Origin of the sequence: Oribacterium sp. HCP28S3_H8, from assembly GCF_052064775.1 — a bacterium.
Taxonomy (GTDB): Bacteria; Bacillota; Clostridia; order Lachnospirales; family Lachnospiraceae; genus Oribacterium.
In genome coordinates, this window is sequence record NZ_JBQHUZ010000007.1 from 1 (window position 1) to 57,671 (window position 57,671).

The 57,671-nt window shown below is 45.1% G+C and carries 47 protein-coding genes, 4 pseudogenes and 1 riboswitch (1 of these 52 running past the window's edge); of the genes and pseudogenes, 2 read left to right on the forward strand and 49 right to left on the reverse strand.

The genetic code is table 11. From position 1 onward, the window contains the following. The 45 genes and pseudogenes from ACTNEN_RS09035 to yajC form a co-directional block, all read right to left on the reverse strand. Positions 1 to 661, reverse strand: a 661-nt coding sequence (locus tag ACTNEN_RS09035; RefSeq protein WP_441205980.1) for a GTP-binding protein, incomplete at its 3' end; no start/stop codon positions are given. Positions 662 to 1,301: 640 nt separating this feature from the next. Next, on the reverse strand, positions 1,302 to 1,442 hold the full coding sequence (locus ACTNEN_RS09040) for a Maff2 family mobile element protein (protein WP_441205981.1): 141 nt from the start codon (positions 1,440 to 1,442) through the stop codon (positions 1,302 to 1,304). Positions 1,443 to 1,607: 165 nt separating this feature from the next. Continuing rightward, positions 1,608 to 2,411, reverse strand: a pseudogene (locus ACTNEN_RS09045) (VirD4-like conjugal transfer protein, CD1115 family); the annotation flags it as partial. A 110-nt stretch (positions 2,412 to 2,521) separates the two neighbouring features. Next, positions 2,522 to 2,713, reverse strand: a complete 192-nt coding sequence (locus ACTNEN_RS09050; protein WP_320810846.1) for a transposon-encoded TnpW family protein — start codon at positions 2,711 to 2,713, stop codon at positions 2,522 to 2,524. A 374-nt stretch (positions 2,714 to 3,087) separates the two neighbouring features. Then, positions 3,088 to 4,359, reverse strand: a complete 1,272-nt coding sequence (locus ACTNEN_RS09055) for a VapE domain-containing protein (RefSeq protein ID WP_441085973.1) — start codon at positions 4,357 to 4,359, stop codon at positions 3,088 to 3,090. Further along, positions 4,298 to 5,050 (reverse strand): CHC2 zinc finger domain-containing protein, encoded by a 753-nt coding sequence (locus tag ACTNEN_RS09060; protein WP_346793728.1) that lies wholly within the window; start codon positions 5,048 to 5,050, stop codon positions 4,298 to 4,300. Before ACTNEN_RS09060 ends, ACTNEN_RS09055 begins: the two co-directional genes overlap by 62 nt. Positions 5,051 to 5,147: 97 nt before the next feature. Further along, positions 5,148 to 6,392, reverse strand: coding sequence for a serine/arginine repetitive matrix protein 2 (locus ACTNEN_RS09065; protein WP_346793727.1), 1,245 nt, complete (start codon positions 6,390 to 6,392; stop codon positions 5,148 to 5,150). Between the two features lie 659 nt (positions 6,393 to 7,051). Further along, positions 7,052 to 7,882, reverse strand: a complete 831-nt coding sequence (locus ACTNEN_RS09070; protein ID WP_083655179.1) for a methyltransferase domain-containing protein — start codon at positions 7,880 to 7,882, stop codon at positions 7,052 to 7,054. A gap of 276 nt (positions 7,883 to 8,158) precedes the next feature. Then, a complete protein-coding gene (locus tag ACTNEN_RS09075) occupies positions 8,159 to 8,452 on the reverse strand; it encodes a hypothetical protein (RefSeq protein WP_235232804.1) in 294 nt (97 codons plus the stop codon). Between the two features lie 2 nt (positions 8,453 to 8,454). Beyond that, positions 8,455 to 8,736, reverse strand: coding sequence for a hypothetical protein (locus tag ACTNEN_RS09080; RefSeq protein WP_235232803.1), 282 nt, complete (start codon positions 8,734 to 8,736; stop codon positions 8,455 to 8,457). Between the two features lie 25 nt (positions 8,737 to 8,761). Continuing rightward, entirely contained in the window at positions 8,762 to 9,055 is a 294-nt protein-coding gene (locus tag ACTNEN_RS09085) for a hypothetical protein (RefSeq protein ID WP_321128845.1), read from the reverse strand. A gap of 15 nt (positions 9,056 to 9,070) precedes the next feature. Then, the gene (locus ACTNEN_RS09090; protein ID WP_287890058.1) at positions 9,071 to 9,259 is read right to left on the reverse strand and encodes a hypothetical protein; all 189 of its coding nucleotides are present in this window, start codon (positions 9,257 to 9,259) and stop codon (positions 9,071 to 9,073) included. 10 nt (positions 9,260 to 9,269) lie between these two features. Continuing rightward, complete coding sequence (locus tag ACTNEN_RS09095) at positions 9,270 to 9,653, reverse strand: TnpV protein (protein ID WP_235232800.1); 384 nt, start codon at positions 9,651 to 9,653, stop codon at positions 9,270 to 9,272. Continuing rightward, on the reverse strand, positions 9,650 to 11,524 hold the full coding sequence (locus ACTNEN_RS09100; protein WP_235232799.1) for a DUF4368 domain-containing protein: 1,875 nt from the start codon (positions 11,522 to 11,524) through the stop codon (positions 9,650 to 9,652). Before ACTNEN_RS09100 ends, ACTNEN_RS09095 begins: the two co-directional genes overlap by 4 nt. 453 nt (positions 11,525 to 11,977) lie before the next feature. Further along, positions 11,978 to 12,481, reverse strand: a pseudogene (locus ACTNEN_RS09105) (type IV secretory system conjugative DNA transfer family protein); the annotation flags it as partial. A gap of 61 nt (positions 12,482 to 12,542) precedes the next feature. Then, positions 12,543 to 12,722: a transposon-encoded TnpW family protein gene (locus ACTNEN_RS09110; RefSeq protein WP_441205985.1), complete on the reverse strand. Its 180-nt coding sequence runs from the start codon at positions 12,720 to 12,722 to the stop codon at positions 12,543 to 12,545. Positions 12,723 to 12,948: 226 nt separating this feature from the next. After that, positions 12,949 to 14,265: a VapE domain-containing protein gene (locus ACTNEN_RS09115; RefSeq protein ID WP_441206205.1), complete on the reverse strand. Its 1,317-nt coding sequence runs from the start codon at positions 14,263 to 14,265 to the stop codon at positions 12,949 to 12,951. Further along, positions 14,198 to 14,836, reverse strand: a complete 639-nt coding sequence (locus tag ACTNEN_RS09120; RefSeq protein WP_441205986.1) for a CHC2 zinc finger domain-containing protein — start codon at positions 14,834 to 14,836, stop codon at positions 14,198 to 14,200. Before ACTNEN_RS09120 ends, ACTNEN_RS09115 begins: the two co-directional genes overlap by 68 nt. Before the next feature lie 61 nt (positions 14,837 to 14,897). Beyond that, positions 14,898 to 16,121 (reverse strand): serine/arginine repetitive matrix protein 2, encoded by a 1,224-nt coding sequence (locus ACTNEN_RS09125; RefSeq protein WP_441205987.1) that lies wholly within the window; start codon positions 16,119 to 16,121, stop codon positions 14,898 to 14,900. A gap of 309 nt (positions 16,122 to 16,430) precedes the next feature. Further along, positions 16,431 to 17,975 (reverse strand): ATP-binding cassette domain-containing protein, encoded by a 1,545-nt coding sequence (locus ACTNEN_RS09130; RefSeq protein WP_346793722.1) that lies wholly within the window; start codon positions 17,973 to 17,975, stop codon positions 16,431 to 16,433. 507 nt (positions 17,976 to 18,482) lie between these two features. Next, a complete protein-coding gene (locus ACTNEN_RS09135) occupies positions 18,483 to 20,873 on the reverse strand; it encodes a recombinase family protein (protein WP_441205988.1) in 2,391 nt (796 codons plus the stop codon). A 92-nt stretch (positions 20,874 to 20,965) separates the two neighbouring features. After that, positions 20,966 to 21,496: pseudogene (locus tag ACTNEN_RS09140) on the reverse strand (type IV secretory system conjugative DNA transfer family protein); the annotation flags it as partial. Further along, positions 21,493 to 21,972 carry a PcfB family protein gene (locus tag ACTNEN_RS09145; RefSeq protein WP_441205990.1) on the reverse strand — a complete coding sequence of 160 codons (480 nt, stop codon included), beginning with the start codon at positions 21,970 to 21,972 and terminating at the stop codon, positions 21,493 to 21,495. The gene ACTNEN_RS09145 and the pseudogene ACTNEN_RS09140, both read right to left, overlap by 4 nt. Beyond that, on the reverse strand, positions 21,953 to 22,333 hold the full coding sequence (locus tag ACTNEN_RS09150; protein WP_441205992.1) for a hypothetical protein: 381 nt from the start codon (positions 22,331 to 22,333) through the stop codon (positions 21,953 to 21,955). The genes ACTNEN_RS09145 and ACTNEN_RS09150 overlap by 20 nt, the downstream gene beginning before the upstream one ends. A gap of 69 nt (positions 22,334 to 22,402) precedes the next feature. Then, a complete protein-coding gene (locus ACTNEN_RS09155; RefSeq protein WP_441205993.1) occupies positions 22,403 to 23,398 on the reverse strand; it encodes a ParB/RepB/Spo0J family partition protein in 996 nt (331 codons plus the stop codon). Continuing rightward, a complete protein-coding gene (locus tag ACTNEN_RS09160) occupies positions 23,355 to 24,176 on the reverse strand; it encodes a ParA family protein (RefSeq protein ID WP_441205994.1) in 822 nt (273 codons plus the stop codon). The genes ACTNEN_RS09155 and ACTNEN_RS09160 overlap by 44 nt, the downstream gene beginning before the upstream one ends. Further along, positions 24,173 to 25,264: a DUF6017 domain-containing protein gene (locus ACTNEN_RS09165; protein WP_441205995.1), complete on the reverse strand. Its 1,092-nt coding sequence runs from the start codon at positions 25,262 to 25,264 to the stop codon at positions 24,173 to 24,175. Before ACTNEN_RS09165 ends, ACTNEN_RS09160 begins: the two co-directional genes overlap by 4 nt. A gap of 623 nt (positions 25,265 to 25,887) precedes the next feature. Continuing rightward, positions 25,888 to 26,766, reverse strand: a complete 879-nt coding sequence (gene lgt / locus ACTNEN_RS09170; protein WP_441205997.1) for a prolipoprotein diacylglyceryl transferase — start codon at positions 26,764 to 26,766, stop codon at positions 25,888 to 25,890. A 12-nt stretch (positions 26,767 to 26,778) separates the two neighbouring features. After that, the gene (gene ligA / locus ACTNEN_RS09175) at positions 26,779 to 28,809 is read right to left on the reverse strand and encodes an NAD-dependent DNA ligase LigA (protein WP_441205999.1); all 2,031 of its coding nucleotides are present in this window, start codon (positions 28,807 to 28,809) and stop codon (positions 26,779 to 26,781) included. Between the two features lie 47 nt (positions 28,810 to 28,856). Then, positions 28,857 to 29,729, reverse strand: coding sequence for a pseudouridine synthase (locus tag ACTNEN_RS09180; protein WP_441206001.1), 873 nt, complete (start codon positions 29,727 to 29,729; stop codon positions 28,857 to 28,859). Beyond that, positions 29,716 to 30,867 (reverse strand): tRNA preQ1(34) S-adenosylmethionine ribosyltransferase-isomerase QueA, encoded by a 1,152-nt coding sequence (gene queA, locus ACTNEN_RS09185; protein ID WP_441206003.1) that lies wholly within the window; start codon positions 30,865 to 30,867, stop codon positions 29,716 to 29,718. Before queA ends, ACTNEN_RS09180 begins: the two co-directional genes overlap by 14 nt. 227 nt (positions 30,868 to 31,094) lie before the next feature. Then, on the reverse strand, positions 31,095 to 32,372 hold the full coding sequence (locus ACTNEN_RS09190) for a hypothetical protein (protein WP_441206004.1): 1,278 nt from the start codon (positions 32,370 to 32,372) through the stop codon (positions 31,095 to 31,097). Positions 32,373 to 32,374: 2 nt separating this feature from the next. Continuing rightward, positions 32,375 to 33,364 carry a hypothetical protein gene (locus tag ACTNEN_RS09195; RefSeq protein ID WP_441206006.1) on the reverse strand — a complete coding sequence of 330 codons (990 nt, stop codon included), beginning with the start codon at positions 33,362 to 33,364 and terminating at the stop codon, positions 32,375 to 32,377. A gap of 122 nt (positions 33,365 to 33,486) precedes the next feature. Further along, complete coding sequence (locus tag ACTNEN_RS09200) at positions 33,487 to 33,765, reverse strand: TIGR03905 family TSCPD domain-containing protein (protein WP_441206007.1); 279 nt, start codon at positions 33,763 to 33,765, stop codon at positions 33,487 to 33,489. 212 nt (positions 33,766 to 33,977) lie between these two features. Continuing rightward, positions 33,978 to 35,576, reverse strand: a complete 1,599-nt coding sequence (locus ACTNEN_RS09205; protein WP_441206009.1) for a hypothetical protein — start codon at positions 35,574 to 35,576, stop codon at positions 33,978 to 33,980. Positions 35,577 to 35,739: 163 nt separating this feature from the next. Beyond that, positions 35,740 to 36,933 carry an elongation factor Tu gene (tuf, locus tag ACTNEN_RS09210; RefSeq protein ID WP_441206010.1) on the reverse strand — a complete coding sequence of 398 codons (1,194 nt, stop codon included), beginning with the start codon at positions 36,931 to 36,933 and terminating at the stop codon, positions 35,740 to 35,742. Between the two features lie 224 nt (positions 36,934 to 37,157). After that, the gene (gene fusA, locus ACTNEN_RS09215) at positions 37,158 to 39,281 is read right to left on the reverse strand and encodes an elongation factor G (protein ID WP_441206011.1); all 2,124 of its coding nucleotides are present in this window, start codon (positions 39,279 to 39,281) and stop codon (positions 37,158 to 37,160) included. A gap of 15 nt (positions 39,282 to 39,296) precedes the next feature. Next, entirely contained in the window at positions 39,297 to 39,767 is a 471-nt protein-coding gene (gene rpsG / locus ACTNEN_RS09220) for a 30S ribosomal protein S7 (protein ID WP_441206012.1), read from the reverse strand. A 231-nt stretch (positions 39,768 to 39,998) separates the two neighbouring features. After that, positions 39,999 to 40,418 (reverse strand): 30S ribosomal protein S12, encoded by a 420-nt coding sequence (rpsL, locus tag ACTNEN_RS09225; RefSeq protein WP_441206014.1) that lies wholly within the window; start codon positions 40,416 to 40,418, stop codon positions 39,999 to 40,001. Between the two features lie 137 nt (positions 40,419 to 40,555). Beyond that, the gene (rpoC, locus tag ACTNEN_RS09230) at positions 40,556 to 44,236 is read right to left on the reverse strand and encodes a DNA-directed RNA polymerase subunit beta' (RefSeq protein WP_441206016.1); all 3,681 of its coding nucleotides are present in this window, start codon (positions 44,234 to 44,236) and stop codon (positions 40,556 to 40,558) included. Between the two features lie 14 nt (positions 44,237 to 44,250). Further along, on the reverse strand, positions 44,251 to 48,243 hold the full coding sequence (gene rpoB, locus ACTNEN_RS09235; RefSeq protein WP_441206017.1) for a DNA-directed RNA polymerase subunit beta: 3,993 nt from the start codon (positions 48,241 to 48,243) through the stop codon (positions 44,251 to 44,253). Positions 48,244 to 48,638: 395 nt separating this feature from the next. Beyond that, positions 48,639 to 49,127: a hypothetical protein gene (locus ACTNEN_RS09240; protein ID WP_441206019.1), complete on the reverse strand. Its 489-nt coding sequence runs from the start codon at positions 49,125 to 49,127 to the stop codon at positions 48,639 to 48,641. Between the two features lie 44 nt (positions 49,128 to 49,171). After that, positions 49,172 to 49,588, reverse strand: coding sequence for a DUF1934 domain-containing protein (locus ACTNEN_RS09245; protein WP_441206020.1), 417 nt, complete (start codon positions 49,586 to 49,588; stop codon positions 49,172 to 49,174). Positions 49,589 to 49,633: 45 nt separating this feature from the next. Next, positions 49,634 to 50,713 carry a D-alanine--D-alanine ligase family protein gene (locus ACTNEN_RS09250; protein WP_441206021.1) on the reverse strand — a complete coding sequence of 360 codons (1,080 nt, stop codon included), beginning with the start codon at positions 50,711 to 50,713 and terminating at the stop codon, positions 49,634 to 49,636. Positions 50,714 to 51,072: 359 nt separating this feature from the next. Continuing rightward, positions 51,073 to 51,336, reverse strand: a pseudogene (yajC, locus tag ACTNEN_RS09255) (preprotein translocase subunit YajC); the annotation flags it as partial. A gap of 160 nt (positions 51,337 to 51,496) precedes the next feature. On the opposite strand from yajC, the gene ACTNEN_RS09260 reads away from it, so the two are divergent. Further along, complete coding sequence (locus ACTNEN_RS09260; protein ID WP_441206023.1) at positions 51,497 to 52,795, forward strand: M18 family aminopeptidase; 1,299 nt, start codon at positions 51,497 to 51,499, stop codon at positions 52,793 to 52,795. A gap of 145 nt (positions 52,796 to 52,940) precedes the next feature. Further along, a riboswitch (TPP riboswitch) is annotated at positions 52,941 to 53,039 on the forward strand. A 168-nt stretch (positions 53,040 to 53,207) separates the two neighbouring features. Beyond that, entirely contained in the window at positions 53,208 to 54,521 is a 1,314-nt protein-coding gene (gene thiC / locus ACTNEN_RS09265; RefSeq protein WP_441206024.1) for a phosphomethylpyrimidine synthase ThiC, read from the forward strand. A 195-nt stretch (positions 54,522 to 54,716) separates the two neighbouring features. On the opposite strand, the gene ACTNEN_RS09270 is transcribed toward thiC, so the two are convergent. The 4 genes from ACTNEN_RS09270 to ACTNEN_RS09285 form a co-directional block, all read right to left on the reverse strand. Then, entirely contained in the window at positions 54,717 to 55,184 is a 468-nt protein-coding gene (locus ACTNEN_RS09270; RefSeq protein ID WP_441206025.1) for a YbaK/EbsC family protein, read from the reverse strand. 130 nt (positions 55,185 to 55,314) lie between these two features. Further along, entirely contained in the window at positions 55,315 to 55,761 is a 447-nt protein-coding gene (locus ACTNEN_RS09275) for a threonine/serine exporter family protein (protein WP_441206026.1), read from the reverse strand. Further along, entirely contained in the window at positions 55,761 to 56,576 is an 816-nt protein-coding gene (locus ACTNEN_RS09280) for a threonine/serine exporter family protein (RefSeq protein ID WP_441206028.1), read from the reverse strand. The genes ACTNEN_RS09275 and ACTNEN_RS09280 overlap by 1 nt, the downstream gene beginning before the upstream one ends. 206 nt (positions 56,577 to 56,782) lie before the next feature. Beyond that, a protein-coding gene (locus ACTNEN_RS09285; RefSeq protein WP_441206029.1) for a hypothetical protein crosses the window boundary here: on the reverse strand, positions 56,783 to 57,671 show its end. The gene runs 965 nt beyond the window's last position; 889 of the gene's 1,854 nt are visible here — the last part of the coding sequence; its start codon lies beyond the right edge, outside the window; its stop codon occupies positions 56,783 to 56,785.

Below are 57,671 nucleotides of genomic sequence, written 5' to 3' on the forward strand. Positions count from 1 at the left end.
CGCTGCCATAATAGACCGGGAACAGGGAGGCGTCTTGAACCCGCCGCTGTTCCTCCCGCACAAGTTTTTCCCGGCTGATTGGTTCTCCTGCGATATACTTTTCCAATAATTCATCGTTATTTTCGATGACCGCATCCCATGCTTCTATGTCGGTATTTTCCTCCAGGACTATTTCCGGGGACAGCGACACCGTCTGCTTGATGATAATATCGGCGGAGAGCTTATCCCGAACAGACTGAACCACGCTCTGCAAATCAACGCCAGCCTGGTCGATCTTGTTGATAAAGATAACGGTGGGAATGTTCATTTTCCGCAGGGCATGGAACAGAATACGGGTCTGGGCCTGCACGCCATCTTTAGCGGAGATCACCAAGATGGCCCCATCTAAAACAGCCAAAGAGCGGTACACCTCCGCCAAAAAATCCATGTGGCCGGGCGTATCCACAATGTTAACTTTACATCTGTGCCACTGGAAGGAAGTGACTGCCGCTTGAATGGTAATCCCACGCTGCCGCTCCAAAAACATGGTGTCCGTCCTCGTTGTCCCTTTTTCGACGCTCCCCGGTTCTGAAATGGCTCCGCTGGCATATAGCAGGCTCTCCGTCAAGGTCGTCTTTCCAGCGTCTACATGGGCAAGAATTCCAATATTGATTATTTTCATGTGATTGTCCTCCCTTTACAGCCCCAAAGGGCATAAAAATCCCCAGCAGTAAAATACTTTTACCACTGGGGATTATAAGTTGCGGACATACACATATACAGCATACACCTGTTTGTGATTGCTGTTTTTGGGGATATGTCAAAATTGATAAGGCAAAAGTATTCTTAAATTGGGTACAAAAAACTAAGCCCCTACAAAAGGAGCTATCATAATCCTTTGTTCCCACTATTTGATTATAGTTTTATTTAAGAATACCTTGCCGCATATTTTTTACTCCTTTTCTGGATTAAATCATTGTATCACATCAGTTTTAGGAAAGCAAGTACCTAAAAGAAATTTTTCTTCCCCTTATATGTAACAATCATACCGGCTTCCTAGCGTTCAGAATGTTTTCTGCTGTCTGCTGTGGTGTTTGGTTGGAATTGTCCAACCAAAAGCCGATCCGTGGTGTTGTCTGCATTTTACTAAATACAAATTCAATGTATACAGAAAGATATAAGGAGTGGGAGGGATTCCGCCGTAGTTGGCATTGTAGGAAAATCCAAAAGTTTAGATTTTCCCACAATGCTTATCTTTTGGTCTTTGGTTCGGAATAGTGTAGTGCTGGCGGTCTATCTCTTGTTTTCGGTTGCTTGCTTCCTTACCGTACATGAGCATTCGCGCCGGGGTTGTCATTGCCATACCCTTCCATCAGGTTTACGACACCCCAGATGCCAAGACCTGCACCGAGTGCGACAACAAGTGTCTGTAATACATTTACTGCTGAACTAAAAAATTCCATTTGTTTGTTCTCCTTTGTCTGTATGTAAATTTTTACTGGTAACAAAAAAGCTGGCCGCATCATGCAGTCAGCTTTTTATCCGTGGTATATGATATTTTTATGACCGTCTTCTTTCTGAAGTCGGAGACCTCACCCTTATTCTCATCATTAATTTCCTCTATGTCTCTAACCTGCGCTTACAACTTCGCACTCATCATCTGCCACAAGCTTTAGCTCATGACTTAAGAGGTGCTTTATGTCAAACATGTACTTCCTGCTGTAATCTCCAGTCAGCTTGTAGTTCGGGTGTTTCGTCAGATCATATTTTTCTGAGATGAAAGGTCTTACTCCGCGAAGCTGGAGGATACACCTGCGCCCATCCATAACCGACAGCTCATCCATCGACATCAGATCATGTCCCATCTTCTGATAGTTCATGCTGTGCGATAAGTCCCTTCCGCGGCTCTCCCCCGTATTGTAGGTATCTATGGTCTCTTTACCAAGGAGCTGGTTCAAGTCTTTAAGCGTTGAAACCTCCGTACCTCCAAGAAATATCTGTGTGTCACAGTTGCCGATGATCGTCTCTGCATTGTCCTTATAGATGGCCTTTAGCTGCGACTTCGCCTGAAGGAAAAGACAGGCAGAGATCTCGCGGCTTCGGATCGTGGCAATAAGCTTCTCAAGATTCGGAATCTGGCCGATGTTTGCCATCTCGTCGATAAGACACCGCACATGGACCGGAAGTCTGCCGCCGTAGACATCATCTGCCTTCTCACAGAGGAGGTTAAACATCTGCGTATAGATAAGGGCGATTAAAAAGTTAAACGTCGGATCGGTATCCGACATGATAAGAAAGAGTGCCGTTTTCCGATCTCCTATGGTATCAAGCCCAAGCTCGTCTTCCATCGTGATGTCCCTTACATCCTGTATCTCGAACGGAGCAAGTCTCGCGCCACAGGAGATTAGGATCGACTTTGCCGTTTTTCCTGAAACAAAATGTCAATAGTTTTTTCATCAAAAAAGGCACTTTTTCGTGTCAAATCAGTGGTAAAACAGCTAAAATGCTGATGAAAACGTTCTTTGTTGTTACCACCACTAAATTACTCAGCCATTTTTTCCTCTGTTTCCATGATGCCCGAACGATTGACTTCATTCACCAGCATACGGTTGATTTTCTCCTGCATCGTCTCTCTTGCGTTCTCATTGTAATGGAATCGGACAACATAAGTTGTCTGCCCAATCCTTTTTGTAAATGTATTGCTTTCCGTTTTCGAATTCATAACCTGTCCCATAAGCTTCTCCTTTCTTTCATGTGATTTACTGGCGAGCAGGGTGGCAGACTGATATGCCAAATTGCCTGCCAGTATTCTGTTCATTTTCCCGACAGAGAGAGGACAGTTATTATCCCAGCCAGGACGGTATCTCGATCTGAAATTCTGTCCCCCCGTCAATGTCAACAAGGCACTTGAAACTTTTAATAAAATAATATCTTTATCAAAGTCATCCCTACTCTAAATAATATTTTCTTTTTTAAATATCTTTGTTGACAGTTAAGAAATATGCTGAAAAAGCTGATATTTAAAGGCTTTTCCCAGTCAACAAAAATGTCAACAAACAGTCAAAAAAATGGAAATTCAGCTGTTTTGACCATCCTCTCCCTGTCAGGCTAATCAAAAGGTATCTTCATCTGCTCACCTTCCGTAAGTTTTATGAATCCATCTTTGTCCAGTTGGTTGACAGTCTCTGTTTCACCCTTTCCCTCTCTGATCCAGCACCGCTGTGTACCAAATCCTTCTTTTGAGAAACGATGATAACCGCCTCTTTTCCATCCAATGATCTGTGTGTCCATGATCTGGCATATCTCATTGGTCTCATATTTCCTTGGTTCACCATCATAATGGTTAAATGCCTCTTTCCAGATCTGTCTGGAGCAGACATAAGTCCCGGCATATCCATCTAGCCATCCCTGAACCTGCCCTGCCATCGTATCTTCCTGCATGAACTGTTTCCGGTAATCAATGATCTGCTCCTCCATTTCTTTTGGAAGTTTCAGAAGACTGCTTTTGTCCTTGCAGGAATTGAAGATGACCATTGCTTCCGCCCAAAGCTGGTCGAAGTATGCCCTCGATTCTTCTTCATTATCAAGAAGATGTTTTTCCGCCTTTGAGGAATCGACCTCAATTGCAAGGAAACGTCTTGCTCCTGTACGGTCAAAAGGCAGGAACTGCTTTGTATTGGTTGTCCCGGCAAACAGACATTGTCTCGGTCTGTCCTCTTCAAATTTTCCATAGGAATTCCGAAATGTATCTTTCTGCCGGCTCAAAAAGGACTTGATCTCTTCATTGCTCTTAGCACTGATCGCAGCAATCATCTCCGACATTTCCATAATCCAGTGTCCCCGGAGCTTTTCATAAATCTTTTTATCTCCCAAATCCCTCAAGTCATCTGAAAACCACTCATCCTTAATAGCCAGAAACCGGAAAAATGTAGATTTTCCTGCACCCTGTGTTCCTACAAGGCAGAGCATCTCATCTGCCTTACATCCCGGCTTAAAAATACGGAGCAGTGCTTCCATCATAAAATGCTTCAGGCATTCATAGACCATATCCGAATCATCTGCCCCCATATACCTCTTCAATACATAACGGATACGTTCTGTGCCATCCCACTCTAAGCGGTTCAGATATTCGCAGATCGGATGATACTGTTTGCTGTTTGCTTCCGCCCTCAGGGCTTTATCCATGTTTTTCTCATTACCCAGACTATAAAACTGTTCAAAATACAGATAAAAGAAATCTCTGGCAGCATCTGTCATAGAGATGATCCCATCATTCCACCAGAGTTTCCTGACGATATCGATCCTCTGGTTCAGGAGATTAAATCTCAGGCTCCCTTTCAGGAGCGGGTCTTCCCGAAGCACGATCATATAATTCTGCATCGTCCCTTTGACGGTTCCCTGATTTGTCACAGACAGATGGGAGCGGATCTCCCTTATGGCATCCACATCCGCCATCTGCTCCATGATCTGCAAAGCGTCCTGCTCCTTTACATTCTCGCTCAATCTTTTCCACCTCCTTTCCTTTTTCCTTGACAAGCATTTTCTTATCCTTTTCATCACCGAATAGAAGAATATCCAGATAATATTCAACGATACTCAACTCCCTCAGTGCGGTGCCAAAATGCCCATCCCACTCTTCCTCTGGTGTTTTTGGTGCATAACATTCTTTCCATTCCAGAAGCAGGGTGCGGTAATCCAGATATGCTTTTGTAAATCTGGCACATTCTGTTTTCCAGTCTGTTTCTGGAGCCTTCCCTTTTTCTTTCACCAGAGACTTTTTCCCACTTTTGGGAGAATCCCTTGCCCTGTTCCCATAGGAGATCCAAAAATCATCTGCCAGCTTCAAAGCAGCCTCTCTGGATTTTAGTCCGAAGAGCTGGGCAGTAAAATCGATCACATCCCCGGTACACCCGCATCCAAAACAGTAATATCTGCGGTCAACTTTCATGCTCGGTGTACCGTCATTATGAAAAATGCACCGGATTAATCCGCTCCTGTTGGGCTTAAATCCATAAAGTTCCGCAGCCTGCCTGACCGTCACATTCTGCTTTACTACTTCAAATACATTCACTTTCTATCCACTTCCTTTCCAACCCGTTCAGATATGACCGGGTTCAAAAAAAGAGCATCCTGACTTTTATCCAAAACTGAATAAATCAAAATGCTCTTTACAGAGAATCCATGTCATAATATTTTGTTTTTGTTTTCTTTCTGGCTGCATTTTCTTCTGCGACCCGCTTTTTATTGGCAGCCAGTTTTTCAAGAACACTCGTCCTTGCCTTCTTCTTGATCTGTTCCGTATTCGCTTTCCTGACCTCTGGCTCCTGAAGAGTTTTCTGCACTTTTTCAATAACTGCATTTGCTGCATTCCGTAATTTCTCTTTCGCCATCTTAATGACGTTTTTGGTAATTGTTTTTGCCTTATCAGAATTATTTGGATTCTGGACAATGTTATTGCAAAGCTGATCCAGAAGCCAGATATCCTCTTCCTGTGTCTGTGCCCTTACTTTTTCCGTAACGACTTCCACCGCCTTGTCATAAGCGATCTCTGACACTTCATCGATCAGGGTTTCATTATCCATGATTTTTTCTTCCTGTTCCTTTATCATCTGTTCCTGCCTGGCAATCTTTTCTTTCTGTGCCTGTATGATAAACTCCTGCTTTTCCAGATACTTCTTTCCGCCATATTCCGGCGCTTCCTCAATCTCCAGCCCATACTGCCTGCAAACATCAAACAGAAGATTCCTGCAGATCAGATCAAAAGTCATCTTCCGGTTATTGTTTCTTCCTCTGGGCTTATCCGGATCGGGAAGAGGAATGCCAAGTGCTTCCAATGCCTTTTCCTGTTGCGGACACAGTTCCCCATATTTATTCTCGCAGTCAAACACGTGACGTTCATGGATATGGGGAGTGGTCTCATCCATGTGGAGTGCAAAATCCAAAATATGCACATGGTCTCCAAACATCCCCTCGAACCTTTTCATAAAAGAATCCGCAATATGAAAAAGCTGTTCTCCCGATATATGCTCCCCCTCCTTTCCGATCTGGAATATCGTTTCTTCCGGACAGGTCATTTTATTTTTTAACAGATCTTCCGTTGTCCGGTTTCTTTCCGGGTGGCGGTTTTTCTCATTTCTGGCATTCTGCCCTTTTATAAAATCGCTGTAATGGTCTTCATAATACATCTTTTCAATATCATGAAAACTTGCCTCCGGCTCGACCGGTCCCCAATTCCTAAGTGTCTCATCTGAAGGGTTCTGGACATATCCCCGGTAACAGTCCCAATAGATATTCTGCTTTTCCCTCTCCGCATCAATATGTTCGCTGTTGGCAATATCGAATTTTCTGTCATTGTGCTTTGGATTATAAACACCATGTTTCCCCGATCTGCCATTATGCCTTGTAACTCTCATTCTTCTGATTCCCCCTTTCACCGATTCTGCATTTTTTCATTTTTCTTTTTTCCCATTCTGCCCTTATCTGTGGTCTTTCCATTATCTGCCTCTTGCGTTTCACATGTTTTTTTCATGTGGCGGTCAATCCCGAAAATAATTTTGGGTAACACAATTCGCCAGATAATACCCAGTACGACTTGACGCAGGCATCAAATCACTGGGCAAGGCGTTTCACCCTTGACCCGATAATGGGCTTTGCCCCTTAACCCCAGCATGGAGCTGCCGGTCTCCGCTCCGCTTCGGTCGGTGCTAAACGAGTGCCACCGACACTCAGCACCCCTTTGCATTCCCTGCACAAAGAGCTCCGCCCTCTGCACACCCGCCGGACAAAATGTAATTTCTGCTACTGTCCCATCTGCCAGAATTTCCGTTTCGCCCGGTTTTACAAAAATCCTCAAATCGGATTTTCTCAAAAAATAAGAGCCGACACTTTGTCACTTTTTTGGGAAAAAGTCCAATCGCATCGGCTCTCATATTTGACCTAATCGGTCATATTCAATTTTTCTTTACATCTCCTCTGAGCATTAATGAGCAAAACAAAAGGCACCAACTTTTTACGGTTGATGCCCTTTGGGTTACTCACTATTCTCTTTTCACAAAACTGAAAGTTTCAAGCGTTATAGACTTCCCACAAATATCTCTGCATCAATCGTCAAAGTTTTTAGCTTTTTGAAATCAATCTCAGTTTTATCTACATGGAAGAGCAGTGGGGTCATGTCTGCAAAAATTTTAATATCCTCTAACGGCATTTCATATGATTCTGAAACTCTTTTTTGGTAAATAACAGAATACTGCTTCTTGAATAAGTTAATCACATTCTCATTGGAATACTCTTGATTTTTCAAATGTTCTTTTGCAATGTTTCTGAACTCCATCAGATGTTTATTCCCAGGAATAACCTTTACAATATAGCCGCTATCCGTCAGAACTCTATTGAACTCCAAATAATTAGCTGGTGTAAATATGTCCAGTATACAGTCTACTGAGTGGTCTCTAATTGGCATATTTTCCAAATCACCCACAAACCACTTTATAGACTTACTACCGTCTCTTTTTGAAGCAAGGGAAATGGCATCTTTTGAAATATCAAAAGCAACTATATCTGCTTGAAATAGTTCTTTGATTTTTCTAGAATAATATCCTTCACCACATCCGACATCAAGAATAGTTGTTATGTTTTCAAGCTTGCTCAATATATGTGTTATCTCCGTAAGAATATGTGAATAGTATCCCTTTTCTAAAATATCCATTCTGCTTTCAAAAGAAGTTCTGCTATAATGCTTAGATTGCTTTTGATTTAATGCAAAATTCACATATCCTAATTTAGAAATATCGAAACAATGCTTATTACTACACAGCAAACTATTGCCTACCATCTTTAACTTTCGTTTACATATTGGACAACGAAAAAGCTTTTCGCTGTCATTAAATCTAATAATTTTATTCATGACATCCTCCATTATTACATTCTTGCCCGAAAGCGAGTTATGTAATACGGATGTACCGCAACACAACTCGCGGTATTATCTTAATCTCATATATGCTGTCATCTTATCACCTCCTCAAATTCAAAGTTTCTGTTCCCTATAAAATAATCTATCGGGATTCACCAAATCGCCAGACAACGATTTTTAGAACAGTATATCACAAAAAAATTCCTTATTCCATATGTTTTCCGAGTTATGGTAGCACATGTGAATTTTAAATAACATTTTCCAATCCATTTAAGATATTCCCTTGATGATACTTTTTACTGTCTTATACAACCGAATTCCATCCTTCAGTCCCAACCGATAAAAGAACTGCTCAGCATCCGCACCGCTGTCAAAAATAGCATCACAGTATGCCCTGACTGCCTGTTGCTTATCCTCTGGCAGCAATGCCACCGCTTCCTCATACTTTTGTTCCACATCATCCTCGTCATCTGGTTTTTTCCCGGCTTTCATCTGGCTGAATGCGCTCTGCATCCGTTCCTGAATGACATTGTCCACAAATTCCTTTAATGCTTCCTCTTTCATCTTTATACATCCCTTTCTATCTCACACACCAGACGTTCATAATCCAAAAATCCTCGGATATACATTTCCCGGCTAATATAGGCTTCTACTGCGTGTCTTGCCGATACGATCCGATCAATGATCGTCCAAAACTCATGACCATATTTTTCAATGTATGGCTTCAATTCATCCATTGTTGCCTCACATTCTCTTTCCAACTCGATCAGCTCCGGGTCAATCCGTAAATATGCCTCCAGCCTGATCTCATTCCAGTCGAAGTAGCTTTCCACTAATTCTCTTTTCATAATCGTGTCCCTTTCTTCCCTCTTCCTATGTTATAGAGCGAATCCATTCTTCTAAAAAGACGATTCCCGCAATCACGATTTCAACCGTACATGGCAGGAGATAAAACAGGAAGCCAGCCAATACCATTTTCAGGCATTCCCCGGAACTTTCCAGCCCCAAGCCATAGCTTAGCAGGGCGGTCAGAAGAAAGATTCCTGCAATTACCCGGAAGATGACTGCTGATATTCCTGCAAGGAACTCCGCAAACAGTCTTATGACTCCCAGAGCAACCATCACAGGCAGGAACATGATTTTAAAAATAAAATGTATGGCTTTCATCCTGTCTTCTCCTTCCTATCCGGCATTTCTGTTCACATAGTTTCGATACTTCTCAAGTACGGAATCTGTCACACCGTTTTTGTAGATTTTCCGAATATCTATGATCTCTTCGTCCTTTAAGAGTTTCAGCCATTCCAGAAGGTCTTTCCGGCTGTTGGCGAAATTACAGCACCGACCATCTGCATATTCAATCCGGTATCTCATAAGCATCCCCCTACACATAAACCAGTTCATTCAAAATAACTTCATCCACTCTGTTGCGGATGTTATTTACCCTGCGGAGCCATTCCATCTGGTCTTTTCCCTTTAATTCCTCTGTGACACCCTCTGCTTCCATCATCTGATCCATCATGTTATCCCTGCGTTCCACACAGATTTCATTCAAATCAGCAAGATACGACCAGAGCTTCCCAGTCAGCATCAGCTGGGAATACAAAGCTTGCCGGTAGTCTTTCAGAAAATTCCTTCGGAGGCTTCCATAAAAACCAATATCCCGGGGTTCTTCCGCCACACGGATCAGCGGGATATAATAATCTCCCACAAGGATATAATCCAGTCCGTTCTTTTCATCATGTATCATCGGTTTCAATTCTTTCATGCATTTGCCACCCCTTTCTTTGGTTCTGCAGCCGGAAGCATCGACACTGGAACAAACACACCTTTCGCAATATCTTCCTGCCGGATTGCTTCCTTCTTCGCCTCGATCTCGGCTTTTCTTTTTTCTTTTACTTTGTCTTCGTATTCTTTCTGTTTTCCATTTGCCTTCCGCCTCAGATAATTCTGGTGCAGCCTGTCCTTCCTGGCTTCTCGCTTTCGTAATTCTTCTTCCTCTTCCGTCGTCAGCTGGACTTCTCCAAAATGCGGTGGAAGATACCTTCCCACAAAATTAAAATAAATCTCAATCTCCTGTGTGGTCTGCTGGCTTCCTTTCCTGTCCCTCTCATGCACCAGAATCTTTTCCACGAACTCATTCAGCATATATGTGGTCAGTTCATCAAAATTCTGATATTTGTCCACCAGTGCAATAAATCTTTCCGCAGACCGTCTGCCATTTTCATATCCGGCTACCTCTGCTTCCAATTCTGAAATTTCCGCTGTCAGTTCTTTCTGTTCTTTGGAATACTGCCCATCAAGGACTGCGTAACGTTCGTCCGGCAGCTTACCGAGGATATTATCCTCATATATTCGGCAGATCAGTTTTTCCAGTTCCTGCAGACGCTTTTTCGCTTCTGCTATCCTGTTTTTCAGTCTCACGATTTCACTGGACTGCTGGGAATTCTGTGTTGTCTTCACTGTCTCAATGAACTCTTCCCGGTTCAGATGGGAATATTCTGCGATAGCTTTCAGCAGGTCTTTTATCAGCTCCATCACAATATCCGCATTAATCCTGTGCTGTGTCGGGCAGAGTGTTCCAACCGGAACCTTGCTATATGCAGAACAGGTATATTGTGGGATTCTTTTCCCATTATTTACCCGGTGCACATACATTTTTGCCCCGCAATCGGCACAATACATCAGCCCTGTCAGTGGATGTGCTTCTCCCCATCCGTCCGGGTATCTGCGGACATTCTTCCGGATTCTCTGGACATTATCAAAGGTTTCCTGATCAATGATCGCTTCCTGCGTGTCCTCAAATACTGTCCAGTTATCTTCTGACACATAATGGCTCTTTTTGTCCTTAAAATGCTTTCTGGTCTTGAAATTAACAGTGTGACCAAGATATTCCCGCTTTTTCAGGATCCCTGCCACCGTCGACGAACCCCACGCATAGGGGTCTTTGATCTCGTCCACTCTTCCCTGCCATAATCCTGCCCCATGCCTTGCCATGTGTACTGCCGGGATCTCCACCTGATCTTCTTTCAGCTTCTTTGCGATCTGGTAAGGACCATATCCGTCCATTGTCATCTGAAAAATCCTGCGGACAACCTGTGCAGCCTCTTCATCCACGATCCAGTGTTCCTTATTTTCCGGGTCTTTCAGATATCCGTATGGTGTGGTGCTTGCAACGTGCTTCCCGGAATTGCCTTTTGCCTTAAAGGTAGACCGGATCTTTTTGCTCGTGTCTTTCGCATACCACTCATTCATAATGTTTCGGAAAGGAAGAAAATCATCATCCCCATTCAGACTGTCATGACCATCATTGATAGCGATCAGCCTAACCTGCTTCTGGCGCAGCATTTCCTGAATCTGACCGACCATCAGATAATCACGTCCCAACCGGCTCATATCCTTTATGATCACCGTCCCGATCTGCCCGGCTTTGATGGCATCCATCATGCTGACAAATCCCGGGCGGTCAAACCTTGTGCCGGATATTCCATCATCCGTAAAATGGATATATGGGGTAAGTCCATGGGATTCTGCATATTCTGAAAGCATCTGCTTCTGGTTCGATATACTGTTGCTCTCGCCCATAAGGTCATCATCATGGCTGAGACGCTCATACAATGCGGTAAGTTTTTCCTGCATCCGTTTTCCTCCTTCCTTTCATTTTTCATTGCCTGTTTTCATTCCATATCCGTTCCTGTACCGGGTTCCGATGTTTCCGGGACGTATTTGCCAGAAAAGACATGCTGGATGCACATTCAAATCTGGTATCACTATGGACAGGCTGCTCCGTTGTCAAGGTTCGTGTAAGGATCTTCAAAAAAGTTCCTCTCACTTAACCCATCTTTCGGACGCTGTTTTACAAGGTAGTAACGTAACTTTTTTAAATTTCTCTGGATTTTTGTGTCGGTTTGAAAAACTCCTTACACTATATCCAGACTGGCGAGGCAAAATGTTGCCATCCTTTGAGAATGTTTTTAAAAAAGTACAATTTTGTATTTTGGGCAAAAAATAAGCCTCAAGAGACTTTTTAATCATTTTGGAGCTCCAATTTCTTAAAAAATGATGATTAAGAAGTCTCTTCAAGCTTATAACACCGGCTGCAAGCTTGTACTTGCTGTACTGCCTTACGGCAAAGTGGTTCGGGTCTCTCTTTTCCAGTCGCTCCATCAGGATATCCACCAGATTCTGAAACTCCTCATCATCTTCTCGTACCTCCATGCTGTTTATCATCTCAAGCAGAGTGGCGAAGTTCTGTTCCTCTTCGGGAGCTTCATAGTGAATGTAGGCAATAAGCGCTGTATAGAGCAGCGCCTCAGCCTTCACCCAGAAATCTTCCCCGGTCTTGCCTTCACCCTTCGTATTCGCAATAAGAGCTGTCACAAACTTCATGATGTCGTTCTCCGAGTGGATATAGGCGAAAGGGTTGTACTTCATGCTTTTCTTGAAATTGATCGTGTTAAACACCCTGATCTCATACGGTTCGCGTATCACTCGGCCTTTTTTATCCCTTACTGGCTTTCCGTTTTCATCAAGCTTCACCGGTCCGACTTTAAGAGCATGTCCGCATTCTGTAAGGACACTTCCTTTAGGAAGCGTTTTGTCAATACAGAGAATGATAATTCACTATAAAAAATGTTCGTTTTAATGATTAACTGGCTTAGAAATTGCCAGCAACCACTTCCTGACGTATTAAATTCTTTATTCTGTCCTCTACTGTTACCTTTTTCGCATTGTTGAAGAACACCCCGACAAGGTAAGTAGTATTGCCGATTCTCGTCTTAAAATTACCGCCATCTATATAATTTGCTTTGTTTTCCACTGTTTTCTCTTCTTGCATTCGCTCCGCTCCTTTCCCAAATTCCCCCTACAAGGGAAAGGGTAACAAAAAAGGTAACATGACCGAAAAGACTTCTCAAATCACCGCTACCTATGCTTGCTACCCGTATTTTATTTATTTTTCTATTTTCTTGTTACTTTTGTTACCTTTCATAGAAAACCCAGTAAAATCAATGCTTCCACTGGGTAACAACATAAGTAACAACAAGGTAACTTCATCAATTTTGTTACTTAAATGGTATCTCCAATTCCAACTGTTTCGGTATTTCCAAAAAACCATCGCTGTCCGCTTTGTCGGGGATCTCCTGAGACGAACCGACACGCACCCAACCTCGTTGCTTGCCATAATCTCCAAAGTGCATTGCCCCATCGCTCATAACCCAGTCGGTCACAGAATTGTTCATAATATCGCAAATCTGCTTTAGCTCAATCCTCTTAGGTTCGTAGTCTCTGTGAAGTGCTTCTTTCCACAACAGTTTGGAACAAACCCTGTCCCCCTTGAAATCATCAAGAAAGGCAAGAATCATTCCGGCATCAGCATCTTCCGGCATAAACTGCTTCTGATAATCTTTCAGGTATTCAGCTGATTCCTTGCTAAGCATCAGCCTGAACTCTCCTGATCTGAATATCTCCATAGCTTCCGCCCACACCTGCTCGATATATTCCCTTGAACTTGCTTCATTATCAAGAATATGGCACTCTGCTCTCTCAGGATAAACCATGACCGGCATGAATCGTCTGTTACCGGTACGATCAAGCGGAAGTGTATCCATAGCATTAGAAGTACCGCCAAACACGCACTGTCTCGGTCTGTCCTTTGGCTGTGTCTCATAAGGTACTTTATAAATATCACTCTGCCTACTGATAAAAGACTTAATATCCTCAATGCTCCTAGCACTGGCAGTCGCTATCATTTCCGACAGTTCTATGATGAGATGTCCCTGCATTTTTCGGAACACATTTTCATCATCAAGTTTTTTCAGATCATCAGTAAACCATGAATCATTCATGGCAAGGAACCTGAAAAATGTGGACTTTCCGGCTCCCTGACCACCCACCAGTATCAGCATATACTCAAACTTCGTCCCTGGGCGAAACACTCTTGAAATTGCCCCCAACAGAAGAACTTTCATTGCTTCATAGGTATAGACATTCCTATCCGCTCCAAGAAAGTGATACAGCACATCTTTGATTCGCTCTTTTTTGTCCCACACTAAGGAATTGAGTTTTTGCTGAATCGGGTGATACTTGTTTTCCATAGCGACCACATTGATTGCCGATTTTATCTTTTTCTCCGTTGTCAGACTGTAATTCTCTTCAAGATACAGCATGATATGGTCTATGTCAGAATCAGTCAGCACAGGGCTTTCCCGATACCACCCCAGATCTTTTACAATGTCGTTCCGGTCTGTCATCATGTTGTAACAAATAACACCCTTGAACTTCGGATCATTCTCCAGTACAGTAACAACATTCCTAATGCACTGCTTCACAGCTCCTTTGTCTGTTGTGATCAATCGTTCTCTGATTTCTGCGATGCTCATTAACTCTTCGCTCAATTTCTGCCACCTCCTTTCCTAAATCTCTGAGCAGCATTTCTTTCTCTTCCTCTGTTCCCCATAGCAAAGTATCAAGCTGATACTCCACTTTGGGGAGATTATTCACAGCTTCCTCATACCTCGCATCAATTTCATCCATGCTTTTCGGTTTGTAGTCTCTCTCCCATTCTTTTAACAAATGAAAATAATCAGATAACACACGATATATCTTTGTTTTAGCTTCTTCCAGTATCTGCATTGGAGATTTTTCTCTCCTGACCGGCTTTGGTGGAGACCGCACCGAACTGTCATAAGCTATTCCAAATTCATCAGCAATCTGCATAGCTGCATCTTTTGGAGAAAGATTATAATACTTAGCAACAAAATCAATTGCATCTCCTTTTTCCCCACAACCAAAGCAGAAATATTTTTTATCTGCCGGCTTTACTTTCATGCTCGCTGTCTTATCCTGATGAAACGGACACTTGCACATATTGCTCCGATTGAAAACAATACCAGCCCGCTCCATAACCGCCCTTGCGGTCACTCGTTCCTTTACTTCATCAAATACTCCCATAATATCCTTTCCGGACAATAAAAAAGCATCTGTCTCTCCAGTCATGGATAACAAATGCTCCTTAAAGTTCCATATTCTTTTTTCTCATAGGTACATCTCTATTCTTCTCTGCTTCCCTGACTTGCTTCTGCATTTCTTTCAACTTCTCCTGAATAGAAACCTTAGCCTGCTCCTTAATCTGTTCTTTTGCCTTAACCTTATTTTTCGGCTCATTTAATGCAAAGATAATATTCCCAAGAAGAACCTGAGACGCTTTCTCCAGTCGGGAAACAATCGCATTTACGACTTTGGAAGCTACCGACTTAGAACTGTCGCTGAGTTTTTCCTTCGGCTGTTTCTGCAACAATTCTCCGTAATCTTTTACTACATCAACATCATGCTTCACAGTTTCCTCTTTCACACGCTCTGTGACAACCTCACAAGCCTTTTCATAGGCAAGGTCAACTGCTTCCTCAACAACTGCGTTTACGTCCTCTATCTTCATCATAAGCCCGTCTAACAGGGCTTGCTTTTCCTCAATGCGTTTCTGTTGGTTCATGAGGATAAAATCCTGCTTTTCCAAATAACTTGCACCACCATAGACCGGTTCAACATCAATATTTAATCCATGCTTTTGGCAAATACTAATGAACAGCTTTCTACACTCATCATCAAATACCATCTTCCGATTGTTGTATTTTCCTTTTTTCTCATCCGGCTTCGGAAGTTCAAAACCCAATTCTTCCAATGCCTTATCTTGTTGGGGACATAATTCTCCATACTGGTTCAATGCGTCAAAAACGTGTCTTTCATGGATATGCGGAGTAGCTTCATCAAGATGCAAAGCCCAGTCCAAAATATGTACATGAGAACCATATCTCTTATTAAATTCCTCAAAGTATTCTGCGCTAATCTGAGCAAGCACATCGGCTGAAACTGTTCCGTCAATGTTGCCAAGCTGTAGTAACGTTTCTTCCGGACACGTTTTCGTATTCGTAAGTATGCCGTCAATTGTTTTCACTCTATCATAGTGCCTTGCCTTTCGATTCCTTTCATTCTGTCCGTCCACATGCCCTGAATAATGCTCAACATAGTAGGCTTTCTCTACTTCTGTGAAAGTGAATTTTGCTCTTTCGTTCTCAGCATTTGGTAGACTATAACCCTGATAGCAGTCCCAATAGACATTGAATTTTGTTCTCTCTGCATCAATATGTTCACTGTTCTCTTCATCAAATTCACGGTCATTATGCTTAGGATTGTAAGCTCCATGCTTACCAGCTCTTCCATTATGCCTTGTTGCTTTCATTCATTTCTTTCCTTTCTTTTTCTACAAAAAAAGACCAAGTAAATTTCTCTACTCAGTCTGTTAATAATAACAATATTTAATTATTCTCCCGAAGGGAATTGCAACGAAGTTGCTTAATCTTGTGAAGCTCTGCTACAAGTAATACCCAGTACTTAGTGGCGAAACGCCACTAACTGGGCAATGGTTGCACCCTTGACCTGCTAAGGCGCTTCGCCCTTAACCCGAGTGGAGTCTTTCTCCTGCACCTTGCGTAAGGCTCTGCCTTTACAATCCGACAACCTGAAAGTTGTCAGTCTTTCATCTTTTTTATCACTCACTAATTAACTGTAATCCATTAGGATTTAGCTGATATATTTTATCACACACCTCTTCAATGTACTTTCTATCGTGAGAAATGCTAATGACAGCCCCTGGAAATTCTCGGAGCATTTTTCTTATTACCGGGCCGGATAATGGTGAAAAATTTCTTGTAGGCTCATCCAGAATAAGAACATTCGCACCACTTAAACTCATCCTCAAAAGAAGCACTTTCGCCTTTTGTCCACCAGACAACTCCCGAATAGGATGCTCCATTTCATCTGGCGTGTATTTAAGTGAACCTAGGTATGTTCTAATTCTTGTACGCTCTTCTTTATCTCCTGTTTTATCAAGGTAATCAACCGGTGTAACAGATAGCTCCAACAAATCTTCATAATTTTGGGGCATATATTCTGCTTTAATATCATTCCGATTCATAAGTTCTTCCGCTATCTTTTTTAGAAGAGTCGTTTTTCCTGCCCCGTTGGCTCCTATAATACAGATTTTCTCTGATCCTTTTATTTTCAAATAAATTCCTTCTGCCAAAATTCTTTCGCCTTCTGGAGTCATTAGCTTTGAAAGTTCATATTCTATGACCGTTTTCCCTGTTGGAATGTATGCGTTTTTATCTCCTAATTTAAAAAAGATTGCTTCTTCCTGCTCCGGCATTTGCGTCATATTTTCGTCTTCTCTTTCAAATCTTCGCCCCATAGCCTTAACTGTGTGCATTTTGTCCTTCAAATTCTTTGCCACCGACGGCGCTTGTCTGGAACAATTTGCTAATGCGCTTTGCACACTCTGAGACACTCTTTGATATTTCTCATCTCGAATCTTTTTTTCCCTACGGTCACATAGTGCCCTCTGTTCTTGAAGTTCAAATTTATGAAGCCGTTCCTCCACATAGTTTCTATAGGGAAGCTTGGCCACGGTATATCTCGCTTCTGTTTTTCGCTTAATCTGCTCGATATGTATTACCATGTTGGCGGTACGCTCTATCAATGTTTCATCGTGTGAAATAAAAAGCACAATATGTTTCCATTCATTTATGGTTTTTTCCAGTAATGTAAGCGTCGCAATGTCAATATCATTTGAAGGTTCGTCTAACAATAGCACAGAAACATCGCGAATAAAAAGCCGCATGAGTTGTACCTTGACTTTTTCTCCTCCTGAAAGGCTCCCCATCATCTGACTACTGTAGAAAAAATCATTTTTTATTCCAAATTTTCCTGCAGTAACAGACAGTTCTTTTGGCGTTTTCTCCCAGAATATTTCTTCCTCAGAAAAATACTCGTATACGGTTTTTTTCTTATCTTCATCGGGCATCTCTTGCGGAAGGTAACCAAAACGTTCGTTTCCCATTACTCTTTCCCCATCCGCTTCTATATAGTTTTCTATAAGCGATGGATCATATATCCACTTCATTAATGTTGATTTTCCGTTCCCTTCTTCTCCAATGATAACTGCTTTATCTCCATCATTTAGCACAAGGTTGAAATCATCAAGAATTACTCTCAGGTCTTTTTTATGTGTTAAATTTAATTTCTTTATCTGTAACATAAAGTTCCTCCTTTTCGAAACACGAGTCAATTATTTTTGTACACACAAAAACGAGCCTTTTTTGCATACGCAAAAATAGACTCGCCAAATAGACCTTTATTCCTTTCCCTAAGGAAAAGCAAAGGAAATGCCTCTTGCGATAATCCAACTTAAGCGTACACAAAAATAAACCTATTTTCTACAGGCTCAATAACTATATGTGTCTTACTTAAATTAAATTATCTATTAATCATTTCCTCACCTTACACGAAATGTGCCATCCTTTTTTCTAATGATAATACTATCATACTGTATTTATTGTGTCAACACATTCCACCTTATAGAAGCGCAAATTCAAATTTTCTGTTCCCTATAAAATTAATTTATTGGGATTTACCAAATCGCCAAACAACGATTTGGTAAACCATCTATACAATACCATACTTCATTGTCTATTACAATAATTGCATCGCTCCCGCTTATTCTCATCAATTCTGCAACTATTATATTGTGATATTATGCTTACTCTTAGGCTGTCTGTTCACTTTTCTTTGTATGATACGCTTCACGTCTCCTAGCCAGTGTTTTTTCATATCTCTCTTTTGCGATAGGATCTCCGCTTAATGCATCGTCACGCATTTTCCGGTAACTCTTTACTGTAGCTCTAACCTGATACTGTTTATGCTCTGCAAGCTGGCTCTGTGCTTCCTGATCTCCTGCTTCTGCCCTAGCCTTCAAAGCTTCTAACTGCTCCTTTCTCCTTGCGGTATGCCGTCTGTTGTATTCTGCATTTCTCTCTTCCAAATATTTCGCATATTCAGGGTCATTTTCTGCTCTCTGCTTACGCTTTTCTGCTGATTTCCTTGAACGTTCCCTTGCAATAGCTCTACGCTCCTCAAGCTCTCTGACGGCTTCCTGATTGCCTTCTTCTGCCTGCTCCTTTAATTCTGCCAAAGCAATCTTTTTCTTCTTTGTAGCACGCTCCTGACGTTTCTTTTCCCTTTCCAATGCTAAGCGTTCTTTTTCTTCCATCTTCGCCCGATATTCAGGGTCAGCCATTCTCAATTCTCGCATTTTTTCAGCTCTCTTACGGTTGTTCTGTCTACCTTTTTCAAGGATTGCTTTATATTCTGCCATAGCTTCAGGATCTCCAGCTTCTGCTTTTGCCTTGATTTCCGCACGTTTCTGATTTCTTTTCTGTGTAGATTTCTTAGAAGAATTTCTCTTTCTTTCTGCAATCTCTTCCGCTCTGCGTGCTTCCTCTGACTGCAATGCTTTCACTTCTTCTTCACTGAGTGGAAGCACGAAATTTCCAATGAAATTGAAGTAAATATCCACTTGCTGAGTGCGGTCTCTTGTTCTGCCACCCACAGCTTCATGAATTACAACCTTTTCAATGAAATCATTAAGCATAGGTGTTGTCAGTTCCTCAAAATCTCGGTATTTCTTAACCAGTCGCACAAATTTATCAATCTGCACTGCCTTAGTGGATATACGTTCTGTAGCCGTTTCAAGTTCTGAAATTCTCTGCTCTAGGTTGCTTTGCTCGGTGTCATATTCTGTCATAAGACGATTGAACTGTCTTTCCGGCAATCGCCCTAAAGTGAAATTTTCATACAATCCCTTTATCAGATCATCTAAATCCATCATGCGACGCTTAGCTTCCAATAGCTCCTTTTTATCATTGGTATTGTCCTTTTCACACTGTATTTCATACTGTGCCTTCAACTGTTCCACAAATTCCTTTTCATCATTCAGGACATACTGTGACACTCTCTTAGTTGCCTGATAAATCAGCATTTCTACTGTACTTGCCTTAATATAATGACCGGTACATGAATGATATTTATTGTGATACCGGCTACAACGGAATGCCTGATTACTGTCATAGGTCTTTCCGTCTTTCGACTGTGAATTGATATATGCCAGTCTGCTTCCACAATCCGCACAATAAAGGAGTCCTGACAGCCTATGCGTAGGCTTTTCACTGTTTCGTCTAGGTGAAACTCGTTTCCTCATTTTCTGTGCCTTATCATAAGTTTCCTGATCTATGATAGCTTCATGAGTATTATAGAAAATAAGCAGCTCGTCCTCATTCACAACTCTCTTTCGCTTCGTTTTGAAACTGTCTTTCGTTGTCTTTCCAAGAATTGTATGCCCCAAATACTCACGTCTGCTCAGAATATAGCCGACTGTTGTTGCATTCCATGTATAAGCATCATGGTATCTCGTACACTGGCAATCCTCAGGATGGTTCTGTCTCGCATAAGCTGACGGAATAAGCACTTTATCCTCTGACAAGGTATCTGCTATTGCGGTTGCTCCCATTCCTTCGCAAGCAAACTGAAAAATGCGTCTGACAACCGAAGCGGATACTTCATCAACATACAAAGTCTGCTTATCCTCAGGCTTTCTGTAATACCCATAAGGCACAGCACCGCTGACACGTTTTCCGTCTCTCATTCTAGCCTTAAATACCGCCTTAATCTTCTTACTGGTGTCTTTTGCATACCATTCATTCATAATATTCAGGAATGGTGTAAAATCATTATCTGTCGGATTGGCACTGTCAACTCCGTTATTAACTGCAATAAAGCGGACACCTTTCTTTGGAAACATCATTTCAGTATAAAACCCTACTTGCAGATAGTTTCTGCCAAATCGTGACATATCCTTGACAATCACTGTTCCAACTCTTCCGGCTTCAATCTCTGCCAAAAGTGCATTGAAAGCCGGTCTGTTGAAATTTGTTCCTGAATATCCATCATCACTGAAATGTCGGATATTCTCGAAACCATTTTGTACCGCATAATCTTCAAGATACTGTTTCTGATTTGTTATGGAGTTCGATTCTCCTTGAATCTCATCATCACGAGACAGACGCTCATAAAGTGCTGTTATTCTGTTATCTTTAGCCATTTTCTCAGCTCCTTTCATAATGCTAAAAATAAGAACACACAGAAAACACTTCATTTTTTAATGACCTATTTTCTCTGTATTCTTAAAATCTAACCCTTCGGATCCGTGACCACATAGGAGCTGTGCATCTGAAGGAGATTCGGCTTCAGCCAGAATCTGGTCTTTCCTGAACCTGAGCCGCCGACGATAAGAACATTCTTGTTCCTGGCATATGCCGGGTCTTTCGGACGACTGCTCATCGTAAGCTTCTCCGACTTTGTAAGTATCATGTTGTTCTGAAACACCGGATCCTCGAACGGCTCGATATCCTTATGGCTTCCCCACCTGGCTGATCCGTACTCCTCTCCATGGCGGTACTTCTTTGCATTCTTTCCTTTCAGATAAACTGCAAGCTTTAGAGCTCCGGCACAGGCCGCCCCGACGAGAATATCTGCCGGGTGGATACTCGGAAGCGGATTAGAAATGGCATAGGAGAATGCACCTCCCAGGATCAGGCTCTGCATCTTCTCTGAGACATTGGTTCCTGAAGCTATGCGAATCGCCTCGCCTAGATTCGTAGCAAAAAGTCCCAGGGCGATGTATGGGATATTTAAGATAAGCTTCCTCTTAAATTCCTGCTTCATAGGCTCTGCTCCCTTGATCTGTGACGGCTCTTGTGAGGAATCTTTGAGATGATCTCCTTTAGCTTCGCAAGCTGACTTAACAGGCTCGGCTTCTTATCCTTCCTGTTCATCTGTCTTTCTACCAGTGTATCTGCGATATGCTGGAACGCCTCGGTATCCTTTGTCTTGAAAAATATGGTGTAGAGCGGCGGGTGTTTCGATCTGTCCTTTGTCACTGCAAAATCCACTCCGTATTTTCTGGCGAGATGAGCAAACTCTCTTATGCTTGCATCGTTGAGCGGCATCTTCGTCACCGCCTGCGGCTGCCCTAAGAGCTTCTTTACGCTCTGTTTCCCGTGCACTTCCTTGGGGTAAACCTTCTGGTGCTTCCTGTGTGCCAGAAATGTCCTGATCCCATGGCAGATTGCCCTTGCCGATAGCTTCGTGGTCGTGACCGCCAGATTCACTGTCCTGTTTTCAACATCTTCCTGTACCATCCGACACCTCCTCTATTGATTTGAGATGAACGACAGGAATACAGAACTCTCCGATCCTTGCTGTTGTAAGTCTGCGTGTCATCTCCAGCACCATGTCATCTATATCGTAATCAGTGACTCCGACCGGGATGTCGTCATCATCAAGTCTGCTGATAAGCGCCCTTCCGAAGAGGAAGACCTCTCCTCCTACCCTTGCTACATCCTCGTTCCCACAGATCAGAACTAGCCTCTCATTCAGGTTGATAAGAATCACATCATCTCCCATGACTATCCTCTCCACAGCCGGGTCGCTTAGCGAATGCAGGCAGATATCCCCTGCAGGATCCGTTATCATCACCCTCTCCTCTGTATTCATCATCATCTGTCTGTCCTCCTTCTTTATCTGAATCAATAAAAAAGACCATTCCCGGGAATTTCCCTGAAACGGTCCTCATAGTTCCTGCTGTCTGTTCCTTTTCTTCTGCCACTGTTCTAAAAGCCTTATGATCTGATCCTCCATCTGCTTTGGCGTGTAAGATTTCGGAAAGTATTTCCTCAGTACTTTGTCATCTATGACTACTCTCTCAAGCGGCGCCTTCTTGTCCTCTTCAAGAACAGCCTGTATCACTTCCTGTGTGCACTTGCCTTCCTGACTGAATCTCTTAAGGCGCTGCGCCTGTGAAAGAGACGGAGGCGTTTCAAGCTCCTCCATAGCAGCCACAAACTGCTCCTGTTCATCAACAGACAGGTACGATAGCTCCACTGCCGGGTTGAATGAGATTTTCTTGTTATCAACCATATCCAGAAGCTCAGGAATCAGATTCGTAAGGCGGATATAGCGCTGCACCTGTCTGGGGCTCTCGCCTGTCTGCTGCCCAATGATTTCACTGGATTTCTTACTGCTTCCCAACTTCGTGCCAAGTTGGCACGAAGTTAAATCCGCTTCCTCTTTTTCGCCAGAACCCGGCTTCCCGGCGACTTGTCGTGAAGTTATATCCGTCCTCTCTCCCTGATGTTTCAAGGCCTCCATTTTCATCTTAAAAGCAAACGCACGTTCGCTAGGGAGTATTTCTTCTCGCTGCAGGTTACTGTCTACCATAAGGATCGTCGCCTGGTCATCATCCAAGTCTTTTACGATAACCGGCATGGTCTCTTTCCCGGCTAGTTCAGAAGCATGATGTCTTCTGTGACCTGAAATCAGTTCATAGCCACCGTCCGGAAGAGGTCTTGCGATTGCCGGCACCAGGACGCCATACTCTCTTACGCTCTCCACCGTTTTTGCCATCTGTTCATCATCCTTCACCTTGAATGGATGATTCTTAAAGGGATGAAGCTCTGAAAGCGGGATTTCCTGTATCTTCTCTGCCCGGCTCTCCTGCCTTGATTCCTCTGTCGAGAAGATATCATCGAAGCTGCTCAAGCTGATGTTTGCGCCTTTTCTCTGCATTATCAATTACCTCCTTCGTAAGAATCTGATATGCCTGTGCCACCTTTCCCTTCGGATCATGCAGGAAGATGCTCCTGCCCTCGGCACTGATCTCTGCCGCTCTGACTGATCTTGGAATCTCTGTGGAAAATACCTTGATGTGGCTGCCGTAGGTATCCCGAATCAGGTTAGATATCTCCTTCGCGTAATTTGTCCTGCCGTCCACCATCGTAAGCAGGATCCCCTCGATCCTAAGCTTCGAGTTTATCTGACGCTTCACCTTGCTCACCGTAGAAAGCAGCTGTTCCAGACCTTTGGCAGACAGATAATTTGCCTGAACCGGTATCAGCACATTGTCCGCTGCAGCCAGAGCATTTACTGTCAACATCCCGAGACTCGGCATACAGTCAAGGAGAATGAAGTCATAGTCCTTTTTCATGTCTCCAAGAAGCTGTTTCATGATTCTCTCGCGGTTCATGGCTGTCACCAGCGATACCTCAGTTCCTGCTAACGCGATATTTGATGGTATCAGATCTATTCCTTCATCGTGATGAATGACACCGGTTCCCTTCGGGATCAGCTCCTCATCCATCGCCATTCGCATAAGATCCGGAAGCGCCGGTTCTATATCATCCGGCCTCGGAAATCCGAGAGAGATAGTAAGTGAAGCCTGCGGATCAGTATCTACAAGCAAGACTTTCTTTCCCTCTCTCGCAAGACCTATCCCAAGATTTTCTGTAGTAGTCGTTTTTGCTGTACCTCCCTTCTGATTAACGATTGCGTATATACTTGCTGTCATGATGTTCCCTCCTCTGTGTTATCCGTTTGTGGCGGTATGTAGTGCGCCATGTCGTAGTGAACCTTTGTCGTATAGTAGCTGTCTATCGTAAGCGGAGCATTGTAGAGTGTGGTGATCAGATATGCCTTGATATTCCTGATATCAAGAATATTTGAATCCAGACTTCCGATGACATACTCAATGTGAGACATATCAAGCTTCATAAACTGAGCCTTCACGACTTCCGCCGGCTTATCCTCACCTGCACACCTGATATATCTGGATTTAGAAGTGATGGTATCAAGTATGATGTTGAAGATTTCCTTCAGCATCTCACCACGATATTTATGGGTGATGAGCAGACCGTCCATCCCCAGATGTTCCCAGAGATAACTCTCATATTTTCTGCGTTCAGCCATCTCATCCGATCCATCACTTTTTGTATTCTGCCAGTCATCTGCAGACAGCTTCTCGTTTTCTACGATGGGATTGATAAGATTGTTATTACTGATCTCAGTCTTATTCTGGTTATTCTTATTACATTTTGATTCGCACATTTCAAAAGATGCAGGCATCACATTTCCGGACATGTGTTTTTCACACTTCCGGGTAATGATTCCGTCAACTTCAGAGATGTGATTTTCAAATTTCTGGATATCTCTGTCCACACTATCCACACTTTCATGGTCTTCATCTTGTCCTCCTGATGTACCAGCATCATCGTCCCATCCTGTTCTACCGTGCTTATTATGTCTTGCCGAATAAAAGTTCAGGACATAGATGATTGATGGCTTTCCAAGTCCTCTCCTCTTTTTTATGATGAGACCTGCTTTCTTCTCAAGTTCTCCCAGCGTCTTCACTGCCTTCTGGTTTCCGCAGTTCAGATCCTCCATAATGTCTTCGATGGTATAGACGATGTAGACGCGATCATCTTCGTCAAACCACCTGTTCTTTATGGATAACTGAAGCCTGTCGAGCATCAGCCCGTACAGAAGCTTCGCATCTGTGCTTATGTCATGGAACTGTTCCCCACGCACAAGAAGCTTCGGTATCCTGAAGAAAGCATACTGGCTGGCTCCGGCAGCTCCATAGAAATAATCGTAGGGCATGTTGTCATCCTCCGTTCGGGTAAAAAAAAGACGTCTGGCTGATTGGATTGAAATCAGACAAACGTCTCTTAATGTTATCTTAAGTTGTAATCACACTGCTTCCACAGTGGCCAGTTTTTCATCTCCCACTATTATCGGCACTATGTGTTATTCGCTAAGCTCGGGGTCTCTTTAACCTGTCAAATTCATCGTTAATATGCTCTCATGCCCGCATGTTCGAGTACCAGAACGAGTACCATTCCGAGTACCATGCGAGTACCAATTTCCTATAAATTATAAGAATTTATATCGAGTTATATGTATGTCAAATTTTCCCGAAGTCCAGTATTTATGCGGCTTTAGAGAGATTTATCACTCTTTGTGGAGATACATGAAATAGGCCGTTATGTAACGATTCCTAACTTCATTGACGTCATTTCTCCTTTATATGTAAGGTTAAAAGATCTTATGATATATGCCTTTTATGGTTCCTTTATCCCGCTTTAAAAGCAATAAAAAAGCCCGACATGCCAAAATATTATAGCAGACAGGCTCTCTTTTCTCAACTCTATTTCATGAAGCAGAATGTATCTGCAATGTATCGTAATGTATCTGCATCCATAGCTTCATCCATATTACAGAATTTACCCAGCATTTTTTTGTTTTTTCAGGCGGATCCGGTTTACACCGATACAAACAATACTTATAAGCACCAGTCCCGCAGATAATGCCTGCGATACCGGGATCGAGGTTCCCCAGAGGAGGAGTGAATCTGTCCGCAGCTGCTCGATAAAAAATCTGCCAAGTCCGTACAAGCCAAGATACATGTAGAATATCTGACCATTGAATCTTTTTTTGGGTGATGTCATAAACAAAATCAGAAATACCATCAGATTCCACATACTCTCGTAAAAGAATGTGGGATGAACCTGGATATACTCGACACCGCTGACATTCACCACATGCTTAAGCACATCGGCATCCAGCATGTTGGGATTAACAATAGACAGCTTGATGCGCATCTGCAAAAACGAATGGGTATATCCTCCAAAAGCCTCAGCATTAAAAAAATTGCCCCATCTGCCGATTGCCTGCCCAAGGATCAATCCGATGACCCCACTATCTGCAAGCTCAAGCGGATTCAGTTTCCGCCATCTTGAGAATAAAAAGCAGGCAATGATTGAAGTAATCACGCCACCGTAAATGGCGAGACCTCCCTGTCGGATATTCAGAATCTCATTTAAATGCTTGCTATAATAATCCCATTCAAATATGACATAATACGCTCTGGCACCCAGAATTGCAAAAATCACTGTATACAATCCAAAATCCTGGATATCATCCGGATTTCTGCCGTGGCGCTTATAATCATAGCCGGCGACAAGAAACCCTAGCAGCATGCCGATCCCTATGATAATGCCGTAAAAGGCAATCCTGAATCCAAAGGGCGAAATCGAGTTTTTGAGATGCTCGATGCCTATGCCAAGATTTGGGAAATATAAATCATAATTGGTAAAGTCCATTTATTACACTCCTTATGGTTCAGTTTCTAAGTGCAAATTTCCTTGCAAAAGCTTTAAGAACTCATCTTCTGTGACAATAGGAACCCCAAGTTCCTTGGCTTTTTTATTTTTCCCTGTCGTAGATGTAATATCATTATTCACAAGATATGCTGTTTTAGCAGAAACCGAACCTGCAGCTCTGCCTCCGGCTTTTTCAATCAGTTCCTGAAGCTCCTTACGATTTGCAAAGTGCCGAAGTGCACCCGTGATCACAACACTCTTACCTTCCATCGTTTTTGGTGTAGTGTCGTCTTCTTTAGCTTTGCGAAGATGAATGTCCTTAAGGAGTGCATCCAGTGCCTGCATTTTTTCCGGGTTATGGAAATATGCAGCAATACTCTCTGCCAGCACCTCTCCAATGCCGGGCACCTCAAGAAGCTCCTCTACACTGGCATGTTTTAGTTTCTCAAGATCATCAGCGAAATGTCTGCATAAAAGCTTAGCATTTGCAAGCCCGATTCCTGCAATGCCAAGACCATAAATCAGTCGGTAAAGGTCGGTTTCTGAAGCAGATTTTGCTGCAGCAATGAGATTATCATAGGATTTCACCCCAAAACCATCCATTGCCACGATTTCGTCCCTATGCCTGTCAAGATGAAAAATGTCCGTGTAATCATGGATAAAACCATGTCCGATAAATTTTTCCAATGTAGCATCAGATAATCCATCAATATTTAAAGCATCCCTGGATACGAACAACGAGAAGTTTTTGATTTTCTTAGCCGGACAATCCGGATTGGGGCAATACAGATATCTGGAGTCATTATCGTTACGGATTTCTGTAGGCTTACCGCAGGCTGGGCAGATCTTCGCCGGCGTAAGGTTTCCGGACTTCGTCAGGTTGTCCGCGATCTGAGGGATAATCATATTGGCTTTATATACCGTGATATGATCTCCAAGCCCGAGCTTCAGGTCCTCACAGTACGACAAATTGTGCAGACTTGCGCGGCTTACGGTAGTTCCCTCCAGCTCCACCGGGTCAAAAACAGCTACGGGGTTAATGAGTCCCGTCCGGCTCGGGGACCATTCGACCTCTCGAAGCACAGTTTCTGCCGTTTCATCCGACCATTTAAATGCAATGGCGTTACGGGGATATTTTGCCGTGCGGCCCAACGATAGTCCATAGGCAATATCCTCGTAGATCAGCACCAGTCCGTCTGACGGGAAGTCATTATGATTGATTTCATCTGCGAACCACTTGACTGTTTCATGGATATTGCCACGATTCACTCGTTTCCAGCCTACGACATCAAAGCCCTGCTGACTCAAAAACTCATACTGCTCCGAGCGCCGGTTATGGAAATCCACCTCCTGCTGGTTGGTATCAACTGCAGAAACCAGCGTAAATGCCACAAGATTTACATGGCGGGATTTTGTAATGCGCGGATCCAGCTGGCGTACCGAACCTGCACAGAGATTTCGTGGGTTCTTGTATTTGGCATCTGCATCGGAAATGGTTTCATTGATGTGCTGAAATTCAGAGTAGCGAATGATGGCTTCTCCTCTAAGGACCAGCTCTCCCATAAAGGAAATTTTGCTTGGCAGATTATCAAAGGCAAGCGCATTTTGTGTGATCACCTCGCCGATTTCTCCATTTCCCCGCGTGACGGCCTTTTGCAGCCTGCCGCCCTGATATGTCAAGACAACGGTAAGCCCATCCATTTTCCAGGATAAAAGCCCCTCCTGATCTCCGAGCCATGCAGCAAGGTCATCCACCGACTTGGTTTTATCAAGACTCAGCATCGGACTGGGATGCCGCTCCTTGGGAAGCTCTGACAGCACGTCGTACCCTACCCGCTGCGTGGGGGAGGCAGACAGGATGACTCCTGTATCCGTCTCCAGGGTCTGAAGCTCATCATATAGCCGATCATACTCAAAGTTTGACATGATCTCATTTCCGTCCTGATAATACGCACGCGAAGCCTGATCCAGCTGCGCCACTAGCTTCTTCATTCTGACGAGCTTATCTGTCTGCTCCTTACTATCCTTCTGATTCAAAGCCATCCTCACCTCTATCTTAAGCTTTAATACCCTTCTGTAAATGCCAGCCTTTACTTCTTCTGACTCTTTGCCGGAATTTCTCCGCTATCTGCACTTTCACTCTCAGGAAGTCCCAGCTCGGATACATCAATCTCCCGATACTCTCCCGGACGCAAGCCCTGGAGTCTAACATTCATAATCCGGACTCTACGGAGCTTTTTAACCTTGTAGCCAAGCTCCTCACACATCCGGCGGATCTGTCGATTCAGCCCCTGTGTAAGCACAATATGGAACTGATGCGTGCGAATGGATACCGGAAGGCGCATATCCTGCCACACCTCGCAAGGGCGGGTCTTTACCTTTAGCTCTTTAAGATATACCCCATCCGCCATATGCTCTAGAAATTCATGCGTCAGGATTTTGTCCACAGAAACGACATATTCCTTCTCATGATAGTTTTTTGCACGATTGATCCGGTTGACAAGATCGCCCATGTTGGTAAGAAAAATTAATCCCTCGGAGTCCTTATCCAGACGTCCAATCGGATAAACCCGGGTCGGATAATGCACGGCTTCAACAATATTGGTAGCCTTGTCATTATCAGATGTCGTGCAGACAATCCCTCTCGGCTTATAATATGCAAGCAGAACCGGCTTTGGTTTATCATAATCCTGATTCTTAGTGGAAACGGTCTCTCCATACCGGCTCATCATCTTCCGGCTGCCGGAGCTAAGCTCATAGGCCTCCTCCGGGTTATGTGCCTGTGCCTTTAAAGCATGCGGATTGACACAGTGTCCATCTACCTCAATGGAGTCCTCTTCTGTCACCTGCTGTCCGAGCTCAATCGCCTTGCCGTTGACGGTAACTCTGCCATCTGCAATCAGCCGATCTGCCTCTCTCCTGGAGCAGAAGCCCAATTCAGAAAGTCGTTTATTTATTCTCATGGCTTATTCCTTCTATTTCCCCGATTGGAGGAATCGTATCATCCGAGGTAAATATAACCTCACCATTCAGGTTCGGATCAAGCTCCGCCGGAAGCTCCTTATCGTTTCGGAAATCTGCAAAAAAGCATGCATCTCCAAAAGAGAAAAAGCGGTATTTCTCACGGACGGCTATGCGATAGGCACGGAGCACATTTTCCCTGGTGCTGAATGCCGACACCAGCATGACCAGCGTGGATTCCGGAAGATGGAAATTGGTAATCAATGCATCCATGCATTTAAACCGGTATCCCGGGTAAATAAAGATATCTGTCCAGCCTGACTTGGCATCCAGATGTCCATCTGCCTCTGCAGCCGATTCCAGTGTGCGGCAGGATGTTGTACCGGTGCAGATTACCCGATGTCCCTCCGCGTGCGCCTTATTGATCTTTGCCGCTTCCGACGGCTCGACAATATAAAATTCCGAATGCATATGATGATCTTCCAGCTTGTCAGCCTTAACCGGTCGGAAGGTTCCGAGACCTACATGCAGCGTAATATGTGCAATTTCAACTCCCTTATCCTTCACCTTCTGAAGCAGCTCCCTGGTCCAGTGAAGTCCCGCAGTCGGCGCTGCAGCCGAACCATCATTTTTGGCATACACCGTGTTGTAGCGTTCCTTCTCCTTAAGCTGATGGTGAATATATGGTGGAATCGGCATTTCTCCCAGCTTATCCAGAACCTCCTCCCAGATACCGTCAAACTCAAAATGGATGATGCGGTTGCCGTCATCTATGGTATCGATGATTTCCCCCTTAAGAGTTCCATCTCCGAAATCCACCCTTGCACCGTTACGCATTTTTTTACCAGGCTTAACAAGGCACTCCCAGTCCGTTGCATTTTTCCGCTGCAACAGCAGTACTTCAACATGTGCTCCGGTTTCCTCTTTTACCCCGTGAAGGCGTGCAGGGATGACCTTGGTATCATTGATGACAAGGCAATCTCCCGGGTGCAGGTAGTCAATGATATTGTAAAAATGCCGATGATTAATTGCTCCTGTAAAGCGATCTATCAAAAGCAGTCTGGAATCTGACCGTTTTTCCAGCGGGTCCTGCGCGATCAGTTCCTCCGGCAGATCATAATAAAAATCTTTGGTTTCCATTTTATATACGCTCCTTTATATACGCTCCTGAATATTTATATGTACATCAATCTCTTTTGCTCAAGAAAAATCAGCGTTGCTATTATACTACACTCTCAGATAATTTGCGATCTTATGCAATATCTCTACGTTAAAGCAATCAGGCAGGAGTCATCTCTAATAAGAGAGAAACTCCTGCCCCACATTTTCATTTCTAATGTTACATTGCCATTCCTGTTTGTAAACGGTTAACCCTCTGGTCCCTGTCCAACCTCCACAACATCTCCGGATGGAGCGCCGCTGTTTCCATTACTGTTACTTCCGGAATCCGCATTACCTCCACCAGGTCCTGCCGCTGCCTGGGCAGCAGACGAAGCCGTTGGTGCCTCTGTCACATGCGGATCGCCACCTGCTTCAACCACATCATGCGAATTTTCAGCGGCGGAAGTAGTTCCGGATGTGCCCTTAGAGGAAGCTCCTGCACTCTTAGTCTCTGCTGCAGTAGTCTCCGTACGACGGGATGTACTTTTTGCAGATGTCTCCTTTTGTTCTGTATCTCCATCAGAACCGGAACGGTTCCCTGACGCGGACGCATCTTTGCTTTCAGACGCAGTGGTCTCCGCTTCCGTTTCAACAGAAATCAAGGAAACCTCAGAGTCAATGACAGACTGGTCTTCACTGTAGATACGCCCTGTCTGGAATGCATCATAGATCACCGCTAATCGCGAATCCGAGGATAATGCCTCCAGCAGTCGGGAATTGGTCGCATTGATCAGCTCAATGACCTCCTGATGTCCTGTAGTATAAGAATTAATAAACTTCACCTGCTCCGGAGTCATGTTTTCCACAAGCTCAAACTCGTTCTGATCATTTACCTTAATATAACAGTACATGATCGCAGGTGCCGGTTGAGAAGCACGCCGGAAATTGACATCATATGTAATAAACACGAGCTTGGAATTTTTTTCGAGTCCGTTTACGGCATATAATTTAATGTTGTCATAACTCTCAATATACCCTGCCTGCGTCTTTAACTGCTGCCGGAACTGTTCCTTTTCTGCATCTGTCTTATTGGTGACACCACTCATTTTATAGATGGTATCTACATCCGCTGACAGCTTTGCCGCAAAATACCGTTTAAAGAAATCCTCCAGCACATTATCATTATATTCCCGGACAATGGTCGGATCCTGCGTTTCTTCTGTGGAGTCCTCCACATTCCCGGCACTGGTTTCCATAAGATCCGAAGCTGTCGCCTCCATGCTTCCTTGTAAGGGGGCTGCAGTTTCAGGTGTTCTGCCCTTATGACCTGCTCCGGCATGATCCAGGATTACGATCAGGATCATTAATACAACAATAATAGCAGGAATCACCAGAATCCCGCTCTCCGCCTGCATTTGGCTTTTCCGCCGTCTTCTCGCGGCAATTTGCCTCCTGTGTTTCGTCTTACGTGCGATGATCTCCTCTACCGTATTTTCTCTTAATGCCTTATCGACATCATCAAGATCCTTAAGCCTTCTATCCATACTTAGTTCGCTCTTGCTCCATCACGGCCATAGTAGTGTCCGCCAATCCAGGTATCACTTACCATGGCACCATTTGCATCCATATAATACGTTTTACCGTCGATGGTATGCTGTCCTTCTGTATACATCTGTCCATTTGCCGGGTTCATATAGTACCATCGGTCATTGATCAGATTCCAGCCAAGTGCCATTTCAGCATCTGCTTTACAGAAATACCAGGAACCATTAGACTCCAGTATCCAACGATTCCAGTCGATATATCCATATTCATTAAAATGATAGTTCTTATCTCCGATCCTTCTCCATGTACTGACCGGATAGGTCCCGTCATTGTCGAGATACCATCTGCCCTGAGCATCGGTCTGCCATCCGGTACTCTGATAGGTATTGGCAACAACATGTCTTGAAGTCACTGTTGCCGACGACCATCCGTTTCCGATGCCGGAACTATTGATGCTCTGACCATTAGAACTCCGGGGGGCAGTCCCTGTGATACCAGGTCCCTGCTGCGTTCCATGAGAAGATATCCCTGTAGCCGAGGAACTGCTGACGCCGGGTCCTTTGCTGGAGCCCGCTGTAGAAACACGAGGTAAGCCTCCGTTCACATCCTCTGTATATACGGCTACGATATTATCTGCATAGCCCGACCAACTGCTCCAGTCATTTCCTACATCTTTTGCGCGCACTCTCGCAGTATAATAACCTCTGGCTCCGACTGTAAAATCTGCAGTTGTACCCTCACCTGCATCCAGCTTTTGAGATTTTACGCTGCTATGTGTACTGCCATTGGCGTTGGTTTTTACCAGCTGGATTTCATATTGGTCGATCCCATAGATTTGTGGTGCCGACCAGCTTACCGTAATATCAGCTCCGCTGCTGTTTAATGAAACATTGTCCGGCGCGGCTATAGAGCTGGTTTTAGCCACCGCAGTAGTTGCCATGGTAATAGCCGATAGTACCGCTGCAACAGCAATTTTTACACTCTGTCTCACAAAACTGTCCCCCTTCTGCTCTATACACTGTATACATTACTATCTGCAGTGCATAATACTATGTCCATCATACAATAGACCGGGGCAGAATAAAAGAACAATCTTTCTTACATTCCATTGCCTCAGGCAGATTTGGAGCTTCCTTCCTTTTGCTTAAGCGCTTCCATAATTGCATCTGAAAACTGATCTGCGCAGGATGTTCCCCTGCCATTACAGTCATTTCCATGCAGAAGCTCCGCAACCTTTTCTGCCGGCTGTCCCTCAACAAGCTTGCTGATTGCCTGCAGATTACCGTTGCAGCCGCCCCGGAACTTTACATTATATAATTTACCATCCTCAAGATCGAAGCTGATATTCTGCGCACAAACCATACGACTCGGTTTAAAAGAAAATGTTTCCATAATGATTACCTCAATATATAACTTCACTAAATAATTTGATAAACGGTGAATCCTACTTACTATATCCATTTTGACAGAGCTCGTCAATGCATTACCCGTCAAAGTAAAACGATGATACAGTCACTATTGATTTTTCCGGTAGTGACCTCACGGAAGAGACTTACTGTCAAGTTTCAATGACGCAAATACGATCGGTAATTTTTCAGTCTACCTCATTTAAGTGCAGCATTTAATTCACGGACTGCATCCCTGCAGGAAGCAGGCGAACCATCGATATGGTATACTTCACCCTCCGTCACCAAATTATAAACCTTTACGTTATCTACATAAATCTTTCCGCTTTCAGAGGTAAAGCGTATAGAATCTGGATGACCGTCTACTTCATAGGAAATCGTATCTTTCTGCTCTGATGCAGCAAAGCTGCGGCTCTCCCCTTGATCAAGTATAACTCTCACTCTTCCGGAAGCTCCAACACTTCCAAGCGTAAACGAGATCGTAGTTTTTGTCCCATTCTGGGTTCCATTGCTGTCTGCTAATCCGCTATAAATAGAAGCACCTTTATTAAGAATCGCCACATGGCTTCCTTCGATCACTCCTACAGAAGCCCCTTGCTCAAAGCTCCATCCCTTCTCGCCCATCGCAAACTGTGGATTATACAACTTATTGTTGGCATAATCCCTGTAGGTCCATAGTCCATAACCGTTGCCATATTCCTTCAAAATTGCAGAAGAACGCTTTATAAAAGAAGCCTTGTCACTTTCCCGGATTTTTGCATTCGCTTCAAATCCTGGTGTATTATCTGTAAAAAGCATTTGCTCCAGATAAACCTTTTTACCGCCTGCATCATGAATCGTCTTTAAAGCAGTTTTAAGAGAGTTCAATGCCTGATCTGAAGTCAGGGTTCCTCCTCCGGTAAACATTGTCGGGCTCCACATCGCTGAAGCATAAGAGGCATCTGCCGCACCAAAGGTACTGTAATGGCTTACATACGTTTGTGATCCATTGGTACCATAAATCCGGTCACCATCCATACGTACTTCAAAGGACAGATCCGGAAAATATTGCTGACTCTCTGTAAGCAGCTGCATTAAAAAGCTGTCATACCACTCAAAAAATACTTTACGCGCAGGGCTTGCCGATGAGGGAAAATAGATCTTGGTTTCTGTGAGCCCCTGATCTCGATACAGCTCCTTGAGTTCATCCAATGTATAATGGCTTAAAGCATACTCTGTATACCCTGTAAGCTTTGCTATGCGAATGCTTCCTTCCGTTTTGCCATACCCTGCCGCTGTTGTCGTAAACGTCCAGAAATCCTCCCAGGTGGTAAATCCTCCGGCAAAATTATCATGAGTAGAAGCCTTATCATAGACCTTTTTGAGATATGCAAACCACTGATTCCGCATCTGCTCATTCTGTACAAGCTTGGTCACTCTGGTTGTAGCACTTTCCCCTGGTGCATAATCCCAGGTATATCCCATTCTGAGTGCTACAGAAAGCCCGTGTCTTGCAGCTGCATTCATAACCTGATCCAGCTTATCTAAGGCATATTGGTTATAGGATCCGGATTCCTTCTGGAATTCCCTCCATGGTATAACAAGTATGATATTGTTAAATCCATCCTCAGCGATCTGCTGAAGCTCCGCATCCATATGATCAGACTCTGTATTCCAGAAATTCACAATCCATTCGTCTGAGTAGTAGGTTGCTGACTTCAGATATTGCTCATTTGGTTTTGCAAATCCCGTAGTAAATAGAAAAGCAGCGACAGAAATTGCTGCAAGAGTAAAATAAGAACGAGTCAAAAGTTTCATAAAGCGCCTAACATAGCATATTTCTTAAAACATCTGCCTTACATTGTTCAATTTGAAGGCACTCTGTAATCATAACTATTAAAATATCGTCCGTCAACTGCGGATAAATTTAAAAAGAGCAGCCTGCATTTGCAGACTGCTCTTGTAAAGTCAGATTATGAAATTACTCAAGAATCTTTACAACTCTTCCGGAGCCAACGGTTCTACCACCCTCACGGATAGCGAAGCGAAGACCCTCTTCCATAGCTACCGGGTGGATAAGATCAACTTCCATCTCAGTGTTATCGCCAGGCATGCACATCTCAGTGCCCTCTGGGAGCTCGCAAACGCCAGTTACATCAGTTGTTCTGAAGTAGAACTGCGGACGATAGTTAGTAAAGAAAGGAGTATGACGACCACCCTCATCCTTTGTAAGGACGTAAACCTGAGCGGTAAACTTCTTATGGCACTTTACAGTACCCGGCTTGCAGACAACCTGTCCTCTCTCGATCTGATCACGGTTGATACCACGAAGAAGCAGACCAACGTTATCACCAGCCATAGCCTCATCAAGAGTCTTACGGAACATCTCCATACCGGTTACAACGGACTTCTCAGTCTCCTCGGAAATACCAACGATCTCAACTTCATCGTTAAGCTTAAGAACACCACGCTCTACACGGCCGGTAGCTACAGTACCACGACCGGTAATGGTGAAGATATCCTCAACAGGCATAAGGAAAGGCTTCTCATCATCACGAACAGGCTCAGGAATGTAGGAATCTACAGCATCCATAAGCTCCATGATCTTATCGCCCCACTCAGACTTCGGATCCTCAAGAGCCTTAAGAGCAGAACCACGGATTACAGGAATCTCATCGCCCGGGAAGTCATACTCATTAAGAAGATCTCTAACTTCCATCTCAACCAGCTCAAGAAGCTCAGGATCATCAACCATATCGCACTTGTTAAGGAATACAACGATAGCTGGAACACCTACCTGACGAGCAAGAAGGATATGCTCTCTGGTCTGTGCCATAACACCATCAGTTGCAGCTACTACAAGGATAGCACCATCCATCTGTGCAGCACCAGTGATCATGTTCTTTACATAGTCAGCGTGGCCCGGGCAGTCAACGTGTGCATAGTGTCTCTTAGCAGTCTCATACTCAACGTGAGCGGAGTTAATGGTGATTCCTCTTTCTCTCTCCTCCGGTGCCTTATCAATCTGATCGAAAGGAACCGCATTCTCAAGTCCAAGACGATCTGCAAGTACAGCAGTAATAGCAGCTGTAAGAGTAGTCTTGCCGTGGTCAACGTGACCAATGGTACCAATGTTTACATGTGGCTTCGTTCTTTCGAAATGTGCCTTTGCCATTTTTAAATCCCTCCTGGAAAAAATGTAATACAACGAAATTCATGTCAAGCACTCACGCATGCATTGGCATGCTCCGTGCAGTACATTAGCACTGAATAAACTCAGACTCTCACCTTAGCCAATTCAGTAATCATAATTTTAGCATTTGTTGTATTTTTTATCAAGTATATTTTATAGCCCGCACCGCTTTGATACGGGCTATAACAGCATTTAGAAGAAATAAATTACTTCTTTCCGTTAATTTCAGCCAACACCTTGTCCTGAACGTTCTTCGGGCACTTCTCATAGTGATCAAAGAACATGGAGTAGTTTGCACGACCCTGTGTCTTGGAACGAAGGTCGGTAGCATATCCAAACATCTCAGCAAGCGGAACAAAACCATTAATCTGCTTTCCGGATGGGATATCTTCCATACTCTCGATTCTTCCACGACGTGAGTTTACATCGCCGATAACATTACCCATGTACTCCTCAGGAGTAGTAATCTCAACCTTCATGATCGGCTCAAGAAGCACAGGATTTGACTTCTGCATTGCTGCCTTAAATGCCATAGATCCTGCGAACTCAAATGCACGCTCATTAGAGTCGACTTCATGGTAAGAACCATCATAAACATTGGCATGTACACCCAGAACAGGGAATCCTGCAAGCACACCACTGTTGGCTGCCTCTCTGATACCCTTTTCAATTGCCGGAATGTACTCCTTCGGGATGGAACCACCAACAACGGTAGACTCAAACTTAAAGGTCTCCTCACCGTTCGGATCCATCGGCTCAAACTTAACCTTACAATGTCCGTACATACCAGAACCACCGGACTGGTGAACGTACTTTCCTTCTACATCTGCAGGCTTGGTGAAGGTTTCCTTATAAGCAACCTCAGGTGCACCTACATTTGCTTCTACCTTGAACTCACGGAGAAGTCTGTCAACAATGATTTCCAGGTGCAGCTCACCCATACCGGAAATGATTGTCTGACCGGTTTCCTCATTTGTTCTTACGCGGAAGGTCGGATCCTCCTCGGCAAGCTTAGCCAGTGCATCTGTCATCTTGCCCTGAGAAGCCTTGGTCTTAGGCTCGATAGCGACAGAAATAACAGGCTCCGGGAACTCCATAGACTCAAGAATGATCGGATGCTCTTCATCACAGATCGTATCACCGGTTGTAGTATTTTTAAAACCTACAGCAGCAGCGATATCACCGGAAAATACCTCATCCAGCTCCATTCTCTTATTAGCATGCATCTGAAGCAGACGGCCGACTCTTTCCTTCTTATCCTTTGTGGAATTAAGGACGTAAGAACCATTTCTGCAGACACCAGAATATACTCTGAAGTATGCAAGCTTACCTACAAACGGATCCGTCATAATCTTAAATGCAAGTGCTGCAAACGGTGCATTATCGGAAGAAGGACGAGTCTCAGGATTGCCCTCGAGATCAGTACCCTCGACATCAGGGATATCGGTTGGTGCCGGCAGATACTCAATAACAGCATCCAGAAGCTTCTGTACGCCCTTATTTCTGTAAGCGGTACCGCAAAGACATGGAATTGCATCTCCTGCAATAGTTGCCTTACGAAGTACCTTCTTCATATCCTCGATAGAAGGCTCCTCGCCATCCAGATACTGCATCATAAGATCATCATCAAGCTCGCAGATCTGCTCAACCATCTTGGAGTGATACTCCTCAGCCTGGTCCTTAAGCTCATCTGGAACATCCTTGATTTCGATCTTCTCACCCTTATCATCAAGATAATAATAAGCTCTCATCTCAAAAAGGTCTACGAGTCCAACATAGGTGTCCTCACGACCGATCGGGATCTGAACCATGATACAGTTCTTACCAAGACGATCAACGATTGTCTGTACAGAATGGAAGAAGTCTGCACCAACTACATCCATCTTGTTGATGAATGCAAGACGAGGAACATGGTAGGTATCAGCCTGACGCCATACATTCTCAGACTGAGGCTCTACACCGCTCTTGGCATCAAATACACCGACAGCGCCATCAAGTACTCTCAGTGAACGCTCAACCTCTACCGTAAAGTCAACGTGGCCCGGAGTATCGATAATATTGATACGATACTCAGGAGCACCGGCAATTTTTACATGCTCGTGCTCCGGAGTCCAGTGACAGGTGGTAGCGGCTGAAGTAATGGTGATACCTCTCTCCTGCTCCTGGGCCATCCAGTCCATGGTAGCAGTACCATCATGAGTCTCACCGATCTTGTGGTTTACACCAGTGTAGAAAAGGATACGCTCTGTAAGAGTGGTCTTACCTGCATCGATGTGCGCCATAATACCAATATTTCTTGTATGCTCAAGTGAATACTGTCTCTCAGCCAATGTCGTTCCTCCTTATCAGAATCTGTAATGAGCAAATGCCTTATTAGCTTCTGCCATTCTGTGCATTTCCTCTTTACGCTTTACTGCCGCACCAGTATTGTTGGCAGCATCCATAATTTCATTAGCAAGTCTCTCAGCCTGTGTCTTCTCGGATCTCTTTCTGGAGAACTCGGTAAGCCATCTGAGAGCAAGTGTCTGACGTCTCTCAGGCTTAACCTCCATAGGGACCTGATAAGTTGCACCGCCGACACGCTTTGCCTTAACTTCAAGAACAGGCATGATATTGTTCATTGCCTCTTCAAATACCTCGGTAGCTTCTTTGCCGGTCTTAGCAGCGACCTGTTCAAAAGCTCCGTATACGATTTTCTGAGCAACACCCTTTTTACCATCAAGCATGATGGAATTAACGAGCTTTGTTACAACCTTGGAGCTGTAAACCGGGTCTGCCAGAACGTCTCTGTGTACAGTATGTCCTTTACGTGGCACGTTACTTCCCTCCTTAAATATTTAATTTAGATCTCAGGTACTCTTCGCAACCTGAACCGATATTCTGCATTCGCATCCGACTCTGCGGAATTTACAGAGAATGCCGCCAGTTCCGTTTTGCGAGTTCATGCGGACTGCTCTGGACACACCATCTTTATATAGTGGACCAAATTATCCGTCATAACCATGTCTAAAATTGCTTCGTTACTAACTTTTTGAGCCTTGCCAGAATTACTTCTTAGCCTTAGGTCTCTTGGCGCCGTACTTGGAACGGGCCTGCATTCTGTTGGCTACGCCAGCGGTATCAAGTGTGCCGCGGATGATATGGTAACGAGTACCAGGAAGATCCTTAACACGTCCGCCTCTGATCATAACAACAGAGTGCTCCTGAAGGTTGTGGCCTTCTCCCGGGATGTATGATGTTACTTCGATACCATTGGAAAGTCTTACTCTGGCAATCTTACGAAGTGCGGAGTTCGGCTTCTTAGGTGTAGCTGTCTTTACAGCTGTACATACACCACGCTTCTGCGGAGCATTGTTAGTCGTCGCTTTCTTCTGTAAGGAGTTAAATCCTCTCTGAAGTGCAGGTGCTGTTGACTTCTTCTTAATTGAAGTTCTGCCCTTTCTAACGAGCTGGTTAAATGTAGGCATTTTGGTCTCCTTTCATTAATATTGATTTTCCTCTAAAGTTTCCTCTTTATTTATATAGTAGAAAAACAAATGAGGGCGCGCATTTTACGCACGCCCTCATATGATACTTCAACGGTATTTCATTGTCAATAATGAAATTAAAGTTCGTTGTTCTTTTCTCTCATCAGATAGTCCAGCTGTGCATTATCTTCAACCGCCTGTGCATTGATATCAAACGCTTCGTCTGCCGTAAATATCTGATCACTTACATCATTAAGATCCTTTGGATCCGTAGACAGCTTTACATTTCTATAACGCTTCATACCGGTTCCTGCAGGAATCAGCTTACCAATGATAACATTTTCCTTGAGTCCGACAAGATGATCAACCTTACCATTGATTGCCGCCTCGGTAAGAACCTTGGTGGTCTCCTGGAAGGATGCGGCTGACATAAAGGAATCCGTTGCAAGAGATGCCTTGGTAATACCAAGAAGTGTTCTCTTACCTTCTGCCGGCTTTTTGCCTTCCTTAATCAGTCTCTCATTTTCATCCTCAAACTCAAGTCGGTCTACGCTGGTACCCGGGATAAAGTCAGAATCGCCTGCTTCCTCGATACGTTCCTTTTTCATCATCTGATGAACGATCATCTCGATATGCTTATCCTGAATTTCTACGCCCTGGAGTCTGTACACTCTCTGAACCTCAGAAATCAGGTAGTTCTGTACAGCAACCTCACCCTTGATCTTTAACAGATCATGCGGATTGATGGAGCCCTCGGTCAAAACATCACCAACCTCAAGCACATCGCCATCCAGGACCTTAAGTCTTGAGCCGTAAGGAATCAGATAAGTCTTGGACACACCTCTATCCGGATCCGTAACCACAACCTCTCTCTTTTTCTTGGTATCCTTGATTTCAATAACACCAGGAATTTCTGTGAGGATGGCAAGTCCCTTAGGTCTCCGCGCCTCAAAAAGCTCTTCAACTCTAGGAAGACCTTGTGTGATATCGCCACCGGCAACACCACCGGTATGGAACGTTCTCATGGTCAGCTGTGTACCAGGCTCACCAATCGACTGTGCCGCAATGGTACCAACTGCTTCACCGACCTGCACCGGCTGACCAGTTGCAAGGTTGGAACCGTAGCATTTAGCGCAGATACCGCTTCTGGATCTGCAGGACAGTACCGAACGGATCTTAATGGTCTTTCTGCCCATCTTGTTGAGCGCCTTTATGACTTCAGGAGCTCTCTTAGCGGTAACCATATGATCTGCCTTGATGACAATCTTGCCGGTTTCCGGATCCTCGATGGTCTCGGCAACGAAACGTCCGGTGATTCTCTCCTCCAGAGACTCGATCTTTTCCTGTCCATCAGACAGCTCTCCGATCTCGATATACGGGATCGTGTCTCTGTCCGCGGCGCAGTCAAGCTCACGGATAATGAGATCCTGTGTAACATCAACCATTCGTCTTGTAAGGTATCCGGAGTCAGCCGTACGAAGCGCTGTATCCGACAGACCCTTACGTGCACCATGTGCGGAAATGAAGTACTCCAGTACGTCAAGACCCTCACGGAAGTTGGACTTAATCGGCAGCTCAAGGGTACGTCCCTGTGTATCCGCCATAAGTCCACGCATACCTGCAAGCTGCTTGATCTGCTTATCCGAACCACGGGCACCGGAATCCGCCATCATAAAGATGTTGTTATACTTGTCCAGTCCAGTGAGCAGGTCATGGGTCAGCTGATCATCGGTCTTTCTCCAGGTCTCAACAACCTCCTTATATCTCTCCTCGTCCGTAATCAGACCACGTCTGTAGTTACGTGCGATCTTATCTACGGTCTTCTGTGCCTCATCCAAAAGTCCCTGCTTGGTTGCCGGCACGGTCATATCGGAAATGGATACCGTCATGGCTGCGATCGTAGAGTACTTATAACCGGTAGCCTTGATGTCATCCAGAGTCAGCGCAGTCTGCGTTGCACCGTGGGTATCCATAACCTTTTCCAGAATCTGCTTCAGATTCTTTTTCTTTACCAGGAAGTTGATCTCCGGAAGCAGCTCGTTGCCGGGGATGCTTCTGTCTACGAAGCCAAGATCCTGCGGAATAATCTCATTAAAGATCAGACGTCCCGGAGTTGTATCAATGAGTCCGGAAATTGTTCTGCTTGTACCATCCGGATCCGTAATCTGTCTTGACACACGGCACTTGATCTTGGAATGCAGTGTTACATATTTGTTTTCATAAGCAAGGATTGCCTCCGCAATGCTGTGGAAGACCATACCCTCGCCCTTCTCACCATCACGCTCCTGGGTGATATAGTACACACCAAGTACCATATCCTGAGAAGGAACGGCAACAACACCACCGTCAGATGGCTTCAGCAGGTTGTTAGGAGAAAGCAGCATAAATCTGCACTCTGCCTGTGCCTCCTGCGTCAGTGGAAGGTGAATAGCCATCTGGTCTCCATCGAAATCCGCGTTAAACGCAGCACATACCAGTGGATGCAGCTTGATCGCCTTACCCTCAACCAGGATCGGCTCAAACGCCTGGATACCAAGTCTGTGCAGCGTGGGGGCACGGTTCAGCATAACCGGGTGCTCTTTAATAACATCCTCGAGGATGTCCCATACCTGCGGATCCAGCCGCTCAACCATCTTTTTTGCATTCTTAATATTGTGTGCCTTATTGGACTGCACAAGCTCCTTCATAACAAAAGGCTTAAACAGCTCAATTGCCATTTCCTTAGGCACACCACACTGGTAAATCTTAAGCTCCGGTCCTACGACAATAACAGAACGTCCGGAGTAGTCAACACGCTTACCAAGAAGGTTCTGACGGAAACGTCCCTGTTTTCCCTTCAGCATGTCAGACAGAGACTTCAGTGCTCTGTTACCAGGTCCGGTTACCGGACGACCGCGACGACCGTTATCAATCAGCGCATCAACCGCTTCCTGCAGCATTCGCTTCTCATTCCGGACAATGATTTCCGGAGCACCCAGCTCGAGAAGTCTTGCCAGACGATTGTTACGATTGATAATTCTACGATAAAGATCATTCAGGTCAGAGGTTGCAAAACGTCCGCCATCCAGCTGTACCATAGGACGGAGATCTGGCGGGATAACCGGAAGTTCTGTAAGGATCATCCATTCCGGCTTGTTACCGGAGGAACGAAAAGCCTCCACAACCTCCAATCTCTTTACGATTCTTGCTCTCTTCTGTCCTGAGGAGTTGTTTAAATCCTTGCGGAGCTCTGCATATTCCTTTTCCAGATCGATTGCCTTGAGGAGCTCAAGGACCGCCTCTGCACCCATACCTGCACGGAATGTACCATAGCCGTACTGCTCCACAGCATCACGATACTCTTTTTCCGAGAGGACCTGCTTGTAGCTGAGCCCGGTTTCTCCGGCATCCAGTACGATGTAGGAAGCGAAATAAAGCACTCTCTCCAGGATCCTCGGGCTGATGTCCAGGATCAGCCCCATCCGGGACGGGATTCCCTTGAAGTACCAGATGTGAGATACCGGAGCCGCAAGATGAATGTGTCCCATTCTCTCACGACGCACGGAGGACTTTGTGACCTCAACGCCGCAGCGATCACAGATCACGCCCTTATAGCGGATCTTCTTATACTTGCCGCAGTGACACTCCCAGTCCTTGACCGGTCCGAAAATACGTTCACAGAAAAGACCATCTTTCTCCGGCTTAAGAGTTCTGTAGTTGATTGTCTCAGGCTTCTTTACCTCACCGTGGGACCACTCAAGAATCTTTTCCGGGGAGGCCAGTCCGATTTTAATCGAATCGAACTGAACCGGCTCATTAGCATTGTCAAGTTGTGCCATGTATTCCTCCTATTTTAGTTGTTGTCATCGTCGAAATCATCAGACTTCGGCACGGTATCTTCATCACTAAACAGATCATCGGAATCCGAAGTGTAATCATCATCTGTGAAATCATCATCACCCGAAGCAAGATCAGCAGCCAGCGCCTTGGCAAGTGCATCATCATCCACCTCGCTGTCATCAGCTTCCTTGTCTTTGGACTCCTCCTGAGAGTCTACAAGCTCGCCGTTTTTAAACTCCTGCTCCGTGTATCCGTAATTGCCATAGTTCTCATGCTGATCATAACGGTTGTCTCCGCCGGAAAGCAGACGGTGCATATCCTGATTTGCATCATAGAGATCCTCGGTGATTTCGATTTCCTTACCATCCTCATCCAGTACCTGCATATCAAGGCAGAGTGCCTGCATTTCCTTAAGCAGTACCTTAAAGGATTCCGGTACGCCAGGGGTCGGGATGTTCTGACCCTTAATGATTGCCTCATAGGTCTTGACACGTCCTGCAACATCATCCGACTTCATCGTCAGAATTTCCTGCAGTGTGTACGCAGCGCCGTAAGCTTCCAGCGCCCAAACCTCCATCTCTCCAAATCTCTGACCACCGAACTGTGCCTTACCACCCAGTGGCTGCTGTGTAACCAGAGAGTACGGACCTGTGGAACGTGCATGGATCTTATCATCTACCAGATGATGAAGCTTGAGATAATGCATGAAGCCGATGGATGTCGGACCATCAAACTTATCGCCGGTACGTCCGTCACGCAGCTGTACCTTACCATTGGTAGCGATCGGAACGCCCTTCCACTCCTCTCTATGATCCAGGTGATCTCCAAGATACTGGTATACCTCAGGATCCAGCTCATCCTTATGCAGAGCAGAGAACTCCTCCCAGGACTTGTTGGCATAATCGTTTGCAAGAATCAGCGTCTGGCTGATATCGTCCTCGGTTGCGCCATTAAAGATCGGTGTGGAAACATCAATGCCGAGTACTCTTGCAGCAAGAGAGAGATGCAGCTCCAGGACCTGTCCGATATTCATACGGGAAGGTACGCCCAGCGGATTCAGCACAATATCCAGTGGACGACCGTTCGGCAGATACGGAAGATCCTCAACCGGCAGTACACGTGAGCATACACCCTTGTTACCATGACGACCGGCCATCTTATCGCCTACACCGATCTTTCTCTTCTGCGCAATGTAGATTCTTACAGACTCGGAAACTCCGGGAGCCAGCTCATCCGAGTTTTCTCTTGTGAATACCTTTGCATCCACAACCACGCCATAAGCGCCATGCGGCACCTTGAGCGAGGTATCACGCACTTCGCGCGCCTTTTCACCAAAGATTGCGCGCAGCAGCCTCTCCTCTGCTGTAAGCTCGGTTTCTCCCTTAGGCGTTACCTTACCCACCAGGATATCGCCCGCACGAACCTCGGCACCGATCCGGATAATACCACGCTCATCCAGATTCTTAAGCGCATCATCGCCAACACCCGGCACATCCGAAGTGATCTCCTCCGGTCCAAGCTTAGTGTCGCGGGCTTCGCATTCATACTCCTCAATATGCACAGAGGTATAAACGTCGTTCTGCACCAGCTTCTCGGAAAGCAGAACCGCATCCTCGTAGTTATAACCTTCCCAGGTCATAAATCCGATCAACGGATTCTTTCCAAGTGCAATTTCACCCTGACAGGTGGAAGGACCATCAGCGATAACATCACCCTTCTTCACATGATCACCGGCAAAGACAATCGGCTTCTGATTATAGCAGTTGGACTGGTTGGAGCGCATGAACTTTGTGAGTCTGTACTCATCCAGTCCACCATCTCTATCTCTCCGGACAGTAATCCGGTTAGACGCGGAAATCTCAACCACGCCATCCTCTCTTGCAATCTGGCACACACCGGAGTCTACAGCTGCCTTGGCTGAAATACCGGTATCCACAACTGCTCTCTCGGTTGTCATAAGCGGCACTGCCTGACGCTGCATGTTGGAGCCCATCAGCGCGCGGTTCGCGTCATCGTTCTGCAGGAACGGAATCATGGATGTTGCGACAGAAAAAACCATCTTAGGCGATACATCCATCATATCCACCGCAGTCTTGGGGAACTCTGTGGTCTGCTCTCTATAACGACCGGACACATTATTGTTAATGAAATAGCCCTGCTCATCCAGCTGCGTATTAGCCTGTGCCACAACATAGTTATCCTCTTCATCCGCAGCCAGATAAACGACCTCATCTGTAACGCGCGGGTTCTTAGGATCGCTCTTATCCACAATACGGTACGGTGCCTCAATGAAGCCATACGGATTGATACGGGCATAGGAAGCCAGTGAGTTAATAAGACCAATGTTAGGTCCCTCAGGTGTCTCGATCGGGCACATACGTCCATAGTGTGTATAATGAACGTCTCTGACCTCAAATCCTGCACGGTCTCTGGAAAGTCCGCCAGGTCCGAGGGCTGACAGTCTTCTCTTATGTGTAAGCTCTGACAGCGGGTTATTCTGATCCATGAACTGTGACAGCTGGGAGGATCCAAAGAACTCCTTAACGGAAGCAGTTACCGGCTTAATATTAATGAGAGACTGCGGAGTGATCTCCTCAATATCCTGTGTGGACATTCTCTCACGTACCACTCTCTCCATACGGGAAAGACCGATTCTGTACTGGTTCTGCAGAAGCTCACCAACCGCACGGATCCTACGGTTTCCTAGGTGATCGATATCATCCTTGCTTCCGATTTCCTCTTCCAGATGCATGCAGTAGTTAATAGAAGCAAAAATGTCTTCCTTTGTGATGTGCTTCGGAATCAGCTCATGAATATTTTTATGGATCGCTTCCTTAAGAGCTTCCTTATCACTTCCATCTACTTCATCCAGGATACCACGCAGTACCGGATAGTATACAAGCTCGGTAATGCCCATCTGCTCCAGCTCTTCCTCGGTAAAATCCGGGAGCCACTTGGATGCATCCACTTCAAGTGAAGACAATACCTTTTCCTTACGGGTCGGTCCATCAATCCAGACAAACGGTACAGCCGCATCCTGAATCTCTACTGCCTTGGCAAGGTCAATGGTTTCACCGCTTTCCGCAATAATTTCACCGGTTGCAGGATCTACTACATCCTCAGCAAGCGCATGTCCCTTGATTCTGTTTTTAAAATGCAGCTTCTTGTTAAACTTATATCTGCCGACCTTTGCAAGATCATATCTTCTCGGATCAAAAAACATCGCAGAGAGCAGTGACTGTGCGGAATCCACAGAAAGCGGCTCACCCGGACGGATCTTTTTATAAAGCTCAAGCAGACCACCCTCATAGTCCTCGGACGGATCCTTTTCAAAGGAAGCAAGAAGCTTCGGCTCCTCACCAAAAAGATCAATAATCTCCGCATTGGAGCTCACACCAAGTGCACGGATAAATACCGTCACCGGAACCTTACGAGTTCTATCGACACGTACAAAAAAGACATCGTTAGAGTCTGTCTCGTACTCAATCCAGGCACCACGGTTTGGGATTACGGTGCAGGAATAGAGCTCCTTACCAACCTTATCATGGTCGATGCCATAATATATACCGGGGGAACGAACGAGCTGAGATACGATAACTCTCTCTGCGCCGTTGATTACAAAGGAACCCGTGTCTGTCATCAGCGGCAGATCTCCCATAAAGATCTCATGCTCGTTGATTTCGTCCTTATCCTTGTTAATCAGACGAACCTTTACTCTGAGAGGTGCCGCATACGTAGCATCGCGTTCCTTGCACTCCTCAATTGTATATTTTTTCTCATCTTCGCAGAGCTTGTAATCCACAAACTCCAGACTCAGATGACCGGCAAAATCCTGAATCGGAGAGATATCATCAAAAGCTTCCTTAAGGCCGTCCGTAAGGAACCACTTGTAGGAGTCTTTCTGAATCTCGATCAGGTTTGGCATCTGGAGAACTTCTTTGCTCTGAGAGAATGTCATTCTGACGTTTTTGCCGTTTCTAACGACACGCATCTTGCTTTTTTTCATTGACCGTTCACCCCTGCTAATCTGGACAGTTGCTGGCTGTCCGTTTAGTTAGGACTCACAAAATGCTTGTTAAGATCCTTAGGAAGCGGTATAATAACTACCGTTCTAAGCGCCTTCCCGCAGCATCCCATGAATCAGTACTTTTGTTACACGGCTCATTCCAAATGTGTGAATGTGTCTTCCAAAAAAAGGGCGCACTTAGCCCACGTTTCCAGAATAAGCAAATTTCATACTATCACGGCAACGCATTTACGTCAACCGGTATTCAATAAAAAAATGGTTTCAGGAATTTTCCCGAAGCCATTTTTTATGTTTTTATTTAGAACTAGTATTCAATTTGGAGCTTTTATAAATTTGGAGCCTTGACTTAACGCATATTATTTTGTGATAAATGCTTATTTCTTATTGCCCTTAACAATATCTTTAGCTCTGTCCATGATGCCCTTTTTCTTTTCCGGAGCCTTGGGCAGTCCTCCGCGTGCCGATTTGATCGAGCGGATGTAAAGACCGGAGATGGATACCTTGCACTCTTTTTTTACCGGAATCTGTGCAAAAACCGTCGGGTCACAAAGAAGTGTAAACATCCTAGGTCCGATTTTGGCTTTGACCACCGGAAGCTTCTGCCATTTCAGATAAAACGGCGTCTGCGTCTCTACCTCTTTAGGTACACCGGCAGCGATCGCCTCTTTTAATTTCATCATTTTCTTGTCAATTACAAGGATGCTGGCATCCTGTGTATTGGCATCAATGATCGGCTGCTGTGCCTTCTGCTGTGCAGTAAGCTTTTTACCGTAAAAATAAAGCGCCACGAGCACAATCGCCAGAATAATCAGAATGACAATAAGTACAGTAGATACGGTACCCCAGTTAATCGCAAGTAACATTGATAAATCCTCAACTTTCCTTTATACACAATAGTGTTATTGTACTATTGCGCCGGTGAAATTGCAATCCTTAGTTGGCAGTCTGCGACCGGATTTCCAAACTGTGTAAGCCTGTACAAGAGCTTGATTTCCATCCTGTCCGCTCCTCCTTCAAGATCCTCACGGATCACCACATCCCGGGTGTCAAATCCCAGCTCCATAGAGCCCACCGGAGTTTCATATTCCACGATATGATGTACATTCCGCTCATATCTAAGAAGTCTCTCTCTGTCCCGATTACGGATAATCAAAACACTTTCTGTATCCGGATGAATTTCCAGCTCATGATGAACACCGTCCATGGTATAACTGACCTTGGTTCCTTCCGAAGTTTTACGTAAAATCCCAAAGGCCTGATGCTGAAGCACCTCTGTCTCTCCGTCCACGGTTTCCCGGGTCTCCATTGATATGTTAACCTTCAAGGGGCAATGCATCCTTTCATTTTAAAAGCTATTGCAGTCAGGCTTTCAGGCTTCATATCCCGGTCTCCGGTATGCCGTATCAATCAAGTCCTGGATCAACGTTTTTTTATCAATGCCACGTGCTTCCCACAGCATCGGATACATGGAAATCGCTGTGAAGCCGGGAAGTGTATTTAGTTCATTAAAGACCGGTCCCTGCTCTGTCAGGAAGAAATCAATTCTGGAAAGGCTATAGCCATCGACTGCCTGAAAAACTGTTTTAGCAGCCAGACGGATAAGCTCCAGACTTTCCGGCGCCATGTCCGGATTGGTATCCGTCTCGGATGCCGGATTATTATACTTTGCATCATAATCATAGAAATCTGCTGCCGCTTTGATCTCTCCAACGCCGGATGCCTTGATCTCGCCGTCCGCACCGCGGAAAACCGCGCACTCCACCTCACGTCCGACGATGGTTTCCTCAATCAGGATCTTACGATCCACCTGAAATGCATTGCGGATACCCGCGATCAGCTCTTCGCGGTTATGCGCCTTGGATACGCCGCAGCTGGAGCCTGCATTGGATGGCTTGATAAATACCGGATAAGACAGGGCTTTTTCTACCTTTGCAACATTTCCCTCCATGTTACGGATTTCGTTGCCAACGATAGATACATATTTTGCCTGGCGGACACCAATCCGCTTCAACGGCTCCTCTACAATAATTTTAGTATAAAGCTTATCCATGGAAATCGCAGAGGCCAGCACACCACAGCCCACATACGGAATATGTGCCATCTCAAAAAGTCCCTGAATGGTTCCGTCCTCACCGTTTTTCCCGTGCAGCGCCGGGAAAATCACATCCACATGCCGATATGTTTTGCTTCCATCCGGACCTTCAATAAGCAGTGACTTAAGTCCTGCATCCGGAAGAAGTATTGCCTTTGTTACAGACTGATACCAGCTGTTGTCTGTAATTGACTTAACAGAATCCACAAGCAGCCATCTGCCATCCTTTGTAATGCCAACAAGAACCACATCATACTTGTCCGGATCAATATGATTGACAATATTTACAACTGATTTGCAGGAAACCTCATGTTCCGTTGAACGACCGCCAAATACGGCAAGAAGGGTCTGTTTCATATAATCCTTGCTCCTTATAATACTGCTATCTTATACTCATACTTATGAGTTTACTCACCAGATTAGAAAATTTTCATGATGAATATTTCTTTAATCCCGGCGTCTATCATACGCTTTTTCATTCATTTCGTCAAAAACTCTCATTTGGAAATCCAGGATTTCCGTGAAGCAGAAGGTCCCGCCGGTTTTCCGACGGGACCTTCTTAATATGGCACATAGCAAAATAGAGTCATATATCGTAATAACTATTGTTATATTTCGACAGCATTTAATACTTATTTATTGTCAGCCTTTTTGTCCTCTGCCTTAGCTGTCGGCTTGGTATTTGCCTTTGCCGCTGACTGATTTGCCTGTGTAGTCGGCTTCTCCACCTGTACAATGGCAGCCTTCTGCATCGGAATACGGCAGTTCTTGTTATTTCCAAACTCTACAATGACGGTATCCTCTGTCATATCAATGATCACGCCGTAAAATCCGGAGCTGGTAAGCACGGTATCTCCAACTGCAATGGAATTAAGAAGCTCCTGCTGCTTCTTTTTTTCTTTCTGTGACGGTCTGATGCCAATGAAATAAAACATCGCAACAATGGCAACCAGGTAGATAATCCAACCGACTGTAGACATTAAAAATTCCTCCTGAAATATCGCATTTGATTCATACATGTAGAAAAAAGTTTAGCATAATTCACAGTAAAACTCAAGAAGCAATGCTTGTATCAGAAACATAAATCCGCTAAAATAAAAGCATTGTAGGCATCTTAATTATGAAAGGATTCACAGATCTATGATTAATGATACAACAGAACGACTCATGCATACCCTGCGCGCCTGCGTTTCTCCCTATCACGCAGTGCAGGAGGCCGAGCGGCAGCTCGCTGAGGCAGGATTTGAGGAGCTGAGCCTTACCAAGCGCTGGACACTGGAGGAGGGCAACGGTTATTACGTTCCCGTGTTTGACTCCTCACTGGTTGCATTCACCATCGGTATGGATCTCGAGCATCCGAGCCTCCGCATGGAAGCCGCACATACGGACTGGCCCTGCCTTAAGCTTAAGCCAAATCCGGAGGTGAAATTTCAAAAATACGGCAAACTTAATGTCGAGGTCTACGGTGGTCCAATCCTCTCTACCTGGCTGGACCGCCCGCTCGGACTTGCCGGCAAGGTCTGTGTCCGTGGTGAGAATGCATTTGCGCCGGATGTCCGTTTTATCGATGTTGACCGGGCAGTCGCCACAGTACCAAATCTTGCCATCCATATGAACCGCGAGATAAACAACGGATACGCCTTTAACGCGCAGGTGGACATGCTCCCGCTTGCAGAGATGCTCAGGGATACCCTGGAAAATGACAACTTCCTGATCAATTTCCTTGCTGATGAACTGAACGTAGATGCAGGTGATATCCTGGATTATGAGCTCTATCTCTACAATCTGGATCAGCCGATGTGTGCAGGGCTCAAAGAGGAGCTGCTTAGTTCTCCCCGCATTGACAATATTACATCTGTCCAGGCATGCCTTACGGGCATCATCGAGAGCTATGAAAATCTCAGGGATAATTCTGTTAATGTAATTACGCTTTATGATAATGAGGAGGTCGGATCCCGCACCAAGCAGGGCGCGCAGTCCTCGATCACGGACAGGATCCTGGAAAAGCTCTTTACCGCTCTTGGATACGGCCGTTCCGAGTATCTGGATATCATGATGGATGGATTCCTGGTTTCCATGGACGTTGCCCATGCGATTCATCCGAATCACCCGGAAAAGTGCGACATCAAAAATCAGATTTGTCTCAATGACGGTCTTGCCATCAAAATGGCCGCGAGCCAGAGCTATGCAACTGACGCAAGCTGTGTAAGCGTGATTGAGGCTTTATGCCGGGACAATGACATTCGCTACAGGAAATTCTCCAATAATTCCTCGATCCGCGGCGGAAGCACCCTGGGTGCGCTGTCGAGCGCCCTTTTATCCATGCGGACGGTAGACATCGGTGTGCCGATTCTTGCAATGCACTCTGCACGTGAGCTGATGGGTGTGGACGATCAGGAGGCTCTGGAGTTGCTCGCAGAGAAATTTTTTACAGCATAAGCTGCCCTGTCTGATTTCACTTGCTGTTTTTGCTGCTTGTTGATTTTACCTGCCGATTCTACTTAGCACTTAGCAAATGTTATCTGCTGCTTCCGCTTTACTGTTGCATCAGATAAGATCTGTGCTATACTAAAACGTGCAAATACATATTGACAATGGGAGCCGGAAGGCTGAGAGGTGCTGCGCACGACCATAGGAACCTGATCTGGATGATACCAGCGGAGGGATGTCAGAACACGTATCGTAAGGAATTAAGAAGTCTGTGTCGCTGGCATGGACTTCTTTTTTTGTACATCCTTAGTCTTTCAGAACATGACGTAATGCGTAAGCCCCGGCAAGAAGCATTCGACCCCTGATCGCAGCCTGATGGGAGCACCACTTCAGGCGTTGTCCGAAAGGAGCAGAAGGTACTATGGAAAGAAACTATCATACACAGATGGAAGCCGCACGGATGGGGATGATAACTCCGGAGATGGAAAAGGTTGCAGAAAAAGAGCATTATCCGGTAGAAAAAATCAAGGCATGGCTTGCAGAAGGGCAGATGGTGATTCCTGCCAATCGTCTGCACGCATCTCTTGACCCAAATGGTGTCGGACGGATGCTGCGGACAAAGATTAATGTGAATCTCGGAGTGAGCCGGGACTGTAAGGACTATGATATCGAGATGCAGAAGGTCCTGAGTGCAGTAAACATGGGCGCAGAAGCGATCATGGATCTCTCAAGCCATGGCAACACCGAGCCATTCCGTAAGAAGCTGACTTCCGAGTGTCCGGCAATGATCGGTACCGTGCCTGTGTATGATGCAGTCATTCACTACCAGAGAGATCTTGCAACGCTAACAGCCAGGGATTTCATCGACGTAGTGCGTCTGCATGCGGAAAATGGTGTGGACTTTGTCACACTGCACTGTGGTATCAATAAAAAGACCATTTCCGATATCAAGTCCGGAAAGCGCAAAATGAATATCGTTTCCCGTGGCGGTTCATTGGTTTTTGCCTGGATGTCCATGACCGGAGAGGAAAATCCGTTCTATGAGTATTTTGATGAAATCCTGGAGATCTGCAGAGAATACGATGTCACCATCTCTCTGGGTGACGCCTGCCGGCCCGGCTGTCTTGCAGATGCCACAGATGGTGTACAGATCGGAGAGCTGCTCCGTCTTGGTGAGCTCACAAAGCGTGCCTGGGCAAAGGATGTACAGGTCATGATCGAGGGTCCTGGCCATGTACCTATGGATCAGATTGCCGCCAATATGAAGCTGGAGGAAACCATCTGCCAGGGCGCGCCATTTTATGTACTTGGACCTCTGGTAACCGACATTGCGCCCGGATATGATCATATCACTGCTGCCATTGGCGGCGCAATTGCTGCCATGAATGGCGCTTCCTTCCTCTGCTATGTCACGCCAGCCGAGCATCTTGCGCTTCCTAACCTTGAGGATGTGCGTCAAGGTATTGTCGCTTCCAAGATTGCCGCTCACGCCGCGGATATTGCAAAGGGTCTGCCAGGCGCAAGAGACCAGGATGATCGCATGGCAGATGCCCGCCGTAAGCTTGACTGGGAGGAGCAGTGGAAATATGCCCTGGATCCGGAAACAGCCAAAAAGATCCGGGATTCCAGACTTCCCGAGGATGATCACAGCGATACCTGCTCCATGTGCGGAAAATTCTGCGCTGTCCGTTCTATGAATAAAGCGCTTGCCGGCGAAATGATCGACATTCTATAAAGACGATAACAAGTTCTTTACGACAGCGCGTCTTGCCATATGTAAAGTACAAAGTGTAAATATGTGAATGCAAAAAGTACCCGAGGGATCGGTCCCGGCAGCTTCTTTATATGCCGCCGGGGCTTAGATTCTCAGGTACTTTTTCTTAGTACTTTTTGGTACTTCTTGTATAAATCATTATGGTCCGGTGAACTCTTACGATGCTTTGCAGACGTCCACCCAGGTAAAGGAAGGCACCGCCTGCTCCAGCTCCGGGATGGTGAGCTTTACTCCGCTGTGATCGTCTCCCGCAGCAGGATACACCACCTCATGCTTTTTTAAGCTTGCATCCAGATAAACCTTGACATGATCCTTGATGCCAAACGGACAGACACCACCCGGCGCATGTCCGATTCGCTCTTCCACTTCCTCACGTGGAATCATTTTAGCCTTAGTATGGAAGGCTTCTTTATATTTATGGTTATCAATCCTTGCATCCCCATCGGTTAAAATCAGGATTGCCTCATCCCCGATCAAAAAAGATAAGGTCTTGGCGATTGCTGCCGGTTCCGTACCTAATGCCTCTGCCGCAAGCTCTACCGTTGCCGTAGAGGCCTCCGGCACAATGATATGAGAGTCCAGACCCTTGGATTTAAGATACGCTTCCGCCTTAGCATATGACATAATTTCTTTCCTCCTGTTTTCTCTCCAATATACTCGCACTTCACATAGACGTAAAGTCACGAGATCGGAATAACTGTCATTCCAGAGGCTGAAGCATTCGCCAAAAACATGTATCACAAGGTATATAATATCATCGCCTTGAAGTCCGTATGCTGGTGCTGATCTTAAATGCAGCCCAGATCAGGCTGATTCCGATCGCGATGCCCATCGCGCAATAGCCGGTCTGCCCGGCATAAAATGATGCTTCCTCGTACTGATTGGCAGCCAAGGCGTACATTGTATAGTACAGCGTGCTTCCGGGGATGAGAGACACCACCGCCGGAAGAAAAAAAAGTGTGGACGGAACCTTCCAGATGCGTGCCGAGAACTCCGCGAGTAGTGCGCCGAATGCAGCTGCCACGAGATTTGCCGTAAAAGGCCCAAGCTTAAGTCCCTCGGATAAAAGCAGATATACTCCCCATGTAAGAGCTCCTCCCATTGAAGCCCAAGGTAAGAGTTTTAATCGGATCTGAAACAGCAAAGCAAATCCGGCAGAACCGATAAAGCTTGCCAAAAGCTGAAGAATTGTTTCTTTCATCAGATCAAACCTCCGTTCCATCTGCCGACCACGAGGATTGCCGTAAAAAATCCAAGTCCCAGCGCCGCTGCCCAGAGGATACTTTCTATGAGCCGCATGGCTCCTGAGATGGTATCTCCAACCAGCATATTGCGAATCGAATTGGTCAGAGCAATTCCCGGAATCAGCAGCATAATATCCCCGATCATGATCTTATCCATATGCAGAAACCGGAAGCATTGCGATACAAGTGCAATGCCGGTACCGGTGAGCAGTGCTGCAATAAAGTTAAAAATAACACGGTTTGGAAAAATCCGTCCAAGATATTTCTGCATCTCGCAGATCAAAAACGAAAAAATCGACGCTACAAGTCCATCCAGGATGCTGCCGCCAAAAAAAACCGCAAACCCACCTGCTCCAAGGATACTTCCCAGGATTGTCCGGGTTCTGTTTTCCGGCTCCATACCGATGGTTTGGATCCTTGCCGCAAATTCATCCTTCGGTGTCAACTGCAACGGATGCGTACAGCAGGCACGACTTAACGCATTGAGCTCCTCCATCCGCATGAAATTGGTCTGATCCGGCTGAAGGATCCTCCGGCTCTCCGTCACCTGACTGCGATCCGGAAACACCATCGTGACAACAAGAAATGAAGTAATGGCAAAAACATTCATCCTCACCGCCCCATAGGCTGTGCCAATTCTCGTCAACGTGTCCTCAACGCGGCTGATTTCCGCACCGGAAGACAACAAAAGCTCTCCCATGTCCATAAGGTCATGGAGAAGAATCTGTTTCTCCGTATCTTCCAGGATGAGATTCCTGTTGTCCTTCACCATATTCTGCCGCTCCCTGTAAATTATGCAAATTTGCTTTTTCTATGTTCTGTTTTATGCCTGCATCATAACATACTTTTTATGAGTTACAAAGTATACAGTGCACAGTAAAATCTGAAGGATCGAAATGCACGGATTATGCCCTGCATGTATAAATTCAAGATGCAGATGTTTAAAAAGCAAGCGCTTTTACATATGGTCTTGTGCTGTTACCATGTGGTCTTATGCTCATCTGTCACTTCACCGCTGATCGGATCTACAAGATAAAATCCCATCAGCCTGGTATCCATGCCATCGGCTAAATAGACCTTTTCACATACAATTTCAAGCTGCTTTTTGCCCGCAGTATTCAGATCGCCCTGGTTTTGGTTTGGGTTTGCGTCTTGCTCTGTACTGGTATCTTTGACACCATTATCGTAAAGCCTCAGTTCATAATCTATCGTACCTCCGTCAACTATTTCAGCGCCGGAACTGATACGCGCATAGAGATTCCCCTTGGCATTGGCATCATAGGAAATGCTGAGATCCGGATATACATTATTTTTCTGAAGATACTCATAGACCCGCTGCATCGCATTCTGCGCTGCAAAACCATCGTCAATAAAACTCTCCTCACTAACGCCGGTATCAAATTCCTCCAGGTTGGATGTTCCTGTTTCGGATGTCTCTCCGGCAGATGTCTCCGTATCGAATGCTTCTGTGCCGGATGCTTCCGTGACGTCCGTCTGCGTTTTAGAATCCTGTATTTCAGATGCTTCCATATCCGATGCTGCGGTTTCTGTCTCCCACACATCCTCTGTGGTATCCGCGGATGAAGCATTCGCATCCGTAAGCCAGTCCGGATACGTATAAATGTCTTCCATGATCATAAAATTAGGAGCGCGGTAATACCTGGTCACACCGTTTCCGCCATAGCTACTTTCCATTGCAAGGTATGTATAGCGCCTCCCCGTCCACGGGTCGCATGTATCCCGCGCAAGAACCTTCTCCTCATCAAAAGTGAACGCCGAAAGGACTGTGATTCCGGCAAACATAAGCATTAGTATCTCCCATACAATGCCTCTTAGAATCATCGCCAGGAATTGCAGCTTCCCACGC

Excerpts from the sequence above, each read along its gene's own strand:
- ACTNEN_RS09040 (WP_441205981.1), bottom strand. The coding sequence starts at position 1,442 with ATGGAATTTTTTAGTTCAGCAGTAAATGTATTACAGACACTTGTTGTC.
- ACTNEN_RS09050 (WP_320810846.1), bottom strand. The coding sequence starts at position 2,713 with ATGGGACAGGTTATGAATTCGAAAACGGAAAGCAATACATTTACAAAA.
- ACTNEN_RS09055 (WP_441085973.1), bottom strand. The coding sequence starts at position 4,359 with ATGCAGAATTATATGATCGTGCTTCGGGAAGACCCGCTCCTGAAAGGG.
- ACTNEN_RS09065 (WP_346793727.1), bottom strand. The coding sequence starts at position 6,392 with ATGAGAGTTACAAGGCATAATGGCAGATCGGGGAAACATGGTGTTTAT.
- ACTNEN_RS09070 (WP_083655179.1), bottom strand. The coding sequence starts at position 7,882 with ATGAATAAAATTATTAGATTTAATGACAGCGAAAAGCTTTTTCGTTGT.
- ACTNEN_RS09075 (WP_235232804.1), bottom strand. The coding sequence starts at position 8,452 with ATGAAAGAGGAAGCATTAAAGGAATTTGTGGACAATGTCATTCAGGAA.
- ACTNEN_RS09080 (WP_235232803.1), bottom strand. The coding sequence starts at position 8,736 with ATGAAAAGAGAATTAGTGGAAAGCTACTTCGACTGGAATGAGATCAGG.
- ACTNEN_RS09085 (WP_321128845.1), bottom strand. The coding sequence starts at position 9,055 with ATGAAAGCCATACATTTTATTTTTAAAATCATGTTCCTGCCTGTGATG.
- ACTNEN_RS09090 (WP_287890058.1), bottom strand. The coding sequence starts at position 9,259 with ATGAGATACCGGATTGAATATGCAGATGGTCGGTGCTGTAATTTCGCC.
- ACTNEN_RS09095 (WP_235232800.1), bottom strand. The coding sequence starts at position 9,653 with ATGAAAGAATTGAAACCGATGATACATGATGAAAAGAACGGACTGGAT.
- ACTNEN_RS09100 (WP_235232799.1), bottom strand. The coding sequence starts at position 11,524 with ATGCAGGAAAAACTTACCGCATTGTATGAGCGTCTCAGCCATGATGAT.
- ACTNEN_RS09110 (WP_441205985.1), bottom strand. The coding sequence starts at position 12,722 with ATGCAAGAAGAGAAAACAGTGGAAAACAAAGCAAATTATATAGATGGC.
- ACTNEN_RS09115 (WP_441206205.1), bottom strand. The coding sequence starts at position 14,265 with ATGAGCATCGCAGAAATCAGAGAACGATTGATCACAACAGACAAAGGA.
- ACTNEN_RS09120 (WP_441205986.1), bottom strand. The coding sequence starts at position 14,836 with ATGGGAGTATTTGATGAAGTAAAGGAACGAGTGACCGCAAGGGCGGTT.
- ACTNEN_RS09125 (WP_441205987.1), bottom strand. The coding sequence starts at position 16,121 with ATGAAAGCAACAAGGCATAATGGAAGAGCTGGTAAGCATGGAGCTTAC.
- ACTNEN_RS09130 (WP_346793722.1), bottom strand. The coding sequence starts at position 17,975 with ATGTTACAGATAAAGAAATTAAATTTAACACATAAAAAAGACCTGAGA.
- ACTNEN_RS09135 (WP_441205988.1), bottom strand. The coding sequence starts at position 20,873 with ATGGCTAAAGATAACAGAATAACAGCACTTTATGAGCGTCTGTCTCGT.
- ACTNEN_RS09145 (WP_441205990.1), bottom strand. The coding sequence starts at position 21,972 with ATGGTACAGGAAGATGTTGAAAACAGGACAGTGAATCTGGCGGTCACG.
- ACTNEN_RS09150 (WP_441205992.1), bottom strand. The coding sequence starts at position 22,333 with ATGATGATGAATACAGAGGAGAGGGTGATGATAACGGATCCTGCAGGG.
- ACTNEN_RS09155 (WP_441205993.1), bottom strand. The coding sequence starts at position 23,398 with ATGCAGAGAAAAGGCGCAAACATCAGCTTGAGCAGCTTCGATGATATC.
- ACTNEN_RS09160 (WP_441205994.1), bottom strand. The coding sequence starts at position 24,176 with ATGACAGCAAGTATATACGCAATCGTTAATCAGAAGGGAGGTACAGCA.
- ACTNEN_RS09165 (WP_441205995.1), bottom strand. The coding sequence starts at position 25,264 with ATGCCCTACGATTATTTCTATGGAGCTGCCGGAGCCAGCCAGTATGCT.
- lgt (WP_441205997.1), bottom strand. The coding sequence starts at position 26,766 with ATGGACTTTACCAATTATGATTTATATTTCCCAAATCTTGGCATAGGC.
- ligA (WP_441205999.1), bottom strand. The coding sequence starts at position 28,809 with ATGGCTTTGAATCAGAAGGATAGTAAGGAGCAGACAGATAAGCTCGTC.
- ACTNEN_RS09180 (WP_441206001.1), bottom strand. The coding sequence starts at position 29,729 with ATGAGAATAAATAAACGACTTTCTGAATTGGGCTTCTGCTCCAGGAGA.
- queA (WP_441206003.1), bottom strand. The coding sequence starts at position 30,867 with ATGGAAACCAAAGATTTTTATTATGATCTGCCGGAGGAACTGATCGCG.
- ACTNEN_RS09190 (WP_441206004.1), bottom strand. The coding sequence starts at position 32,372 with ATGGATAGAAGGCTTAAGGATCTTGATGATGTCGATAAGGCATTAAGA.
- ACTNEN_RS09200 (WP_441206007.1), bottom strand. The coding sequence starts at position 33,765 with ATGGAAACATTTTCTTTTAAACCGAGTCGTATGGTTTGTGCGCAGAAT.
- ACTNEN_RS09205 (WP_441206009.1), bottom strand. The coding sequence starts at position 35,576 with ATGAAACTTTTGACTCGTTCTTATTTTACTCTTGCAGCAATTTCTGTC.
- tuf (WP_441206010.1), bottom strand. The coding sequence starts at position 36,933 with ATGGCAAAGGCACATTTCGAAAGAACGAAGCCACATGTAAACATTGGT.
- rpsL (WP_441206014.1), bottom strand. The coding sequence starts at position 40,418 with ATGCCTACATTTAACCAGCTCGTTAGAAAGGGCAGAACTTCAATTAAG.
- rpoC (WP_441206016.1), bottom strand. The coding sequence starts at position 44,236 with ATGGCACAACTTGACAATGCTAATGAGCCGGTTCAGTTCGATTCGATT.
- rpoB (WP_441206017.1), bottom strand. The coding sequence starts at position 48,243 with ATGAAAAAAAGCAAGATGCGTGTCGTTAGAAACGGCAAAAACGTCAGA.
- ACTNEN_RS09240 (WP_441206019.1), bottom strand. The coding sequence starts at position 49,127 with ATGTTACTTGCGATTAACTGGGGTACCGTATCTACTGTACTTATTGTC.
- ACTNEN_RS09250 (WP_441206021.1), bottom strand. The coding sequence starts at position 50,713 with ATGAAACAGACCCTTCTTGCCGTATTTGGCGGTCGTTCAACGGAACAT.
- ACTNEN_RS09260 (WP_441206023.1), top strand. The coding sequence starts at position 51,497 with ATGATTAATGATACAACAGAACGACTCATGCATACCCTGCGCGCCTGC.
- thiC (WP_441206024.1), top strand. The coding sequence starts at position 53,208 with ATGGAAAGAAACTATCATACACAGATGGAAGCCGCACGGATGGGGATG.
- ACTNEN_RS09270 (WP_441206025.1), bottom strand. The coding sequence starts at position 55,184 with ATGTCATATGCTAAGGCGGAAGCGTATCTTAAATCCAAGGGTCTGGAC.
- ACTNEN_RS09275 (WP_441206026.1), bottom strand. The coding sequence starts at position 55,761 with ATGAAAGAAACAATTCTTCAGCTTTTGGCAAGCTTTATCGGTTCTGCC.
- ACTNEN_RS09280 (WP_441206028.1), bottom strand. The coding sequence starts at position 56,576 with ATGGTGAAGGACAACAGGAATCTCATCCTGGAAGATACGGAGAAACAG.